The sequence below is a fragment of the Lentibacillus kapialis genome, assembly GCF_014646635.1.
Lineage (GTDB): Bacteria > Bacillota > Bacilli > Bacillales > Amphibacillaceae > Lentibacillus > Lentibacillus kapialis.
This window is the reverse complement of record NZ_BMNQ01000021.1, coordinates 1-47,925: the sequence shown is the minus strand read 5'-3', so window position 1 is coordinate 47,925 and position 47,925 is coordinate 1. Positions and strand designations below refer to the sequence as shown.

The 47,925-nt window shown below is 41.5% G+C and carries 37 protein-coding genes and 1 riboswitch; of the genes, 34 read left to right on the top strand and 3 right to left on the bottom strand.

Annotated features, from left to right (window positions below; genetic code table 11):
- Positions 1-1,020 precede the first annotated feature (1,020 nt).
- The 11 genes from hydA (at position 1,021) to IEW67_RS09080 (ending at position 15,100) form a co-directional block, all read left to right on the top strand.
- The gene (gene hydA / locus IEW67_RS09130; protein WP_188632764.1) at positions 1,021-2,460 is read left to right on the top strand and encodes a dihydropyrimidinase; all 1,440 of its coding nucleotides are present in this window, start codon (positions 1,021-1,023) and stop codon (positions 2,458-2,460) included.
- 288 nt (positions 2,461-2,748) lie between these two features.
- Entirely contained in the window at positions 2,749-4,128 is a 1,380-nt protein-coding gene (locus tag IEW67_RS09125; RefSeq protein ID WP_229671726.1) for an NAD(P)-dependent oxidoreductase, read from the top strand.
- A 30-nt stretch (positions 4,129-4,158) separates the two neighbouring features.
- Positions 4,159-5,427, top strand: coding sequence for an NAD-dependent dihydropyrimidine dehydrogenase subunit PreA (gene preA / locus IEW67_RS09120; protein WP_188632763.1), 1,269 nt, complete (start codon positions 4,159-4,161; stop codon positions 5,425-5,427).
- A 166-nt stretch (positions 5,428-5,593) separates the two neighbouring features.
- A complete protein-coding gene (locus tag IEW67_RS09115; protein WP_188632762.1) occupies positions 5,594-7,066 on the top strand; it encodes an NCS1 family transporter in 1,473 nt (490 codons plus the stop codon).
- A 27-nt stretch (positions 7,067-7,093) separates the two neighbouring features.
- A complete protein-coding gene (locus tag IEW67_RS09110) occupies positions 7,094-7,303 on the top strand; it encodes a hypothetical protein (RefSeq protein ID WP_188632761.1) in 210 nt (69 codons plus the stop codon).
- Positions 7,304-7,338: 35 nt separating this feature from the next.
- On the top strand, positions 7,339-8,574 hold the full coding sequence (locus IEW67_RS09105) for a Zn-dependent hydrolase (RefSeq protein ID WP_188632760.1): 1,236 nt from the start codon (positions 7,339-7,341) through the stop codon (positions 8,572-8,574).
- A 665-nt stretch (positions 8,575-9,239) separates the two neighbouring features.
- The gene (locus IEW67_RS09100) at positions 9,240-9,455 is read left to right on the top strand and encodes a hypothetical protein (RefSeq protein ID WP_188632759.1); all 216 of its coding nucleotides are present in this window, start codon (positions 9,240-9,242) and stop codon (positions 9,453-9,455) included.
- A 31-nt stretch (positions 9,456-9,486) separates the two neighbouring features.
- Entirely contained in the window at positions 9,487-10,992 is a 1,506-nt protein-coding gene (locus IEW67_RS09095) for a sodium:solute symporter family protein (protein ID WP_188632758.1), read from the top strand.
- A gap of 202 nt (positions 10,993-11,194) precedes the next feature.
- Entirely contained in the window at positions 11,195-12,367 is a 1,173-nt protein-coding gene (locus IEW67_RS09090; protein ID WP_188632757.1) for a M20/M25/M40 family metallo-hydrolase, read from the top strand.
- 571 nt (positions 12,368-12,938) lie between these two features.
- The gene (locus tag IEW67_RS09085; protein ID WP_188632756.1) at positions 12,939-14,534 is read left to right on the top strand and encodes a sodium/proline symporter; all 1,596 of its coding nucleotides are present in this window, start codon (positions 12,939-12,941) and stop codon (positions 14,532-14,534) included.
- 80 nt (positions 14,535-14,614) lie between these two features.
- Entirely contained in the window at positions 14,615-15,100 is a 486-nt protein-coding gene (locus tag IEW67_RS09080) for a hypothetical protein (RefSeq protein ID WP_188632755.1), read from the top strand.
- Positions 15,101-15,214: 114 nt separating this feature from the next.
- Here IEW67_RS09080 and IEW67_RS09075 read toward each other — a convergent pair whose 3' ends face one another.
- Positions 15,215-16,816, bottom strand: coding sequence for a PucR family transcriptional regulator (locus tag IEW67_RS09075; protein WP_229671725.1), 1,602 nt, complete (start codon positions 16,814-16,816; stop codon positions 15,215-15,217).
- 240 nt (positions 16,817-17,056) lie between these two features.
- Here IEW67_RS09075 and IEW67_RS09070 point away from each other — a divergent pair, with 240 nt between their 5' ends.
- From IEW67_RS09070 to IEW67_RS09060, 3 genes are read left to right on the top strand one after another with little or no spacing between them, the layout of a single operon-like run.
- Entirely contained in the window at positions 17,057-18,415 is a 1,359-nt protein-coding gene (locus IEW67_RS09070) for an aspartate aminotransferase family protein (RefSeq protein WP_188632754.1), read from the top strand.
- A 58-nt stretch (positions 18,416-18,473) separates the two neighbouring features.
- Positions 18,474-19,610 carry an alanine dehydrogenase gene (ald, locus tag IEW67_RS09065; protein WP_188632753.1) on the top strand — a complete coding sequence of 379 codons (1,137 nt, stop codon included), beginning with the start codon at positions 18,474-18,476 and terminating at the stop codon, positions 19,608-19,610.
- A gap of 25 nt (positions 19,611-19,635) precedes the next feature.
- Positions 19,636-21,102, top strand: a complete 1,467-nt coding sequence (locus IEW67_RS09060) for a CoA-acylating methylmalonate-semialdehyde dehydrogenase (RefSeq protein ID WP_188632752.1) — start codon at positions 19,636-19,638, stop codon at positions 21,100-21,102.
- A gap of 609 nt (positions 21,103-21,711) precedes the next feature.
- Here the strand turns inward: IEW67_RS09060 and IEW67_RS09055 are convergent.
- Complete coding sequence (locus tag IEW67_RS09055; protein ID WP_188632751.1) at positions 21,712-22,179, bottom strand: hypothetical protein; 468 nt, start codon at positions 22,177-22,179, stop codon at positions 21,712-21,714.
- Positions 22,180-22,404: 225 nt separating this feature from the next.
- On the opposite strand from IEW67_RS09055, the gene IEW67_RS09050 reads away from it, so the two are divergent.
- The 12 genes from IEW67_RS09050 to IEW67_RS08995 all read left to right on the top strand — a co-directional run bounded on the left by IEW67_RS09050 (position 22,405) and on the right by IEW67_RS08995 (position 37,665).
- On the top strand, positions 22,405-22,887 hold the full coding sequence (locus IEW67_RS09050; protein ID WP_188632750.1) for a DUF2975 domain-containing protein: 483 nt from the start codon (positions 22,405-22,407) through the stop codon (positions 22,885-22,887).
- 10 nt (positions 22,888-22,897) lie between these two features.
- Positions 22,898-23,125 carry a helix-turn-helix domain-containing protein gene (locus IEW67_RS09045; protein ID WP_188632749.1) on the top strand — a complete coding sequence of 76 codons (228 nt, stop codon included), beginning with the start codon at positions 22,898-22,900 and terminating at the stop codon, positions 23,123-23,125.
- Between the two features lie 207 nt (positions 23,126-23,332).
- Positions 23,333-24,103: a DUF817 domain-containing protein gene (locus IEW67_RS09040; RefSeq protein WP_188632748.1), complete on the top strand. Its 771-nt coding sequence runs from the start codon at positions 23,333-23,335 to the stop codon at positions 24,101-24,103.
- Positions 24,104-24,433: 330 nt separating this feature from the next.
- On the top strand, positions 24,434-26,389 hold the full coding sequence (locus tag IEW67_RS09035; protein WP_188632747.1) for a BglG family transcription antiterminator: 1,956 nt from the start codon (positions 24,434-24,436) through the stop codon (positions 26,387-26,389).
- 19 nt (positions 26,390-26,408) lie between these two features.
- The gene (locus IEW67_RS09030; RefSeq protein ID WP_373288509.1) at positions 26,409-26,846 is read left to right on the top strand and encodes a PTS sugar transporter subunit IIA; all 438 of its coding nucleotides are present in this window, start codon (positions 26,409-26,411) and stop codon (positions 26,844-26,846) included.
- Positions 26,847-26,863: 17 nt separating this feature from the next.
- Positions 26,864-27,148 (top strand): PTS sugar transporter subunit IIB, encoded by a 285-nt coding sequence (locus IEW67_RS09025; RefSeq protein WP_188632746.1) that lies wholly within the window; start codon positions 26,864-26,866, stop codon positions 27,146-27,148.
- A 17-nt stretch (positions 27,149-27,165) separates the two neighbouring features.
- Complete coding sequence (ulaA, locus tag IEW67_RS09020; protein ID WP_188632745.1) at positions 27,166-28,521, top strand: PTS ascorbate transporter subunit IIC; 1,356 nt, start codon at positions 27,166-27,168, stop codon at positions 28,519-28,521.
- A 57-nt stretch (positions 28,522-28,578) separates the two neighbouring features.
- Positions 28,579-30,573, top strand: a complete 1,995-nt coding sequence (gene tkt, locus IEW67_RS09015) for a transketolase (protein ID WP_188632744.1) — start codon at positions 28,579-28,581, stop codon at positions 30,571-30,573.
- Positions 30,574-30,647: 74 nt separating this feature from the next.
- A riboswitch (SAM riboswitch) is annotated at positions 30,648-30,754 on the top strand.
- 311 nt (positions 30,755-31,065) lie between these two features.
- Positions 31,066-32,580: a sodium:solute symporter family protein gene (locus IEW67_RS09010; RefSeq protein WP_188632743.1), complete on the top strand. Its 1,515-nt coding sequence runs from the start codon at positions 31,066-31,068 to the stop codon at positions 32,578-32,580.
- Between the two features lie 101 nt (positions 32,581-32,681).
- Entirely contained in the window at positions 32,682-33,536 is an 855-nt protein-coding gene (locus IEW67_RS09005; RefSeq protein ID WP_188632742.1) for an ROK family protein, read from the top strand.
- Positions 33,537-33,667: 131 nt separating this feature from the next.
- Positions 33,668-35,584, top strand: a complete 1,917-nt coding sequence (locus IEW67_RS09000) for a BglG family transcription antiterminator (RefSeq protein WP_188632741.1) — start codon at positions 33,668-33,670, stop codon at positions 35,582-35,584.
- Positions 35,585-35,679: 95 nt separating this feature from the next.
- Entirely contained in the window at positions 35,680-37,665 is a 1,986-nt protein-coding gene (locus IEW67_RS08995; protein ID WP_188632740.1) for a PTS fructose transporter subunit IIABC, read from the top strand.
- 226 nt (positions 37,666-37,891) lie between these two features.
- Here IEW67_RS08995 and IEW67_RS08990 read toward each other — a convergent pair whose 3' ends face one another.
- A complete protein-coding gene (locus tag IEW67_RS08990; RefSeq protein WP_188632739.1) occupies positions 37,892-38,428 on the bottom strand; it encodes a GNAT family N-acetyltransferase in 537 nt (178 codons plus the stop codon).
- Between the two features lie 126 nt (positions 38,429-38,554).
- Here IEW67_RS08990 and manA point away from each other — a divergent pair, with 126 nt between their 5' ends.
- The 8 genes from manA (at position 38,555) to IEW67_RS08950 (ending at position 47,568) form a co-directional block, all read left to right on the top strand.
- A complete protein-coding gene (gene manA / locus IEW67_RS08985) occupies positions 38,555-39,511 on the top strand; it encodes a mannose-6-phosphate isomerase, class I (protein WP_188632738.1) in 957 nt (318 codons plus the stop codon).
- A 92-nt stretch (positions 39,512-39,603) separates the two neighbouring features.
- A complete protein-coding gene (locus tag IEW67_RS08980) occupies positions 39,604-40,305 on the top strand; it encodes a copper homeostasis protein CutC (protein WP_188632737.1) in 702 nt (233 codons plus the stop codon).
- 122 nt (positions 40,306-40,427) lie between these two features.
- Entirely contained in the window at positions 40,428-41,414 is a 987-nt protein-coding gene (locus IEW67_RS08975) for a sugar-binding protein (RefSeq protein ID WP_229671723.1), read from the top strand.
- Positions 41,411-42,841: a sensor histidine kinase gene (locus IEW67_RS08970; RefSeq protein WP_188632736.1), complete on the top strand. Its 1,431-nt coding sequence runs from the start codon at positions 41,411-41,413 to the stop codon at positions 42,839-42,841. Before IEW67_RS08975 ends, IEW67_RS08970 begins: the two co-directional genes overlap by 4 nt.
- On the top strand, positions 42,838-44,259 hold the full coding sequence (locus tag IEW67_RS08965) for a response regulator (RefSeq protein WP_188632735.1): 1,422 nt from the start codon (positions 42,838-42,840) through the stop codon (positions 44,257-44,259). The genes IEW67_RS08970 and IEW67_RS08965 overlap by 4 nt, the downstream gene beginning before the upstream one ends.
- A gap of 101 nt (positions 44,260-44,360) precedes the next feature.
- Positions 44,361-45,653, top strand: a complete 1,293-nt coding sequence (locus IEW67_RS08960; RefSeq protein WP_188632734.1) for an ABC transporter substrate-binding protein — start codon at positions 44,361-44,363, stop codon at positions 45,651-45,653.
- Between the two features lie 158 nt (positions 45,654-45,811).
- Positions 45,812-46,747, top strand: coding sequence for a carbohydrate ABC transporter permease (locus IEW67_RS08955; RefSeq protein ID WP_188632733.1), 936 nt, complete (start codon positions 45,812-45,814; stop codon positions 46,745-46,747).
- Positions 46,747-47,568, top strand: a complete 822-nt coding sequence (locus IEW67_RS08950; protein WP_188632732.1) for a carbohydrate ABC transporter permease — start codon at positions 46,747-46,749, stop codon at positions 47,566-47,568. The genes IEW67_RS08955 and IEW67_RS08950 overlap by 1 nt, the downstream gene beginning before the upstream one ends.
- Positions 47,569-47,925: the final 357 nt, after the last annotated feature.

The following is a 47,925-nucleotide window of genomic DNA, read 5'->3' as shown; positions in this document are numbered from 1 at the left end:
ATTAACAATACAACCAGGTCGAAAGCTTTTTGGTGGGTCTTCAATGAAGATACCCTGAATAAGAAACTGGTTTGTGACAGTATAGAAGTACCATTTACTGTGCCGGAAGCACGTATACAAAAATTTTAAATTATACCTACTGTCATGTGTATTGTTAATTGTTTCTGAGGTGGTTTTCCAATGGAAGCAATTATTTGCAGCAACAGAAACAAAAGAAAGAATCAAAAAAGGGCTGTTGACCAAAATCTATGGTTGACAAATTAGATGTCATTTTGACGTCAGCAGTCGCTTCGGAAAAACACTACGCTTTCCGTGGGCTTGTCCTCAGCCTCCTCGAAAAAGAAGGTCGCTTTTTCTGCGGGGTCTTCACACTGCGCATTCCCACAGGAGTCTCCGTGTTTTTCCTCCGCTAGCTAGTTTCACTACTATATTCACTCATTCATTTCAACCATAGATTTTGGTGTTGACCCCAAAAATGATTGAATATCAAAAAAGAAGGGATATGAAGTAACGTCATCAGAAGGGGAAACAGCTTAGACAGAAATCATTTAATAGCATTTATTTTAATTCGAAGCTCTTCAAAAAATTGAAATATGAAGGGCATAGTTTGGTATTGTCTTTTTTAAGGGTTGTTTTCATACAAAAGCTTCCACATTCGCTATAAGACGAGGCGAATGCCGAGGTTTTCTTATGAATTGAAGAAACTTTAGATTTAACAACATGTCTAAAATAGTAATAATATTTTTTACAATATGACAAGTGTAATTTAGTTTTATGGGACGTATTATTAGTGATATATAATATTTCAAATAATTATAATAGTTCAACAAAGAAATGAAAATCCATTTTGAAGTGAGATGGTTTCAGGGAAATGAAAGCGCATTCAATAGGCGAATCTAATAGTGACAGGAGGTTAGGTATAAACATGGGAATTAATTTTTAGTTATCAGGAAATATGCAAATTAAATAATTGTAGTTCGTTAGTATGCCAAAATCACAAATTTTCATAGGAGGAAACGCATGCGTACATTAATTAAAAATGGGATGATTGTAACAGCTGTTGACGAGTTTATTGGGGATGTACTTATAGATGGCGAGAAAATAGTTGCTGTCGGTGAAAGATTAGATTCGATTGCTGATCATACAATAGATGCGCAGGGGAAATACGTCCTTCCAGGAGGGGTAGATCAACATGTCCATTATTCTTTTGAGTTTAAAGGCGAGCGAGTAAGAGGGTTTGAAACCTCGAATGCTGCTGTTGCTGGGGGAACCACAACAGTTGTTGAATTTGTGAATCAAGAACAGGGAAAAGGGATGGCAGATACCATTTTTGATATGGATAAGAATGAAGTTGCTCGTCAGGCCATGGCAGATTATTCGTATCATGCTGTTGTATGTGATCCAGTGGATACAACATTTGAGGAAATTGCGGATTTGCCTAGCAAAGGTATTTCAACTGTGAAATTGTTCATGGCTTACAAGGGAATGGCGTTTCACAGTGATGATGAGGCTCTTTACAAAGCATTAAGGGCAGCAAAGGAAGCCGGCGTCACGGTCATGGTTCATTGTGAGAATGCCGATGTGATCGACTTTCTTCAAAAGAAACTAATCTCCGAAGGTAAGACAGATCCATATTATCATGCTGAATCAAGACCAGCAATGGTGGAGCTTGAAGCGACCCAGCGTGTAATTAATCTTGCAGCTATGGCAGAAGCCCCGGTTTACATTGTTCATGTTACAGCCGAAGATGTGATGAAATCCATTCGTAATGCCAAAAATGAAGGATTGCCGGTTTATGGCGAAACATGTGTTCAATATCTGATGCTTGATGAAAGCGATTTATCTAAGCCTGATTTTGAAGGAGCCAAATATGTGTTATCCCCGGCACTCCGGACTAAAGCGGATCAGAACGCACTATGGAAGGCAGTTGGTAATGGCTGGCTCAATGCTATCAGTACCGACCATTGCGGGTTTGACTGGGCCTCACAAAAACATATGGGAGTTGATGACTTTACCAATATCCCAAATGGTGCACCCGGTGTAGAAAACCGTTTGGGCATTCTCTGGACATATGGTGTTAACACCGGAAAGATTTCGCGACAGCGTTTTGTTGATCTATTTGCAACGACACCTGCTAAGAATATGGGATTAGATCATTGCAAGGGACACATTGGTGTTGGCATGGATGCAGATATTGTTTTATATGATCCCAATGAATCATCCATTATTTCAAATGAGAACAGTCTACATGGTGTTGACTATAGTACGTTTGAGGGATATAAACAGGAAGGCAAAGTGGATAAAGTATTCCTTCGTGGGAAACTCATGGTTGACGATGAAGAATTCATTGGTGAAAAAGGGGATGGAAAGTTTATTCATGGTGAGCCGTTTGCCCTTTGTTTTGAAAATACGAAAGAAGCCATTGGGTTGAATCAATCGCGTGTTGAGTTACCCGGATGATACCTTTTCCCAGTAACTATTTTTGATGCGGAGGGAAAATAGGAACTATATGGTAGAGCGGGTGCACGCATTGATAAATAGGGAATGCCTTAATGACTTAGAAATAATTATAAACTCGGAAATTTTACACGGAGCGGAATTATTAGACGGGAAGGGGGGAGATGATTCATTTGAATACCTCGACTTTAATCAACAATCATTGGAATAAATGAACATGGATTTAGTAGTACCCCGTAAGAAGATGTTTTAAATATTTTTCCGCAAATCCAGAAAGGAGGCGGCTTATCATTGGGAAATCTGCTGCACAATTTACTGACAGATGAAGATTTGGAAAAGAACTTTGCGGAGTCAAGGCCGAGTTATAATGCACAGGGGGCATTTGATGAAGCAAACCGCTGTCTATATTGTTACGATGCACCTTGTATAAAAGCTTGTCCAACAGGGATTGACATCCCTGGCTTTATTAAAAAGATTGCGTCCGGAAACTTAGAAGGTTCGGCAAAAGCTATTATGGAAGAGAATCCTATTGGAGCAAGCTGTGGGCGTGTTTGTCCAACAGAGGTATTGTGTGAGGGAGCTTGTGTTCTTAACGATTCTACCAGTCCAATTATGATTGGTGACTTGCAACGCTATGCAACGGATTGGTCAATTAGAAATGAACAAGTAATGTTTAAAGCCGGCAAGAGGAATGGAAAGCGAATCGCAATTATCGGTGGTGGTCCGGCGGGTTTATCGGCAGCTCGTGAGCTTGGTCGAATGGGCTACGAGGTGACAATTTTTGAAGCGAAAAATGAGGCTGGTGGATTAGATACTCATGGTATTGTTCCATTTCGGCTTCCAAAGGATATTTCGTTATGGGAGGTGGAACAGGTTGAAAATTTAGGGGTTGAAATTCGTACAAATACCGAGGTTGGTAAGGATGTTTCCGCAACAGATCTTGTGAGTAGTTATGATGCCATTATACTTACAGCAGGAATGTCAAAAGTACCAATGTTAAATATTGGTGGGGAAGACCTGAAGGGTGTTTACGACGCAATTGATTTAGTTGAAGAAGTAAAAAATGAAAAATATCCGACTGAATTTGTTGGAAAGCGTGTAGCTATCATTGGAGCGGGAAATACGGCGGTTGATGGTGCGACGACCTCGGTAAGACTTGGTGCTGACAATGTTAAAATTCTTTATCGGCGGACGGAAGCAGAAATGTCGGCGTATGATTTTGAATACGAATTTGCTAAACAAGATAATGTTGAATTTAGATGGTTAATAACTCCTAAACGTATAATTGGTGATTCTGATGGCTATGTAAAACAATTAGAATGTGTTCGCATGGAATTAAAAGAGACGGAATTCGATGGACGCTTACAACCGGTGGAAATAGAGGGGTCTGAATTTATGATGGACCTTGATATTATTATTAAGGCGATTGGTCAAACACGACATCATCAGTTGATCGATGAATTTGGTCTGGAACATCATAATGGTGTTGTAAAAGTGGATAATGAAACATACCTCACTTCTCATCCAAAAGTTTACGCTGCAGGAGATGTGATCTTTGAAAAAGGAATAGGTGAAGCGATGGCGGTTACTGCAGCACAGGAGGGAAAAGAAACGGCATATGCTATACATCAGCAATTAAATGAATCTAATGAATCTGAAGCGCAAGTATAAAGTTGGAATTTATAGTAAGGGAGGATGAAAATGGCTGATATTAGTATCAATTTTGCTGGGATTAAATCCCCCAATCCCTATTGGCTTGCATCCGCACCACCAACGAATACAGGTTATCAAGTGCAGCGTGCATTTGAAGCCGGGTGGGGTGGGGCTGTATGGAAAACGCTGTGTGAGCCGGTGCTGAACGTTACTTCCCGTTTTGGTGCGCATCACTTTAATGGTCAGCGTGTAGCAGGTTTTAATAATATTGAATTAGTATCTGATCGGCCAATTGAAGAGAATTTAAAAGAAATTTACGAAACAAAGAAGCGTTTTCCCGATAGGGCTATTATTGCTTCATTAATGGTGGAGCCACAGCGGGATAAATTCCACGAAATTGTAAAACGGGTTCAAGATGTCGGAGTAGACGGATTTGAATTAAATCTTGGTTGCCCGCATGGTATGTCTGAACGTGGAATGGGCTCAGCGGTCGGGCAGCATCCCGACTTGGTGGAAAAGTCAACGTTGTACGCGAAGGAGGTTGCAGAAGTACCAGTCATTACTAAACTGACACCGAATATTACAGATATAACCGCAACGGCAAAAGCTGCAGAGCGTGGTGGGGCCGATGCAGTAAGTATGATTAATACTATCAATAGTTTAATGGGTGTAGATCTCGACACATGGAATACAACACCTAATGTGAATGGAATGGGAGCCCATGGTGGATACTCAGGGCCAGCAGTTAAACCGATTGCCCTGAATATGATTGGAGAATGTGCGCGGCAACCGGAATTTAACATTCCGATTTCAGGAATAGGCGGCATTTCCACATGGCAGGACACTGTTGAATTTATGCTGATGGGATCCGGAAACGTACAGGTTTGTACAGCAGCCATGCATCATGGATTTAGTATTATCGATGACTTGACAGAGGGCTTAAGTAATTACTTGGATGATAAAGGGGTTGCTTCTGTAAGTGAATTGGTGGGTAAATCGGTTGAGAAATATACAGATTGGAGCGAATTGGATTTAAATCATCGAATGGTCGCTCGTATTAATAATGATATTTGTATTAATTGTAATAAGTGTCATATCGCCTGCGAGGATACAGCCCATCAGTGTATTGATATGCTTGTGGATGGAAATGGAAAGGAATATTTGGAGGTTAGGGAGGATGATTGTGTCGGATGTAATCTTTGTGCAATCGTTTGTCCAGTTGAAGGAGCAATCGATATGATAGATTTGGAGCCGACCGAACCGCCAATGTCCTGGAATCAGCGGGAGTCTGCTTTACAAGTGCTTAATAGTAAATAGCGGCTGAGTGCTAAATATCACCTCTTGTGCCAGAGTAGCCATTAAAAAGAAGACGAAAAGGTGGGAGATTTGTTGAGTTAAAGTTCTGTTTCGAGGAGTTGAGCTGTTTGGCCAATTTAAAATCAAACAGCTTCACCGTCCTCAATAAATTAAAAGGGGTTTAATAATGGTAAAGACCAATACAAACAACTCGTACCTAAAGTCACCGGATTTACTTCCGATCAGTCATAATAATAGGAAAATAGGGATTGTCGGATTTTTTGCAATGTGGATTGGGATGGCCATACTTTTAGCAACCTTTGACATTGGTGCTTCCGGAGTTGAGAGTATTTCCTTGCCTTGGGTAGTACTGGCTACCTTGATAGGTTGCGTTGCGGTTGGCGGATTTATTTCGATTGTCGGAGATATCGGGGTTGAACATGGTTTGTCTTTCCCGGTTTATATGCGTGCACCCTTTGGTATCGTGGGTACCCATATTCCTTCATTAGCACGAGCAATCACAGCATCTTTTTGGTTTGGGTTAAATACATATTTCGGTTCAACCGCGATCAATTCGATCATTCATACGATCAATCCGGGATTTGACAACTGGTTATTATGTTATATCGTATTTGCCCTTGTACAGCTGATTAATACTGCATCTGGTATAAAATGGGTCGAACGTTTTGCTGACTTTGCTGCTCCAATTATCATTATTTTATCCCTAATTATTTATCAAACTTTAGCGGCAGATATTATCGAACAAGGCGGAAATGTTTGGGCTTGGGCAGAAAGTCCGGTTACAGGTGGGGCGGCAGTTACGGCTTTTGTAATTGTCATCTTTGCTAATATGGGTTTTTGGGCGACGTTAGGGTGTGATATTCCGACTATTTCACGTTTTTTTAAAGCACCCAAATATGAAAGAAATTGGTTTAAACGAAACAGAACCAATTTAATCGGTAGTTTAATCGCCATGCCATTGACGGAAACGTTTATGATTATAATTGGTGCGGCAGCATTTATGGTCGCAGGCAGTTCCAATCCGGTTCTTGCTTTGGAGGAGACAGCTTCCGGATGGATGCTGGCAATGCTGCTTCTTATGATTGTACTGACACAGTGGTCAACAAATACAGCTGCTAATATTGTACCTGCTGCTGCTATTTTCTCAAATGCACTGGGACCGAAAGCAACAAATGCGATTGCGGTATTTGTTGTAGGGATAGTGGGAACAATTATTCAACCATGGAGTGTCTATGAAATATTAACGGAAGCGTTGCTATTCTTTGGAGCCGTCTTATCAGCAATAAGCGGAATTCTCGTTGCTGATTATTATTTGTTGCGCAAGCGAAGGGTAAATGTACAGGAACTTTATCGGCATGGGGGGCAATTTAAGTTCCATGGCGGCGTGAACGCTGCCGGTATGATTGCTTGGGTAATCGGTGGTATTGTAGCCATTATTTTTATGGACTATTCGTTTATCGTAGGCTTTGTATTAGCAGGAGCCATTTACTATGTGTTGGCTAGGTATTGGTACTTCAAAAAGTTTCGTCAGGCGGAAATAGAAGATCCGAATGACGAAAAGTATTTGGGGATTACCGTTGGACGCGATTGGGTGATTGATGATGAAAATAGAGATAGTAACGAAGAAATAACGGGTTAACCGGTAAAGGAGGGAGGCAATACTACGATGTCAAACAATGCTGCTTTACAATCAGAGAAACAAGAAATAGATAATCTAATTAAAAAAGGGTACGTCATGACTAGTTCCAAAGGCACATTTGACGGAGATGTGGTTGTATTTGAAAATAAAATGACGTTTGAGAAAAAAACACTACTACTGACCCATCCGGATAGCAGAAAGTATTTTGCTACATTATATATCCAGCAATATAAATAAATGAAAAATTAAAAAATAGTGGGGGATGAATGCTAGTGGAAAAACAAAAGGTATTAATCAATAGAGAACGACTAAAAAATAAGTTAGAGGATTATGCTGATTTTGGCAGGACTGATAACAATGGCGTTACACGTTTAGCACTATCCGAAATAGATCTTAAAGTCAGGAAGCATTTCCAATCTGAGTGTGAAAAACTTGGCATGTCAGTCATATGTGATGATTTGGCCAACATGTATGCAACACTGCCAGGAAAAGATAATGATCAGCCTCCAATTGTTATAGGATCGCATTTGGATTCCGTAAAAAAAGGTGGACGTTTTGACGGTGTGCTTGGTGTTTTAACCGGGTTGGAAGTGGTCCGGACAATTGTCGAACATGACATCAAGCCGGAAGTACCCATTGTGGTTGCTAATATTACCAATGAAGAAGGTGCACGATTTGAACCCGCGATGATGTCTTCCGGTGTACTTTCCGGACATTTTGATAAAACGGCCATGCTGGGGTCGACGGATTCGGAAGGCGTTACATTTGGAGAAGCGCTCAAAAACAGTGGTTTTGAAGGGAAAGAAGAGAATCGCTTAAAAGATGCAGCCGCTTTTTTAGAATTACACATTGAGCAGGGGCCTGTATTAGAAAGTGAATCGCTGCAGATTGGTGTCGTTGAGGGTGTCGTTGGCATGGTTAACTATGAAATCGAGGTAAACGGTGATTCCGACCATGCAGGTACAACGCCAATGCCAATACGAAAAGATGCATTGTTTGCTGCTAATAACTTGATCACTGAAATACGTGAGAAAATGAAAAAGCTGGATGATAAGTTGGTTTATACGATAGGCAGAATGAATGTAAGTCCAAATATTCATACCATCATACCCAATAAAGTGGTGTTTACCTTGGAGGCAAGACATCAAGATGGCAAAACTATCAGGCAAGTAGAGGAAATTATTCAGGGGCTCCCGGAATCGTCGGGTAAGGAAAAATGTGACGTGAAAACAACTAAACAATGGAATCGGAATACAGTATGGTTTGATGAGCATATTGTCAATTCACTGGAACAATCGGCAAAAAATATCGGATATTCCTATAAGCGAATGGTAAGTGGTGCTGGACATGATGCACAGTTTATTTCAACCTATAATCCAACCGCCATGATATTTGTACCAAGTGTAAATGGTAAAAGCCATGCGGAAGATGAATTGACATCATGGGAGGATTGTGAGAACGGGGTTAATGTTATGCTGCAAACAGTTTTGGGATTAGCGACAAAGTAAAATGACACATTGTGACTCACGTCAAATGGTTAAAAGAAATTTATCACTTAAATTTCTTTTAACCATTTGTAAAAGATAACTATGCACGATCTCCAAACTAAGGGGAATTCTGTTTTCCTTTAGCACAGGTAGGACCATACTGTTACCCGAATAGTCTACTCCTTTATTCTACCTTCCGAAATATAATATGCCTTAGTAGGAATCTCCAAGGCAGACGATTACTTGGTTTCATAAAGCCTTTGCCAAGTAACTACACAATTTCTAAGATAAATGATTGCACGGTCGCTTCTCAATATAATAGTACCAGCGTTAATCTACCATTTTCTTGTCTGTTGCCTGTAAAGCAGCGAAAGTAGTGTTGGCAAGCATACGAGGGAAATACTGTAGTTATGCCAAATCAATTGATATTAACATGTTGTTTAATAATAAACAGATATTCTGAACAATGTGTCTAATGATAATATGAATCAAAATATTCATACTTATTTATAAATCGATTCAATTACATGAAAGGATGTTCAACTGCATATCAATGAAGAACGCAAAGGACTAAAAATGAGAAAATGAAAGCGCTTAATAACATTTTTCCAGCTTCAAATTATCAGGTGATTTTACAGCTATTAGTTCTATTTCAAGTTAATAAATAATTTTGAGGGAGATAATCTATGAAAAATAGGAGAAGTACAGTTTTTTTCCATGCAACAATCATTTTTGGCTTGATTATGTTAGAGACACCAATTGTATTACTGGCCAATAATATTGAACCAATGATTTTTGGACTGCCTCTTTTAGTTTTTTGGGTACTATTTTGGTGGCTGTTTTGTACAATTATTTTCCTGATCGCTTATATAAAAAAATGGGGAAAGAAAAATTCTATTTAATAGTTCAGTCTTTTAATGGGGAGGTACACTTATGTCAGCCGGAGTATTTATTATTTTTCTATTTATGTTTATTCCATTGATAGTAGGCTTTATAGCAGCTGCCAGGTCAAACAATTCGAGCAGTGATTTTTTTATCCAAGGTAGAAATATGGGTTCTGTTGCTGCTTTCTTTACTGTGGCAGCTACATGGTGGAGTTCTTTTGCTTTTTTAGGTTCGAATGCTTCATTTTATACAGAAGGACCAGTATATTTAACCGCCTTTGCATGGAATGTTCTTTTTGGATATCTGTACTACATAGTTGGAAAAAGAGTATGGTATCTGGGAAAAAAATTTGATTATGTTACACCTTCTGATTTTTTGGGTGATTTTTACGATAATGAACAAGTTCGAATCATTGTCGGAGCAGTTGTCACTATTTTCACAATCCCTTATTTACAGATTCAGTTAACTGGAGGTGCCTATCTGATAGAAGTTGCTTCAGGTGGGGTTATTCCTTTTTGGCTGGCAGCATTTCTCTTCTACGCAGTTATAATTGTATACGTTTGGGTTGGTGGTATTAGAGCGATAGCCTGGACGGATATTATATATGGTGCAATTTTATTCTTTGGTCTACTTTTGAGTGGTATCTATATATCCGACTTAGTCGGAGGCCCAATTTCCATGTTTAATGAAATGCAGCGTTTGCATCCGGAGCACCTGACCCTGCCTGGCCCAGATGGAACAGCTGGATTTTCAACATGGATTTCTTTGTGTGTTGTCACTGCACTTGGTGCTTTAATGGGCCCCCAACTTTGGTTGCGCATGTACGCAGTCAAGGATGGCCAGCTATTTAATTTGATGCCATTTTTAATAGCCTTGGTAGCTGTCACTTATTTAGGTTCTGTTTTAATAAGCTGGACAGGCGTTTTGAAGATGCCTGGAATTGAAAATGCAGACCAGGTTTTACCAATTATGGTTACGGAATACATGCCATTGGTTTTGGCTGCATTGATTTTAGCCGGGGGGGCTGCAGCAGCAATGTCTACATCTAACAGTCAAATCCATGCAGTTTCAACCGTTATTACAAAGGATTTTTATCAGAGATATAAAAATCCTAAAGCTTCAGATAAGAAATTGACAAAAGTTTCGAGGTACGCCATCCTCATTTTTTCTATAATTGCTTACTTCATGGCACTATTTGTTCCAGGAGTTCTTGTAACGATAGGGTTAGTCGCATTTGGTGGAACAGCACAACTTATTGTGCCGACATTAGGAGCTCTTTTTTGGAAAAGGTCCAATGCCAGTGGTGCTATCTTCGGGTTAATTGGTGGTGTTGGTTTAACGGTGATTTTAACTTTTATACCTGGGTTGACCAGTCCGTTGGGTCTTGATCCTGCGATGTGGGGACTTGCACTTAATACCGTGCTGTTTATAGCGGTCAGCTTAGCTACTGTCCCAAGAAATGAAAAAGTAGTTGAAAGATTTGATGAAGCACTAACAGCGTTTAAAAATAAGGAAGAAGGAATGCAGGAAGCTAATGAGGAGAAAGCTTTATAAAATGGCCCCTTGTCCAATCTTCACACTGAGAGGTTAAGAATAAATCCGCAAATTCGTGATAAATGCTGCATCTATCAATGCTTTGTAATAAGAACGGAAATTAATAATTCACCCAGATAAAAACCTAACAAGTAAGGAAAGGAAGCCCTTGTCGTTTTGCTCAAGTTAATGTGCCAGAACTCTTAGAAAGGGAGAGAGTTTAATGTCAGAAGAAAAAATGCTTTTAGAATTTATGAAAAAACATACTGATGAATTTATGGAAATGTTAAAGGAAGCCGTGACTTTAGAATCACCGACTGAAGGCAACAAGGAAGATCTTAAAAAATGCAGGGATTATTTTGAAAGAAGTTTTTCAAAAATAGGTTTTACATGCAGTATTGTACCAAGTAATGACAGTCGCTACGGAGACCATCTTCTAATGGAATTAGGAGATGGTGATGAGCAGGTACTTTTTGTGGGTCACTATGATACTGTTTATGAAAAGGGTGCATTTGGGAGCCTGTGGGAACAAGAGGATACAAAAGTATGGGGGCCAGGTGTATTTGATATGAAGGGGGGAATTGTACAGGTTTTTATGGTTGCAAAAGCACTAAAGGAGCTTAGTTTGTTACCTGAAAACAAAAAAATTGTATTTTTATTAACTTCCGATGAAGAAGCGGGTAGCCCTTCATCACACATGCATTATAAGGAGTTAGCCAAAAAGAGCAAAGCTTCATTTGTTATGGAGCCTACTTTTGGAGACTACTCTGGTCTATTAACAATCGGACGCTATGCTCGGGGGAACTATACATTTATTGCAGAGGGGAGACCAGCGCATTCCGGTCAAGAACCCGAAAATGCGGAAAGTGGGTTAAAAGAACTTGCACAGCAGGCTATTTACCTGGAAAGCCTTACTGATCTTGAAAAGGATGTAACAATTGCCTGTACTAGCTTTAATAGCGGTAATACTGGCTGGCCCACTGTACCAGGTGTTGGAGAGCTTACTATAGATGCCAGATTCTCATCAGCCGAAATTGCAAAAAAGTTCGATTCCCAGTTTCAAAATCTAAAGCCATATAACCCTGAGGTAAAAATAACAACTAAAGGAGGGATAGAAAAACCGCCTTTTGATGAAAAAGATCCTGTACACAAAGCCCTTTATGAGAGGGCCAAAAAGGTTGGGGAAAAGTTTGATTTGGAGATGGAAGGATTTGTGGGAAGAGCGGGAACTGATGGTAATTTCACTGCGTCTGTTGGTTCTCCAACTCTTGATGGTATGGGAATGAGTGGGGACTTCGCGCATCAGCCAGGCAAGGAATATATTAATACAGACGATATTGCAGTTAGAGGAGCTTTTGTAGCAAGTATGGTGCTTGAGGTTTTAAAAAATGAGTAATATTGCGCATAGAATGTTGTAGTGGAAACGGATTTCTCGCCAATACGAAGAATACACACAGCAATGTATACCACCAACGGTGCATATGCTCGTTTGAAGAACAAAAAGGGAGTATTGAACCTGGAAAGTTAGTTGATATGATACTCTCTGTAATCATTTTTACATATTGTTTTAATATACCCATATAAATTTAACATTATGTCTAATATGTTCAAGTCATTAACTGAATAGAATGTGCGTAGCTATATATTTGAAAGCTACAATCAACTGAATTATTTAAAAATATAAACAAGTGGATGTAAGCGTTTAAAATAACTGTCATGAGAATGCATGGGAGCTTACCAGTTAGTTTATGTGTCTTTTATTTAGAATTTGTGATTGCTATTTTAATTATCTATTAAGGAGGCGAACAATGTTTAATTTACCTTGGGAGACCGCACTATTAATGTTACCTTGGCCAGTCATTTGGGTCACCTTGGCTCTCGTTATGTATTTCAAAATGCGACGGGATGAAAAAATCGGAGATGCAGACGAATAACACAACAAATCACTGGAAAGGAAGAAATCGTCAATGAACTTAGACATTATCGTTTTTTTTATTTATTTGCTAGCAATGCTGGGAATAGGATTATACTTTACCAGAAGAGCTTCAGCATCAGCAGACCACTATTTACTGGGCAATCGAAAAATCGGTGCGCCTGTTACAGCCATCAGTATGCAAAGTTCTTCTATGAGCGGTTTCATGTTCATGGGTGGTCCGGCCCAGGCATTCCAAGAGGGCTGGCACGCACTGTGGTATGCAATAGGTGATGCTGGTGGATCGATTGTGAACTTGTCAGTTTTGGGAAAAAGAATGAGAAGAATGTCACAGCTGTTAGGAGCACTCTCACCAGTGGAATATTTGGAAAAGAGATTTGAAAGTACAGCTGTACGTGTGTATGGCGCAGTTGTAGGGATTATATTTCTATTTGCATATGCATTTGCACAGTTTATTGCTGCTGGAAAAGCATTGGAAGCGATGTCGGGTTTTTCATATGAAATGGCTTTAGTTATAGGTATAGGTGTTATCGTTGCTTATACTGTGCTCGGGGGATTCCTGGCTGTTGCTTTCAGTGGTTTTGTGCAAGGGATTATTATGTTGATAGGTGTAAGTATTATCGGTGTTATGGTATGGCCTCAAGTAGGTGGGCTATCAGGATTGAATGCACAGCTTGCAGAGATTGATCCTACATACCTCAGCATTTGGGGTAAGGATTTAGTCTATTATGGACAGTGGGGTGTCATCTTGGGTGCGGTTCTCATTTATGCTATTGGGTATATGGGCCTGCCGCACGTTTCCGTTAAACATATGTCTATGGAAGGTGGTGAAACCACAAAAAACGCCGTTCTTTGGTCAGCAGGTTTTAATCAATTATTTACATTCACCCCTTATATATTAGGAATGTCTGCTATTATCATTATGCCTAGCGTTTCAGACCCTGAAATGGTTATTCCGGAAATGATTTATATGGTATTTCCGGGGATAATAGCGGCGATTCTGCTCTCAGCCATTATGGCAGCCATTATGTCTACATGTGATGCTTTATTGATGCAAGCAGGGACAACACTTTCACGTGATGTTTATAGCCGGTTTATCAATAAGAAGGCCAGCCATAAACAACAGTTGCTAGTGTCGAGGTTATGTATTTTAGTTGGGGGCATCGTTGGCATTATTGTGGCTGTATACGAACCGCCAACCGTATTTGCGCTTGTCATATTTGCCTTTGGTGTATTGGGGAACACTTTCATGGTGCCTTACATTGCTTCGGTTTATTCAAAAAAGGCGAATAAAATCGGTGTGTTGTGTGGCATGGTTGGAGGTTCAGTAACCAACATTGTGTGGGAATTGTTCGCCTTCCAAAATGCGACAGAAATTCACCCGTTCCTGGCTGGAGTGCTAGTTTCTTTGATTGCCATGCTAATTGGAAATAAATTTGGAACACCACCATCAGACCCAATTTTAAATGCATTTGACTTAGCTAAAGAGAATAAAAGAGTCCCAAAAAAACTGGAAAAAGGAATTTTCGATGATTTAGCACCTGAAGCACGGAACATTTCCTGTTTTCTTGAAACGAATAAAGACATCCAGGAGTCAGCTATTGTGAATTGGAGCATTAAAGAAACATAAACAGAAAACAACGTTCGACGAAGCACCCAGATATCCTGAACGACATCCTAGAGTCAGACTGAATTTAGAGGGGTGACGTCATGAAAGAACAAGTATTAACACAATCTATAAAATTTGAAAAGAAGGAAATAGAGAGAAGCTTTATGAAATTACAGCCTAATGCAACGTTTTCGGCTGATCGAATAATCTATTATCCTTATTACTATTTCATTTATAATGTGAAAGCTAAACGACTTTTCTTGCCTATGGATGAAAAAGTCGGTTGTGCAGTAGATGCCATCAATGGAAATGGTTCATTAGTGGATTCTAATCCAAAGTGGGAAGCTTCTGAAATATTGGAAGGCCAGCGAATGCGTGAGTATCAGGCACTTGAAGATTGCTTGACCATTTCCAAAAGCTTTATCTATCGGTCCCTGTCATTAAAAATGCGGATGCTTTCTGTATCTCATGTAAAGGTTGAAAAACAACATTTATTTTATAGGCCCTACTGGGTTGTTTACAATAGTAAAAAGAGCGGACAGGATTTTATTGTGGATAGTGTGACAGGTCAGTACCATCCACTCTGAATACAAATGGGAATGGCTGCAGTGAAGTCAGAAATAATGCTGAGAATAACCAAATGCCATTAAACTACTGAAGTTTGACGTTTGGTTATTCAAAGTAATTCATAACAAAATGTCTTATCTGGTATTTTCTATTAAATGATAGGCTTTGATCGCTGTTTCAATCGCCAGGCGGTTAGTTGGTTCCAAGTAATCGTCTCCCAGGAGTTCTTCTATTTTTTTTAGGCGGTGATAGAGCGTCTGACGTACAATGAACAAACGCTCCGCTGTTTCTTTTTTTGATTCACTAAATTTCAAATACGTTTCAAGTGTACTTAGTAGTTCTGCGTTCATTTCCGTATCATGTTTAAGCAATGGGCCAATATAATCGACAATATACGATTCGATTAATTGATTGTCCTGCAGCCTGAAAAGTAGCCGGTATATTCCGATGTTTTCGTATAGAGCAATGTCTGACTCATGATATTTGTTCAGGCGAAAGACTTCATTGGCTTCTTTATAGGCTCGCATGAATGAAGTGCCTTGATGGCTGCCGCTGACGCCTATGTTTTTAGGATGAAAGTTAAGCGTCTTTGGGCATTCCGAGATTAATGCATTGAATTGGTTGGCAGCAAACTTGTCATGCTTATCGGCATCAAAAAAACTAATGACGGCGATTTCAGTTTTTTTTACGGAAACCGCTGGATAAAAACCATACCGTTCAAATAATGATCGGATTGACATCGACTGCTGCACTTTTATTTCATCCCACTCATCATTGCTGGCTGAAGATGCAGTATCCATCTGACAGATAAATACTCTGAAGTGTAAATGTTTCTTTGAGGACGGCATTATTATTTTGAGTTCATCAGGATTATATGGTTTTCCGAGCAATAGATTTTGCACTAAATCATCTTCCACATTTAATTTTCGTTCTTCAATGGTTCTGTTTCTTAATAAAATTTGGGCAATTGATATGGCTGCCCTGTCCAATACAGTAAATAAAAATTCGTTTGGAGAATCCTCGGTTACGTGAAGACATAAATATCCCCAAATCTGACCTACAACATTAACAGGAGTCAGTGCAAACTTTTTATTGTCAACCGTAATAATTTTTTCGAAAAGTTTTTCGGTATGATGATTTTGCACATATGAAGCGAGTAATTTATTAAATCCTTTTCCTTCAGGAGGATAATAATACGTTTTGGCTTCGTCAGTGACAAACAATGCGTACGATTGAAATTGATCATGTAATTTTTGCAAGATTTTTAGTGTGCCATTTGGTGAGAGGGACAGTTCCGTGAACTCTTTGGTTAAGTCACTAATCTCATATAGCATCTGATGATGCTGGTTAATAATATGGGTATGTAATTGTTGTGTAATCTCAACAAATTTAACAACTTCTTCAAAAACAATGATAGGAAAATTATGCTCATCTGCAAGTTGCTTAATCTTTTCTGGGAGCATAGTAAAATAAGGTCCGATTTCAATACAGATGCCAGCGACATTTTTGCTGATTAACCTTTCATAAGTATCTAATGAGGAGTCGAGATCGAGTCCATTCCCTGTAGTCAGAATCAGTTCACCTCCATTGAGCAAAGAATCAAAGTCTTTCGTTTCAATAATATGCGTCCATTTAATCTGTTTTTTTAACCCTTTTTTCCCTGCTAAAACACGAGCACTTTTAAATAACTCATTGTTGAGAGCACTATTGATTGTTAAGTGAAAGCTGCTCATCATTCCATGCCTCCAAACTGTTAAAATGAAATGAGATTAATTTAACATATTGTAAAATGAAAATTTTGAGAAGAATAAGTATAATTCTAATTATGAAAGGAAATGTAATCGCTGTCAATTGTTTGAACATCTGCTAAGGAGTGATTTCGAATGATTGAGTCATTAACGTTGATACTTGGACAGTTTGTAAAATGTTAAGCCACTGTCAGCCGTCTACAAATTATTCCGGAAAGGAGTTTTAAAATGAAAACGGTAAACGAAACACCACAGACACTTGTGGAAAAGGATCAGCGAAATATATGGCATCACATGTCTAAGGACGACGCTAAGAGAGAGCCTATGATTGCAACAGAAGCTAAGGGCTCATGGATTACAGACCATAATGGGAATAGTTATCTTGATGGCATGTCAGGGTTGTGGTGTGTGAATGTTGGTTATGGACGTGAAGAAATGGCACAAGCAGCATATGATCAATTAAAAGAGATGTCTTATTCGTCAATGTCACAAAGTCATTTGCCAGCTATTAAACTAGCTGAAAAATTGAATGATATGTTGAATGATGAGTATATGATTTTTTATTCCAATAGCGGTTCGGATGCGAATGAAGTCGCCTTTAAAATAGCCCGGCAATATCATCAGCAAAATGGTGAATCGTCCCGGTATAAATTCATATCCCGGTACCGGGCCTATCATGGCGGTTCCCTGGGTGCATTAGCCGCTACAGGCCAACCACTCCGTAAATTTAAATACGAGCCACTAACTTCAGGTTTTTTGCATGTCGCACCACCGGATAACTACAGAAAACCTGAAAGCATGTCTGTTAAAGAATACAACCTGCAAAGAGCCCGGGAAATTGAAGAGAAAATTATTTGGGAACAGAAAGAAACAATAGCGGGTCTTATTATGGAACCAGTCATTACGGGTGGAGGTGTATTAATACCAGATCCGGTGTATGTGGAAAAGGTTCAGGAAATTTGTAATCGCCATGGTGTACTATTGATTATGGATGAAGTGATTTGTGGCTTTGGAAGAACCGGCAAAACATTCGGTCATATGCACTATGATGTGAAGCCCGATATTGTCACAATGGCAAAAGGTCTGACAAGTGCCTATTTGCCTTTATCCGTTACGGCCGTTCGCAAGGATATCTATGATGTTTTTAATAATACGGAAGAAAATAGTCATTTCCGTCATGTGAATACATTTGGGGGAAACCCGGCATCATGTGCCGTTGCGTTAAAAAATATTGAAATCATGGAACAGGAAAACTTAACAAACCGGGCTGCTGTTTTAGGTGATAAACTGAGGGGCGAACTTAAAGAATTGGAAAGTCATCCATATGTAGGAGATGTACGGAATCAGGGCTTTGTGATGGGAATTGAAATGGTAGAAGATAAAGAAACGAAAACACCGGCGACTGACCAGAGAGTAGGCAAAATAATAGGTGAATGTAAAGCTAATGGTTTAATTATCGGAAGGAATGGCGATACGGTAGCCGGCTATAATAATATATTAGCCCTTTGTCCGCCGCTTTCCTCTTCAGATGATGACTTGGATTTTATCGTGTCTGTTATTAAAAAAGTATTTAAGAATAATGAATAATAAAAGGGAAGTAACGTTGAAACATTTTTATTAGTTTAGTAGTGGAGGGGTAAAAAGAATGAGAGTTGGAATACCACGGGAAATAAAAAATAGTGAGAATAGGGTGGCTGTTTCACCTCCGGGAGTTGATGCCCTCATCCAAGCAGGGCATAAGGTAGTTATTGAAAGCCAGGCGGGAAGTGGCTCGGGGTTTTCAGATGAGGAATATAAACGTGCGGGTGCATCCATTGTACAGAGTCCCAAAGAAGCCTGGTCTCAGGACATGGTAATGAAAGTGAAAGAACCACTTCCAGAGGAATATTCGTATTTTTATGAAGGTCTTATTTTATTTACGTATTTACACTTGGCTGCAGAACCTGATCTGGCAAAGGCATTAACAGAATCAAAAGTTACGAGTATTGCATATGAAACAATTCAGGGAAAAGATGGGTCACTTCCGCTTCTTACACCCATGAGTCAGGTAGCAGGCCGAATAGCAGCTCAAATTGGTGCCCAGCTTTTAGAAAAGCCCAGGGGCGGTAAAGGTATTCTATTAAGCGGTATTCCCGGTGTGAATCGTGGAAAAGTAACAATAATTGGGGGAGGAGTCGTTGGAGAAAACGCAGCAAAAATTGCAATCGGATTAGGAGCAGATGTGACAATCATTGACCTTAACTTTAACAGGCTACGTGAATTGGACAATTTGTTTGGTGATAAAGTGAATACGCTTATGTCAAACCCATTAAATATTGCAGAATCAGTCGAAAAATCTGATCTCGTTATTGGTGCTGTCCTAATTCCTGGTACAAAGGCGCCGAAGCTAGTGCCGGAAGCGGCAGTTAAGCGAATGAAAAATAACTCAGTTGTAGTTGATGTTGCAATTGATCAAGGGGGAATTTTTGAAACAAGCGATAAAATTACGACTCATGATAATTCTACCTTTATAAAACACGGGGTCGTTCATTATGCAGTGGCTAATATGCCGGGTGCAGTGCCGAGAACAGCATCGTTAGGTTTAACAAACGTAACATTGCCATATGCTCTAAAAATCGCAAATAAAGGTTATGTTGAATCAAGTTTAGAAAATGAATCAATCTTAAAAGGAATTAACACAATGAAGGGGGTTGTAACTTATAAAGCAGTGGCTGATGCACATGGGATGACATATGAAGACCCAAGTCTCCTGTTGAAAGATATTGAATTTGCAACTCATTAATAAAGAAATATTTGGAGGTTTTATTATGGCAAAATCGCAAACAAAAATAGAGACACTTAAAAACTATATCGGTGGTAAATGGATAGAGTCCGAAAGTGACAAAACAGAATCCGTAATAAATCCTGCCACGGGTGAGGTCGTTGCAGAAGCTCCACTCTCCTCACAAGAAGATGTGGATTATGCGGTCAAAGTCGCACAAGAGGCGTTTCAGGATTGGAAGGAGATCGCCGTTCCTAAACGTGCCCGTATCTTATTCAAGTATCAACAGCTTTTGGTGGAACACTGGAATGAACTGGCAGAGTTGATTACCATTGAAAATGGAAAAAATCTGAATGAGGCAAAAGGTGAGGTTCAGCGCGGGATTGAGAATGTGGAGTTTGCAGCAGGTGCACCGAATTTGATGATGGGAGATCAGCTTGACTCGATTGCATCAGGTCTGGAATCGGGCATGTATCGTTATCCGATCGGTGTTATCGGTGGTATCACGCCATTTAATTTTCCGATGATGGTTCCGTGCTGGATGTTTCCAATGGCCATTGCAACCGGCAACACGTTTATTCTGAAACCATCGGAACGTACCCCTATGTTAGCGAATCGTTTGGGGGAACTGCTGAAAGAAGCAGGGCTTCCTGATGGTGTGTTCAACATTGTTCACGGGGCCCATGATGTGGTGAACGGTTTACTCGATCATAAACACGTTAAGGGAATTTCCTTTGTAGGATCACAGCCGGTAGCCGAGTACGTCTATAAACGCGCTACCGACAACCTCAAGCGGGTACAGGCACTGGCCGGGGCGAAAAACCATTCGATTGTTTTGAATGACGCCAATATGGATAATGCCTCCACGCAAATTTTGAATGCTGCGTTCGGGTCTGCCGGCGAGCGGTGTATGGCGGCATCCGTTGTGGCTGTAGAAGAATCTGTGGCAGATGAATTTATTGATCAGCTCGTGCAAAAGGCCAATGACGTGACAATCGGCAATGGATTGGATGAAGGCGTGTTTCTGGGTCCTGTCATTCGTGAACAGCATAAAGACCGTACCCTGAATTATATCAAAACAGGGGAAAGTGAAGGCGCCAGTCTGATCCGGGATGGACGCGATGACGGAAGTGCCCAGGAAAAAGGCTATTTTGTCGGGCCTACCATTTTTGATCATGTCACAACCGATATGACAATATGGCAGGACGAGATTTTCGCGCCTGTACTATCCATCGTTCGTGTAAAGGATCTTGATGAAGCCATTGATGTCACGAATCAATCGCCGTTTGCCAATGGTTCATGCCTATTCACACGGGATGGTGGAAGCGTTCGGCAATTCAGGGAAACCATAGATGCGGGTATGCTGGGTGTCAATATTGGTGTTCCGGCACCGATGGCCTTTTTCCCATTCTCCGGGTGGAAGGATTCTTTCTATGGTGATTTGCATGCCAATGGAAAAGACAGTGTTGAATTCTACACGCGTAAGAAAGTTATCACAACGCGCTGGGTATGATGGGGAGATATGGGCTAAGTGCAGTGCCACAGACGTACTGCACTTTTTTCATGCAAGCATTTATATTTAAAAGCAACACATTAGAAAGACGCGGCATTCGCTTCGTCTTATAACGAATGCCGAAGTTTTTCTAACCAAAATTTTCGTCTGTTTCCCCCGATTAGCGGAAGGGAGGATTTGCTTGGTTCGGAAAATCCAACTTTGGCGGATCCTCATTCCGTTATTGACGTCAATTAAAGCTTTTCAAACATGTTAGCGGATCCTCGTTCCACTATTTGCTCTTTCCGCCCTAGTTTTGCCCTATTTTTACCTGAATAGCGGAATGAGGATTCATTACAACACTAAATGGGGAGATTTCTGTTCATTTAGCGGAATGACGATCCGTTAGGTATGGATAATCCAGTTTTGGCGGATCTTTCCTTCTGTTATTTGTTTCTTTGGAACGTGAGGCTAAAAATCTTGGGCATAACTAAGTTACAATTCTAGAGACGAACAATGCTCCGCTATAGTGGAGGAAATATACGTATACTACGGGAGGCTCACCAGCCCGCCCTAATGTGTGTGAAGTATATTTCCGGATCGAGTCGCTTTTTGCCCAGTTTTCAAATTCTATTCTGCGTCTATATCCTGTATACGGTTGAAACCTTCCTGATAAAGATAATCAGCCGCTTCATGATAAGTGGTGTGTGTCCCATCCAAAACGTTGCCCGCATAGATATTCCATACGTCATATTCATTCATTAGCTGGAGTGTTTGATTCTCAGCGTTTATCCACGTTTCTTCAAAAGGCTCTGCTTCAGAGAGGGACGCAATGGATTGCTTGATCACCTGTTGCAGTTCTTCTTTAGTAAAGTCACGAATGTTCACCATTCCTTTTGAGTCGGTTACATAGCCATTTTCTTCTATTAGTTCAGCATATACAAATCCATTGCCATTTGGATGCAGGCGATACACGACAATCTGTTTATCTTTGACGCTTTCTTCAAAGTGGAAGTTAACACGCCTCAGCGAGATGTCGTTACGTTTTAATTCTGGAAAGGATTCAATTATGGTCAGTTTTTCTTCAAATGTCAGCATGAGACCTCCGGGATGATTATAGTTAGGATGTCACTTCATTTTATCACTTGCCGGCTGATTATTGAAATAAGAGAATCGTTTAGTTAGCTGCAGCAGTTGGTTTAATATTGTGTTCCCTTGTATTAAAATATGGACAAAAAATAATGATAATCGTTAATTATTTATTGTAATTCAATAAATAACGTGTTAATATTCAAGTGACTAATTAGGAGTGAGGTGCTGAAGATGACACGTGGAACGACTCTTTTTTTAAAGCTGGCGGTTATGATGATTGGTATCCCCATTCTTGCTCTATGTATGTTTGTGGTGCCTGAGATAGGAAATTATGCAGCAATATTGTATCCGGAAATGGCTTTTATAAACTATCTTGTTTTTATCGTTATGTATGGAGCGGCGATACCGTTTTACGTTGCTTTGTATCAAGCTGTTAAACTTTTAAGCTATATCGACAAGAACAATGCTTTTTCAGAACGGTCTGTAAGAGCTCTGAAACATATCAAATACTGTGCCATGATCATCAGTATCATCTATGTAGGAGGTATGCCGATTTTTTATCTCATAGGGGAGAAAGACGATGCCCCGGGCGTGATCGTAATCGGAATGGTGATTATTTTTGCTTCCATGGTGATTACTGTCTTTGCGGCTGTTCTGCAAAGGCTTTTAAAGGATGCGATTGATATAAAATCAGAAAATGATCTAACGGTCTGAGGTGAATAACATGGCGATTGTAATCAATATTGATGTGATGCTGGCTAAACGAAAAATGAGCGTAACTGAACTTTCAGAGCGGGTTGGAATAACAATGGCTAACCTTTCTATATTGAAAAACGGGAAGGCAAAGGCGATTCGAGTATCAACGTTAGATGCGATTTGTAAGGCTTTAGAATGCCAACCCGGCGATATTTTAGAATACCAAAGTGATAAAGAAGACATCCGGGATTTATAAACGTGGAAGATTTAAAAGGGAGGATTGTTATCTGACGGTTTCAGCCTTCTCGCGGGAAAGCGCCGCTGAAAAGTCCGATAGAAGGCTTCTTAAGGTCAAAACCCATTTTCCGTTACTTCAATGTATCAAATTAATAGGGGAGGGGAATTACGTGTGAATGTTACCATTCAGAGGGATTCTCAGAAAAAATCCATAGAAGAAAAAATAATGAGAGCAATAAAACAACTCGTTCGTTTTGGCTGGGAGCAGGCCTTATCCTGCTTGTTTCCGGTTGTTATTTTTGCCTCTTTGGCGGTCACACAAATCCTGCCTTTGTCATTTCTGCCACGTTATGATTGGCTGCTTCTAATATTTCTATTGATGCAGTGGGGGATGATCCGCTCGGGGCTTGAAACGCGGGATGAATTAAAGGTGATCACCTTGTTTCACCTTATCGGCTTTGCGCTTGAGATCTTTAAAGTACATATGGGCTCGTGGTCGTATCCGGAGGAAGGGTATTCCAAAATCTTTGGGGTGCCTCTGTATAGTGGATTCATGTATGCAAGTGTAGCGAGTTATCTTTGTCAGGCCTGGAGAAGATTAAAGGTGGACCTGGTTAAATGGCCACCGTTTTTGGCAGTTGTACCGCTTGCAGCTGCCATTTATTTGAATTTCTTCACCCACCATTATTGGGCGGATGTACGCTGGTGGTTGTCTGCACTTGTCATTATCGTTTTTTACAGGTCTTGGGTCACATACGAAGTTGGCAGGACGCGTTATCGCATGCCGCTCGTGTTTTCTTTTGTGCTTATTGGATTTTTTATATGGATCGCTGAAAATATTGCAACGTTCTTTGGAGCATGGGAGTATCCCAACCAAACCAATGCATGGAGCCTCGTTCATCTGGGAAAAGTGAGTTCATGGCTTTTGCTGGTAATTGTGAGCTTTCTTATTGTAGCGACGCTGAAGCAGGTTAAAGGGAAAATGGCTCAAGGGTAGCCGCGGCTGTTCTATAATGTCGCATATGCCATGTCATAGAAACAATACGGTTCATTGCCTAAATGGGATGGATAGTCATAAAAAATTCCGCACTACTTTTAGTGGTGCGGAATTTTTGGAGTTATTGGAATTTCTCTTTTAAATAATGAACAGATTATGCTGCAAGATCACAAAGTATAATAAGAGGTGATCAGGAAAACAAGCTCCATTGTATGCTCATCATGGCAGTAAAAATAGATGTGAAATTATTCAGATTTTAAAACGAAAAGTATTACATAACAAAAGGTGCATGATAACGATTACACTATAAATATAAAGAGGTGAATAGAAGTGCTGAGCTCCCGGCAAAGACGCATAATCAGTCACATGTTGCAAAATAAAGGGTTTACGTCAATCAGGGAATTTTCGAACCTTTTCCATGTCAGTGAAAGAAGTATTCAGTACGATCTTGAAAACATTGAGTATTACGCCAAAAATCATGGAGCTCAAGTGAAACGGGACAAGCGTTCAGGCGTTCAGTTGATTAGCAGCTCTGCTTTTGAGCAACAGGTTGCAGGTGATCATGGTAACGAGATGACAATATATTTATCGCCTGAAGAACGGAAGGAAAAAATTTTAATAACGCTGTTTGAATCCTTGAAGCCCGTAAGTTCCGGTCAACTCGCATCACTATTATTTGTTTCCAGAAGAACTATTGTAGAGGATTTGAAAGAAGTACACATTTGGTTGTCAGAACATGATCTGGAATTAGATTACATGCAGAATAAGGGTTTTCATATCAAGGGGGAAGAGCAGAGATACCGGGAATCATATGTTGAGGTATTAATCAAGCATTATCAAGGTGGTGTCGTTCCTTCTGGTATTCAAATATTGACCAGCAGCGAGATAGCATTAATCAATCGTTCAATTGACAGTGTTCTTGAAAAAGAGCCGCATTACAGTATTGTTCAAACTGCGAGAGATGGACTTGTTTTTCATATCGCCATAACCGTTCACAGGGTTCGAAATGAATGTAACATAACGATGCCTGAAGAAGAACTTCAAAAGCTGGCGAAAGAAAAAGAATTTGCCATCGCAGAACGTATTCAACAAGAGGTAGAAGAACAATTCTCACTTAAGTTTCCTGAATCCGAGACAGGTTATATAACCCTGCATCTGCTCGGAGCGAAACAGGCTGACTTGGAAATGGCTGATGAATTTAAAAAAGAAGAGTCGCTGACAGATTCGCTGGAAGTCTTCATCAGACATATGAGTGGATACATGGGAATTGATTTAACTACCGACTCAACCTTGTTAAATGGTTTGCTTGTTCATCTGAAGCCGGCTTTATACCGGCTGCGATTCCATATGCGTAATGAAAACCCTTTAAAACAGGAGATTCAGGAGCGTTATCCGAACACGATTGCTGCTGTAAATTCAAACCTGTCACTTATGGAAAATGCCTTTAATGTAACATTTAATGATGATGAGACAGCTTATATTGCGATGCACATTGGATCGGCAATTGAACGTAAATTGGAAAAAACGCGTTATGAATTCAGAGTGTTGCTGGTATGTGCAAGCGGTGTCGGAACATCACAATTACTGAAAAGCAAAATTGAAAATTATTATCCGGAACTTAAGGTGTATGATTCGTTTTCGGTTTATGATATTGACCCTAATTACTTTACGGCTAATCGAATTGATTTGATTATAACAACCATCCCAACACCTGAGTTTCCGGTTCCGGTTATCAAGGTTTCACCATTTTTAACAAAAGGAGACCGGGAAAAATTAAACGGGTTCTTGAACGCTGAACGGGAAAATGCAATTGAAAGCGGGCTCTCAAATGGCCCGGCATTAAATGAGCTTCTGCCGGAATCTTGCATCAGGTGGAACGAACAGGCAGCAAACTGGGAGGAAGCTGTTAGAAAGAGTGTTGAGCCGCTGGTTATGAATGGCATCGTAACCCAGGAATATGAGCAGGCAATTATTGAACAGTTTAAGATAAATGGGCCGTATATGGTTATTGATCATGGTGTTGCTTTGCCGCATGCAAAACCGAGTCATGGTGTGAAGCATCCGGGATTCAGCTTTGTTAAACTACGACATCCTGTCTATTTCGGACATTCTCAATATGATCCGGTTAAATTTGTCATATGTCTTGCAACAGTTGATCCACATATACACCTAAATGCGCTTCGTCAATTAACTATGATACTTCAGGATCATGAAAAAATGGAGCAATTACGAGAAGGAAATAAGCATGGTTTGATGGAATTGTTGAAGGATGTAAGCCGATTTTGAGGAGGTGAGATAGCTTTTGCTGGAACACGTTTTAACAGAGGAAATGATCCAAATTAAACGTCAGGTTAATGGATGGGAAGAAGCGATTCAATCAGCTGCCCGGCCTTTGGTTGAGCATGCATATGTAACGGATGATTATGTCAACGCCATGATTGAAAATGTAAACGAACTTGGGCCATATATTGTCATTGCGCCCGAGATTGCAATTGCTCATGCCAGACCTGATGATCATGTTAAGAAAATTGGTTTGAGTCTATTAAAACTTGATCAGAGTATAAATTTTGCGGAAAACAGCCATTATGCTTCATTGGTTTTTGTATTGGCTGCCGTCGATGAAGAACAGCACTTAGATATGCTATCGGAACTGGCTAATGTTCTGAATGATAGCGGCAAAGTAAAACAGCTTAAAGAAAGTGCTGCCACATCAGAAATTCTTAATATCATTCATAAACAGTAAAGAGGAGGCGTTTTAAAATGAAATTTTTAGTTGTGTGTGGTCATGGATTGGGAAGCAGTTTCATGGTGGAAATGAATGCTAAACAGGCTTTGTCGGAATTGGGAGCACCAGATGATTTGGAGGTGGAGCATAGTGACTTGGGTTCAGCTGCCTCGGACATGGCGGATATCTTTATCTGCGGGAGGGACCTTGCCGATAACTTAGAAGGAATGGGTGAACTGATTGTCTTGGATAATATTCTTGATAAAGATGAATTAAAAGAAAAATTAAACGTGAAACTTGAAGAAAAAAATTTAATTTAATAGAGGAGTGAAGCGGAATGGAAGCAGCATTATCGGTTTTAGTTGATATTCTTAGTGAACCGGCAGTTTTGGTTGCCATCATCGCTTTCGTTGGTTTGATCATGCAACAGAAATCTGCAGCTGATATAACAAAAGGTACAACAAAAACTTTGCTGGGTTTTATTGTGCTGAGTGCCGGGGCTGGCGTTGTATCGGGTTCCTTAACCCCGTTTGGTGATATGTTCCAGGAAGCTTTTGGCGTGCAAGGTGTTGTTCCAAATAACGAGGCAATCATTTCAATTGCTCTGGAAAATTACGGGTCGACCGCGGCATTGATCATGATTTTCGGTATGCTGATCAATATTATTATCGCACGCATTACAAATTTGAAATATATCTTTCTGACAGGTCATCACACATTTTATATGGCAGCGTTTCTAGCTATTATTTTAACCGTCGCTGATCTAACTGGTACAACATTGATTGTCGTCGGTTCTGTCGCATTAGGATTGCTTATGGCATTTTTGCCGGCAATGGCGCAGCCCGCAATGCGCCGCATTACCGGTAACGACCAAGTTGGGCTTGGTCATTTTGGAACAATCAGTTATGTGTCTTCTGCAGGCGTGGGTAAATTCTTTAAGGGTTCCAAATCCACGGAGGATATTAATTTTCCAAAAGGCTTGAGTTTTTTGAGAGACAGTTCCGTCAGTATTTCTTTAACGATGGTTGTTATTTATATCATTGCTGCACTATTTGCCGGGAAATCGTTTGTTGAAAATAATCTGAGTGATGGAACGAACTATATCGTCTTCTCATTAATTCAAGGTGTTACCTTTGCTGCTGGTGTATTCATTATTTTATCTGGTGTACGTCTGATTTTGGCTGAAATTGTACCGGCGTTCAAAGGTATTTCTGAGAAGCTTGTTCCAAACTCAAAACCGGCACTGGATTGCCCGATTGTATTCCCTTACGCACCGAATGCTGTTCTGATTGGCTTTTTTTCCAGTTTTGTAGCCGGCGTTATCGGAATGTTCGTTCTATTCATTACAGGAGGTGTCGTCATACTACCTGGCGTTGTCCCCCATTTCTTCCTTGGTGCTACATCAGGCGTATTTGGAAATGCCACAGGCGGTATAAAAGGAGCGGTAGCTGGTTCTTTTGTCAACGGTTTGATTATCACGTTTCTGCCTATTCTATTTTTGCCATTGCTCGGCGATCTTGGGGATGCTGCGACAACCTTCTCAGATACAGACTTCCTGGTTGTAGGAATTGTATTGGGTAACATTGCTAAGTTTATGGGGCAGTTCGGAATAATACTGGCCATTATCATTACAGGTATCGCTGCTATCTTAATCAAAGCGAAAGCAGGTAAACAACAACCGGAAGAAAGTTAATATTGCTGGGAGCATTGGCGGCTCCCGGTATTATAATTATTTTGGAGGAGATATTTTATGCAAACGGCGTCATCTGTTTCAAAATTGTCTATCAATACAATCCGCACATTAACATTGGACAGTGTCGAAAATGCTCAGCATGGGCACCCCGGCATGCCGATTGGCTCGGCTCCTATGGCCTATACATTATGGAAAAGTTTCATGAATATCAATCCGAATGACCCCAATTGGTTTAATCGTGATCGTTTTGTGTTGTCGGCGGGCCATGGATCAATGCTGCATTACGCTCTGTTGCATTTATCCGGCTTTGACGTAGCAATCGAGGACTTAAAGGGTTTCCGTCAATGGGGAAGCATAACACCGGGTCATCCCGAATATGGCATGACACCGGGGGTAGAGGTCACCACCGGACCGCTTGGCCAGGGAGTCCCCGCCGCTGTCGGGATGGCCTTAGCCGAAAAACATCTTGCGTCAGTTTATAACAAACAAGCTTTTCAAGTTATTGATCACTACACTTACGCTATTTGCAGTGACGGTGATTTGATGGAGGGTGTATCTTATGAGGCTGCGTCCTTTGCAGGTCACATGAGATTGAACAAACTGATTATGCTTTATGATTCCAATGGCGTCAGTCTTGATGATAATCTGGAAGAATCTTTTTCAGATGATATTCAAAAACGATTTGAGTCAATGGGCTGGCATTATTTATATGTTGAAGATGGAAGAGATACAGAAGAAATCGCTAAACAAATACGTGAAGCTCAATTGGAAGAGACTAAGCCTACCATTATTGAGGTTAAAAATGTAATCGGCTATGGGTTAGAAGGGATTGAAGGTACGCATAACGCGCATAGTGATCCAGTAGGCCAAGAGGCGATTGAGAAGGCAAAGACGTTTTATAATTGGGACTACGAATCACCGTTTTATGTACCGGATGAAGTGTATAAGGATTTCAGCAGCATCCGTGATAATGGATCAGCAAAACAAACTGAATGGAATGAATTGTTTGATCGTTATAAGAGTGAGCACCCTCAATTAGCCAAAGAGTTAGAACGTGTCATAAAAGGTGAACTTCCTGCTGGATGGGAAAATGAACTCCCTGCTTTTGAAACCGGTGAAAAGGTTGCAACAAGGGTTTCGGCGAGCGAGACACTTAATAACCTGGGAACCAAATTACCGGAATTGACAGGCGGTTCTGCTGACCTTGCCACCTCGAATAAGGCGGTTCTCAAAGAACATGACTATTTAAGCAGGAAAAACTATGCTGGAAGGAATGTACGGTTTGGTGTTCGCGAGTTTGCAATGGGAGCTATTGCCAATGGCATGGCCTTACACGGGCTTAGACCGTTTGTTAGCACATTCTTTGTCTTCTCGGATTATCTGCGTCCGTCTATCCGTCTGGCGGCACTAATGGGGCTGCCTATCACATATATATTTACACATGACAGCATTGCTGTCGGTCAGGATGGTCCGACACACCAGCCAGTCGAACATTTGGCTTCATTCCGAGCAATGCCGAATATGTCATTGATTCGTCCAGCAGATGCAAATGAGACGAAAGCAGCTTGGAAGGCTGCCTTAATGCAGCAATCCACTCCTACTATGCTGGTATTGGGAAGACAGGGTGTTCCTACTTTAGAAGCGACACAAGAGCTTGCAGAGAGTGGGGTCATGAAAGGTGCATACATTCTGTCACCAGCAAAACAAGATGCTGAAGGAATATTGCTTGCATCAGGGTCAGAAGTTCATTTGGTCTTAGAGGCACAATCAAGGCTAGCCAATGACAATATCTATGTTGATGTTGTCAGTATGCCATCCTGGGATTTATTTGATCAGCAGTCACAGGAATACAAGGATGCAGTGCTGAAACCGGAACTGAAAAAACGTCTTGTTGTCGAACTTGGCTCAAAAGTCGGCTGGAAGGAATATGCGGGTGACAACGGTGCTGTTATGAGTATTGATATGTTTGGTGCTTCTGCGCCCGGAGATGAAGTGATTGAGCAATATGGATTTACAGTTGAAAAAGTAGCAGAGCGATATAAGTTGTTGTGAAAATATTAAATCTTGACAAAATGATAGCACATGTTATGATGTTAACGAACTAAATATTTGAATCATTATTATTCTTCTTATCGCGAGAGGTGGAGGGACCTGACCCTGAGAAACCTCGGCAACCAGTATGGTGATACCCGGTGCCAAATTCAGAGGAATGAAGCTATTCCGAAGATGAGAAGAGGGTGAACTGAATCCGCACATGATTGTCAGTCCCTTCTCTTTTCATAAGGAGAAGGGGCTTTTTCATTTTAACACGTTATCATAAGCGGAAAATGTATTCGAAAGAACATAGCATAAGAGGAACATTATAAAGGCGGAAAGGAGTGCGTTAAGATGTTCATTGCCATGACAATCTGGATTATTATTATGGTGTTCAGCGTTGCACTAAACACATTTCTCTGCTGGAAAGTTGAGAAATCAGGCGTCAAACGCTGGGGTGCCACTGGTCGTATTTTTAAATATAAGTAAGCGAAAGGCAGGTGAAGCTCTATGTTTTGGTACATAACGGTATTCTGTTTTTATATATTTTTTCTTGTATGGGCCAATTTAAAAAGTCTCAAAGTTGCAGAATCAATTGACGATTACACAATCGGAGGACATAAGATTGGCCTGCTGTTAAGCATTGGCACTACAACAGCTACCTGGATCAGTGTGGCTTCGGTTATTGGAGTGCCCGGCTACTTATACAGTTCAGGTGTTGCGGCTATTATCGGGTGGGTTGCCGGGTGGTGCTTTGGAGGTGCTTTACTCCCGATTGTTGCTTACAAAATAAGACGACCTGAGTTACCGGCAAGAACATTTCCGGAATTTATACGGCATAGATTTGAACCGTTTCAGAAAAAAAGTACGTTGCAGGCGATTGTTGGTTTTTTAATGTTTGTTGGTTATCTTCTGTTGGTGAATATACAGGTGTCAGGCTTTGGTATTGTGTTCTCTACCATAACAGGCATTGATTACGAGATTGCTATATTCGGTTTTTTGTTATTTATTATGATAACCAGTTTTGGCGGATTTTGGTCGGTGGCAGCTACAGATACATTAAATACGGTTCTCATAACGATAGGTGTCCTACTGGCAGGGGGCGTTGTCTGGAAGCTTACCGGCGGAATGTCACGTATATTAGAAACACTTTCCGTCACCACAGCTCCCACGATCGCTGGCGGCCCCGAGCTGGATAAGGGAGTGCTCACATCACCTTTGGGCACCTTTAGCTTTGGGGCATTGTTTTCCATTTTTATTTCAAATTCATTGGGAACGCCCGCTTCACCGCATTGGGTGACACGAATGCTCGCTCCGCAGAATATCAAAGTCGCTATATTACAGATCATGGGAACTATATTTCTTTTAATCTTCATTATGAGTCCATTAATTGTAATCGGCCTTGGTGCAAAAGTTTTGATTCCAAGTATACCTGAAGGAAAAACAACCGATTATATTGTGCCATTGCTTATACAAGAGTATACACCGTCCATTATCGGGGCTGTTACATTGATTGCCATTTGTGCAGCCGCCATATCAACTGCCAATTCAATGCTGCTGCATTGTGCAACGTCACTTTATTATGATGTTTATTTAAACATTTTTTCTAAAAAAGTAACCGATAAGGGCTTTAGAAGATGGCTGCGGTTAAGTGTGTTGTTAATTGCCATTGCTGCCGTCGTTCTGGCGATTGATCCTCCTTGGTTCATCGCGATGGGATTTGTCTACATATATGGAGGTTTTGGGTCTGCGTTCTTTTTGGTTGTCTTTTTAGGTTTATATTGGAAAAGGATGAACAGAGCCGGCGCCTATACAGGGATCATCATGGGTTCTGTAAGTTATGTTATGGCTAAGGCTTCGGGCTTTGCTACCCCGTTTGTTATAGCTGTTACGGCGTCTTTAATAGGCGTTTTAATCGCCGTATTTTTAACGAGAAAGCCTCCTGTTGAGGCGTATGAACCCTACTTCACGGCAGATGTTAGTCACACAACCCAAAAGGTGAATGCTGCTATGAGAGATAGATAAATGGTTGGGGGTGGGGCGAATCGAAATAAGAACATGAACATGTTATCCTCTATATATACAATGAACTTTTTAAAGGATACGAATCGTTGGGGGTTGAGCACATGTTCATAGGCGGAATCGAAGCGGGGGGTACGAAAATGGTTTGTGCGGTCGGTGATCGTTCCGGAAACGTACAAGCAAAACAAAGTATCCCAACACAGGATCCGGATGAAACACTTGCAAAGGTACAGACGTTTTTTTCGAACGTTGAGTTGGAATCATTGGGTGTCGGGAGTTTTGGTCCAATTGATCTGGACAAAAACAGCGATACATATGGCATGATTTTAAATACACCTAAAACGGCCTGGAAGCATGTTGACCTATTGGGCCGGTTGCAGAAGGCATTTCAGATCCCCGTTTATGTCGATACGGATGTCAATGCGGCATGCCTGGCGGAATATCATCATGGTGCCGGACAAGATGTGAACAGTTGTTTATACATGACAATCGGAACAGGCATCGGAGCAGGTCTGGTGCAAGATGGTCGGACATTTCAGGGACAAAGTCATCCGGAGATGGGACATATCATCACTCCCAAGCATCCTGATGATTCGTTTGCCGGCATTTGCCCGTACCATGGCAACTGTCTTGAAGGGATGGCGTCCGGTCCCGCGATTGAAAAAAGGTATGGCAGAGAAGGGCATCTCTTGAGCGATGAGAAACACGTATGGGAAATCGAGAGTCATTATTTGGCACATGCCATTGCCGGCTATACGCTCATTCTGTCACCTGAGCGCATCATTCTGGGCGGTGGGGTGATGAAGCAGGATGTTTTGTTTCCGCTTGTCCGGCAAAAGGTTTCTGAGCTGGTGAATGGTTATATCACGTTAAGCGGCATGAATGAATTCATCACGGCACCACAGCTGGATGATGAGCAAGGGGTGAAAGGCGCTATTGCACTGACTGCGGGCATGTAATGTTGTTTGTGTACCGGTATGATACTGCCGGGAGTGTGACAATCAGTGCTGCTGTCCCTGTTTGATTGTACGGCGTCGTCATGTCAGCTAAGATAAGGTTAGGACTTATCAAATGGTGGACGGTGTTACACATGAACCGCAGACAAAAAGAACTATTGCGCATTCTTCTGACAGATTTACATGATTTTTTTCATATACAAGATTTGGCAGATGAACTGGATTGTTCCGAAAAGACAGTGCGCAATGATTTGAACAGAATTGAAACAATGCTCACAGATTATCCTTCTGCTGAGTTAAAACGCAAGCGTGGCATGGGCATTGCGCTTGATGCTGGTAGGGAAGACAAAGCAGAATTGTTGAACCGAATCTATCAGACTGAAGCAATAACCGGAAAAGACCGCTTATTGGAGATGGCTTACCAGCTGCTTATAAGCAACAAACCACTGACATTAGCAAGTCTTGCTGAAAAGTATTTTACCAATCGTACAACAGTCAGGCATGAACTGGGTCGGATTGCCGACTGGCTTGAAGGTTACGATCTGAAGCTGGAATCAAAACAGCGCCTTGGTCATTTCATTAATGGACATGAATTAAATAAACGCAATGCGCTGGCGAATTTGCCGGAATTGATCCCATCTGAATCGTACCCAAAACAGCAAGTGCTTCAACTCTTCTCTCAGCATGAAATTAATACAGTCCGAAAGCACCTGCAAGATTTACAAATACATTATCCGATTGATTTGACGGCAGGTGAATTTGAGAGTCTGCATATTCATGCGCTGATCATGATTAAACGTACCCGTCAACGCTCACCGATTTTGCTTGGTCAATCAGATGATACCGGTGTGAAGCTGGATACCTACCACATGACAGCCTGGCTCTTGAAACGTCTGGAAAATGCTCTGGGTTTGTCGTTCCCAAAAGACGAGTATATTTATTTCACATGGCATCTGGAAAGCTGCCGGACTGCTCACGCCGGACAAGCGGTCAAATCGGATGATCTAGTGGCTGGTATCGTCCACCAGATGACTGCACAGCTAAGACGCATGACCATGATCCGGTTTGGAGATGACAAGGTGTTGACAGATGGCCTCGAAATCCATCTTGCTTCAGCTTTACACCGTATACGGTACGGGCTTACCATCAGAAATCCAATGCTTTCAGATATTAAAAAGACGTATGCCTACATGTTCAGTATGGTGATTCTGGCTGTCGAGAAGATAAATGAAGCCTATAATTTAAATATTCCTGAAGATGAAGCGGCTTATCTTGTTCTGCATTTTCAGGCTTCCATTGAACGTATGCAAAAGGAACGAACAACAGCTAAACGGACCGTGATTGTCTGTGACCTTGGTGTTGGGATGTCGCATTTGCTTCAGGCAAAACTGGAACAATCCTACAAGGGGCTAGACATCCTGGCGAGTATTGGAAAAGCAGAGCTTCCGGCATTTTTGGAAAATCAGGACGTTGATATGCTTATATCCACGACGGAAATATATGAGTCCGAGGTTCCGGTGCTGGTTGTGTCCCCACTTCTGGAATCTGATGATAAAGAGCGGCTGGAGCAATTTATCCAATCAATCGATCAGGAAGAAACAACCGAAAAAGAAATGATGACTAAACTTAAACAGCTCGTGGATACGGATGCCATCTATATGGGAATGGCTTTGGAACACCGGTTTGAAATCGTTGAAATGCTTGCCGATAACCTTGTTCAAAATGGATTTGCTGAAAAAGCGTTTGTTCATAGTGCCATGTTAAGGGAAAGGACATCCGCTACGGCTGTCGGCGGGGGGATCGCCATACCCCATGCTGATCCGGAGTTTGTGAAGAAAACAGTTGTATCCTTGGCGGTGCTGCGGGAACCGGTACAATGGGGGCGTGACATGGTTTCCGTGGTGTTTTTGCTGGCGATTGCCAAAGAGGATCAGAAAATGACACAATCACTCATGCAAACCATTGCTTCCATAAGTCAGCACCCTACGATTGTGGAACAGTTGACCCAGGCGGAAAGTACATCCGATATGTTGACCGTTTTCGAGCAATAATTCGTTTTTTCCGGTTTTCCGGTAAAAATGAATTATTTTTTTGACCTGAAATCGTTTTATAATAAGGATAGAACAAAAAAGAGGAGGCAACAATTATGCGACTATTGGCTGTCACCGCGTGTCCGGTCGGTATCGCACACACATACATGGCTGCTGAAAATCTGCAAAAAGCGGCTGATGAGATGGGTGTTGATATGAAAGTCGAGACACAAGGGTCGATTGGAGCCGAAAATGAGCTTACCGAAAAAGATATAGAAGAAGCAGATGGCATTATTATTGCCAGTGACAAAGATATTTCCAAAGAACGCTTTGCCGGAAAGAAGTTGCTTGTGGTTGGTGTCCAGGAAGGCATAAGCAAACCCGAACAATTAATCAAACGGGTTCAGGATGATGATGTGCCGGTTTATAAGTCTGACTTGAAGTCGGTGGATCAGGTTAAAAAAGAAAAGAAAGATAAGGAAAATCCCATTTACCGGCATTTAATGAATGGTGTTTCATACATGATTCCATTTATTGTTGTCGGTGGTTTGCTGATTGCCATTTCTTTGGCACTCGGTGGTGTACAGACAGATGGCGGAATCAGTATTCCTGACGACTCATTTTGGAAACAGATTGAGAATATCGGCAATGCGTCATTCAGTTTCATGGTTCCGATTCTGGCCGGGTTCATTGCTGTCAGTATAGCTGATCGTCCTGGTCTGGTTCCAGGGATGATTGGTGGTTATATTGCCGTGACAGGGAGCTTTTATGGTAGTGAAGCCGGCGCAGGGTTTATCGGTGGCATTATTGCCGGTTTCTTAGCCGGATATGTTGTACTGGGCATTAAGAAGATTAAAGTGCCGCAAGCTGTGCAGCCGGTTATGCCGATTATCTTTATTCCCATTATCGCATCGCTGATTGTTGGTATATTATTCATTTTTGTTATTGGTGCACCTGTCGCGAGTATCTTTGAATCACTGACAACGTGGCTGGAAAGCATGCAGGGTGCAAGTTCGGTTGTTCTGGCGTTGATTCTCGGCGCGATGATTGCTGTTGATATGGGCGGGCCGTTCAATAAAGTGGCATTTCTGTTTGGTTCTGCGATGATTGCTGAAGGAAATTATGACATCATGGGACCGATTGCCGTCGCCATTTGTGTGCCACCGCTTGGCATGGGACTCGCAACGTTTTTGAACAAGCGCAAGTATCAGCCGGCTGAAAAAGAAACCGGAAAAGCATCGTTTACCATGGGCTTATTTGGTATTACAGAAGGGGCCATTCCGTTTGCTGCACAGGATCCAATCCGGGTTATCCCTAGTATTATGGTCGGATCGATGACCGGATCGGTTATTGCTATGCTTGGTCATGTTGGTGATCGTGTCGCACATGGCGGACCTATCGTTGCTGTTCTCGGTGCGGTGGACAATGTGCTGATGTTTTTCATAGCCGCCGCTATCGGGACAGTTGTCACAGCACTGTTGATTAATCTTCTTAAGAAAGATGTGATACCTGCTGCGACAACACCTGAAGGAGCAGAAGTGGGCATTGATTCGAATGATGATATGGTGGATAGTGCTGAACAAACAGCTGAATATGATCAAGCAGTCGGAACAAATCAGCAAGAGAGCGAAGAAGATGTGACGATTAATAAATTGACGGATATCCTTAGCCGGGATTTGATGACCATGAATATATCCGGTTCATCACAGGAAGAAGTGGTTGATGAGTTCGTTCAAATGCTGGATGCGGAAAAATGCATTGCTTCTAAAGAAACGGTTAAACAAGCGATATTTGACCGTGAAAAAGAAAGCACAACCGGACTTGGTATGAACATCGCTATTCCGCATGCAAAATCGGCTGCTGTTAGGAAACCGGCTGTTGTATTTGGAATCAGTCCCGAGGGCATCGACTGGAAGAGTCTTGACGGAACGGCTGCGAAGTTAATATTCATGATTGCGATACCGGAAGAAAGAGCAGGCGATGATCACCTAAAAATCCTGCAAATGCTTTCCCGCAAATTGATGGATGATTCATTCCGGGAGCAATTGATGAATGCCGAAACGAAAGAAGAAGCATACGAACTGCTGGATGCTATTCAGTAAGTGATGGAGGGGCAGGCGCGGGTCTGTCCCTTTGTTTATAACGTCAGAGCGTATAAATGATGGATGACCTTATAAGAAAAACTTCGGCACTCGCTATAGGACGAGGCGAATGCCGCGTTTTTCTAATAACGTCAGAAAGTATAAATGATGGATGACCTTATAAGAAAAGCTTCGGCATTCGCTATAAGACGAGGCGAATGCCGAGTTTTTCTAATAAAAGTCGGCATCAATGTTTATTAAGCTCGTGGAACACATGATTCCAGGCGCGTTTTTCGTCAGCTGCGTGTATGACGGGTTTAAAACCGAAATCGAGGTATAAATGGATGGCTGCCGGACTGCGGGGCTGTGTTTTTAAATATGCTTTACCATGATGTTGTTTGAGCAGTCTGAGGGATGCAGCAATCAGTGGACGGCCCAGTTTATGGCCTTGACATTCAGGAATAATCTCCACCCAATGCAGTCTTCCGATGGTTTCGTCGTTCCATTTGCCAAACCATGCAGATGCGGTTCCGACATATTTTCCGTTTGCTGTCTTTAAGAAGATAACGCGTTCTTGCGCGGTGTTTAAAGTTGCTGCGAGTTCAGCTCTGAATCGTTTTAATGCCCGAAGTTCATCCGGAAATTCACCTGTTGCTGTTGTGATTTTCGCCCATTGTATACCTTCTTCTTCACGAGTCAGCAAGCTGAATTCAAATCCATCAGGTAGGGGATAGTCAGGAATTGTTTTCAGATCATGGATCATATAGAGTGATTGATGTTCCAAAGCAATACCTCGCTTATTCATGATAGATTCATTATAGCATACGTGCAAAAGCGATTATTTTTGCTATAATCAAGGTGACGTAATTGATTATTTAAGCGCAATGATAATATTAATGGAGGGGTATGAATGTATAACGAACCGATTTTTTTACAGCCCGTTTTCCAGGAAAAGATCTGGGGCGGCGATAAATTAAAAACTGTTTATCATTACGATATTCCATCAGAACAAACAGGGGAAGCCTGGGTCATTTCGGCACATCCGAACGGTCCGAGTATGATCGAAAACGGTCCGCTGAAGGGAAAGACTTTGGCCGATGCCTGGGAATTCCATGGTGAACTCTTCAATAAATCAAACGATAATCATGAAGCCTATCCGTTGCTCGTCAAAATGTTGGATGCCCATGATGATCTGTCAGTACAAGTGCATCCGGATGATGCGTTTGCCCGTGATGTAGAAGGTGTTCCATACGGAAAAACCGAATGCTGGTATATATTAGATGCCGAGGAAGGTTCGGAGCTTGTTCTGGGGCACCATGCTCAAACGAAACAGGAACTGGAGCAGATGATGGCGGATGGTGCTTGGGATAAGCTGTTGAGGCGTGTGAAGGTACAGCCCGGCGACTTTGTTTATGTGCCAAGTGGAACCATTCATGCGATCGGTAGCGGCATTGTTATTTTGGAAACACAGCAGAGCTCAGATACGACTTATCGTGTTTATGACTATGACCGGACAGATGCAGAAGGCAATGAGCGGGAGTTGCATCTTGAAAAAGCCGCAGCGGTAACGCATGTTCCCCACCAGGTTCCCGAGCTGAATCAGGAAAAGGACGTTTCGGGTGGTTTGACGACACTAAAATGCGTTGAAAATGAATATTTTGGTGTGAGTCAATGGTCGTTGGATGGTCATACGGAACAGACAATGGTGGCTGATTTTTTGCAGGTCAGTGTTATAAAAGGGACAGCCGTTCTTGTCGTGAGCGACAGCCGGTTTGAAATCGCGAAAGGCTCCCACTTCATTTTGCCGCATGGAATTGAAACATTTGAAATGTCAGGTGATGCTGAGTTTGTGGTGTCGTGGGTTTAATGGAATAGTGACTTTCAATTGCTGTCGATTCAGTCGGCCGCTGTCTACCGGCAGTGAAACAACATCATGACGAAAGGGGTTTGTTAATCAATATGTTACTGGAATTTATCGTTCAGAATGGCGAGGAAGCAAAGCAAGCAGAGGAAATGGGGGCCGATCGGGTTGAACTTGTTTCTGCCATTTCTGAAGGCGGATTAACGCCCAGTTACGGCACTATGCAGCAAGTGTTTGAAAGCGTCTCAATACCGGTCCAGGTTATGATACGTCCGCATAGTTTTCATTATTGCTATTCAGATGATGACCTGGATATTGTTCGGAAAGATATTCAATCATTAATCGATTTGGGAGGAAAACGGATAGTTTTTGGTGTACTGCATCATGACGGTACAGTTCATGAAACTGCACTGCAAGCCCTCATCGAACGTTATCCGCAGTTGGATATGACGTTCCATAAAGCTTTCGATGAGATCCCTTCTCAACAAGATGCTTATCAAACACTTTCGAAATACAAACATAACGTTAAACGGATTCTAACCTCCGGAGGGAAGAAGGATTGTCTTTCCGGTAAAGAACCATTACATGAATTAGTGAAAATGGAGAGAGAAACAAACGGACCAGCCATTATGCCGGGAGGGGGGCTTCATGTAGGCAACATTGCCGATGTGCATCAAACAGTAAATGCGGAACAATATCATTTCGGGAAAGCCGTCAGACTTCATGATTCCTTTTCATATCCGTTTGATGATGAAAAAATTAATCGCATAAAGGACGTCATCCAAAAAGGGAAGCATTAATGCCATGAGTTTTTGACTGAGGACAGTTGCATGTTAAACGTGTGCTGATTAAGGACTGCAAAAATTGCCGTTAAAGAGTGAATGTGCTGATCACTCTGTTCCAAATATCCGGGGGGGTTGCTGTGAGTCATTCCAAGTTATTAATTTATACGTTGAGCGGGACTGTTTTTTGTATTAGTTTTATTGGTATGCTGATTTATGGCTATAAGACATTTTTTATTCAAACGGAGAAAGTTGAGTCTGCTGCGTATTCCTATCATTTTGCACTGATTGCTGAGGAATCGGATAACGATTATTGGCGTCTGATTGAGGAAGGAGCAAAAGAAGCTGCTTCCAAGCATCAGATCTATTTGGAGTACCTCGCTCCAAAGAGGGCGAATAATGACAAACTGCTAAAATTATTAGATCGGATGATTTCCGCCAAAGTTGACGGGATTATCGTGCAGGGCGTGCAAGGTGAGCGCTTTGTGGAATTGGTACATAAAGCGGTTGAACGTGAGGTGCCGATTATTACCGTAGATACAGATGTGCCAAATAGTGAGCGGAAAGCCTATGTCGGGACCGATAACTTCCGGGCGGGACAGTTGGCCGCAAAGTCGCTTATCGAAACGACTGATGGCGAACAGCATGTAGGGATTGTGACAGGACGGTTCAATGCCATCAATCAGCAACAACGGTTGAAGGGCTTTAAGGATGCTATCAAAGACACCCCCCGCATCCAGGTTGTCGATATAAAAGAATCCAATATTACATCAATTGGTGCGACACAAGCAGCCTATTCACTGTTGAAACAATATCCGTCCATAAACATGTTTCTCGGAACCAGTGCACTCGATGGCATCGGTATTGTGGATGGAATTCAGCAAATCGCAGCCAATAAAAAATTCACCATCATCGGATTCGACTTGCTTCCCGAAACTTTAAAGCTGATTAGGGAAGGAAAAATCGATGCTACCATTGCTCAGTACCCGAAAGAGATGGGAAAAGAATCGGTTAATGTCCTAATGGAATTGCAGGATCATGATATATTGGACAAACAAAAATATACTGAAACAAAAGTGATTAAGCAAGGTGATTTAACTTCCCTTCAAGATGGTGAACTGCAATGAAGACGATTCGTGGTAAGCTGGTTGTTTATTTCTTTGCGATTATCCTTTTGTTCCAGGTAACAGCTATTGCCATCTTTGTCAGTTCCAGCGAGCTGACAGATACATATAATGATAGCTTCCAGCGTTTCCTGCTGCTAAATAACATTTCCCAACACGCATCTGAACTATATTCGACAACGAAGTCCTTTGTTAACGAACCAAACGCCGAAAACTCTGATGCTTATTTTCACATAAAAGCGGATTTGGAAGATAGTCTGAATCAGTTATCGGAAACATTCTACTATATTGAGACGATCGAAATGAAGAATTATATAAATCTGATCGAGACGTTTATCTATGAAACGGATCTCACGGTAGGTTCTGTTCTAAGAGATGATACGGAGCAGTATATGAACCATTTGGAAGAGGCCGGCAATACATCGGATTATATTTCCGAATCGACATTGGAAATTATTAACCTGGAATTAACAGCCTATCAATCTTTCTATAAAGATTTGCAGCAGCGTCATCATAACTTTATGTTCTTTATTATGTTTATGTTTTTGACGACGATTATGCTAGCCATATTTTTTGCAATCTGGTTTTCAAAAGGGATCACCCGTCCACTTGGGAAACTGTCAGCTGCGGCTAAGGAAGTAGCCAGTGGCGAATTGCAGGGTGAGCCGGTTCATATTCGAACAAACGATGAATTGCGATTACTCGGGGATACATTTAATCAAATGCGTACTAATATTCATGATCTTTTTGAAGAAGTCCAGGATCAGTCTGAACTTGATCGGTTAGTCAAAGAAATGGAATTGAAGCACCTGCAAAATCAGGTGAATCCTCATTTTTTATTTAACACATTAAATACAATTTCTAAAATGGCCTATATGGAAGACGCCACATCAACATCCGGCTTAATCGATTCTGCGGCAGCATTGCTCCGGCACAGTCTTGGTGAACTTGATCATCGTGTGTCACTGAAGGATGAAGTGCGAGTTGTTCAGGATTATTTTCACATACAACACGTACGATTTTCTGAACGGGTAACCTTTCAATTGGATATAGATGAGAACTGTCTGGATATCGAAGTGCCGCAGTTAACGTTACAGCCATTAGTTGAGAACGCCTTCATCCACGGGATTGAAGAAAAAGAAGAAGGTGGGACCATTTCGCTGGCAATCTATGAACAGCATGATCATGTGATAGTTGAAATTCGCGATGATGGGATTGGCATGAGCCAGGAAATCGTCGATCAGATCATTTCCCGGACAAATCAACAAGAAGAGCATGTCGGCCATTCAACTGGAATTGGGTTAACAAACGTTATTAGACGGCTGGAGCTCTTTTTTCGGAAGGACCATATGGTTGAAATGGAATCCGAACCCGGCAGTGGAACTGTAATCAGGTTAATACTTCCGTACGACAAGGAGGGAATGGCATGAGGATACTGATTGCCGAGGATGAATTATTGGAACGTAAAGCCATGCGGAAATTTCTTACGGACCATTTTTCTGATATTACTGCCATAAGTGAGGCTGCGAACGGACGGGAAGCAATCGAAAAGGTGAAACAGTCCCCGCCTGATATTGTTTTTATGGATATCAAAATGCCCGGAATTAATGGCCTGGAAGCGATTGCAGAAATCCAGCGAATAAATCCGTCAAGCAAATATATTCTGGTGTCTGCGTATGATTCGTTTGATTTTGCGAAACAGGCCATGCATTACGGAATAAAGGAATATATTTTAAAACCAGGTAAACAGGAAGAAATTGTTGCGTCGATTTTGCGGGTAAGGCAAGAGATTGAGCATGAAGTCAAGCAGCAGGCAGAAAAGCGTGCGTTAATTGAGGAGCGGCTGATGGCAAAATTGATGCATCAACCGGTGGAAAAAGAAGCATACACGATAATGAAGAATTATCTTCCTGCATATACAAGTGGTTTTTTTCTTGTTATTCAAATGGCGCACCTTCCTGATAAAGAAGTGATTCAGACGAAGCTTGCCAACCACGTGGAACATCGGTTTATTGTGGATGCCGCAGATCAGCGCGCAGTCTGCTGTATATTGGCAGACTCAGAATTGAACAACGCTGAATTATTGATACAAGCCCGTAAAATTCAATTGGACTTTGGCGACGATTGTTATGTGGGATTGGGGCATGCCTATTCAGCCCTGGATCATTTTCCGACATCATATCATGATGCGCTTACAGCCGTATATCAACTGAAAAAAAAGGATGGCAGACAGTACGGATTTAACGAAAAAATCAATGTTGAACATGATCGGTCTGATCGTGTAGTTCAGATTTTATCAGAGGTTGAAAGAGGAAATGAAGATGAAGCTGTGAAACTTTATAAGGATAATCAGAACGTTTTCTCAGCAGAACAGCATGAGGAGTTTTATTTCAAGATAAAGCGTTTAATGGCGGAACAGAATCTTTCGTTGCCCGGACATTCCATTTCCGAACTGGATACTGAGGAAGAATGGCAACATTTTATCAGCCTTTGTTGTTTGAAATTAAAGGATCATTATCACTCCAAACTGTTTATGCAGAAAGTGACAGCATATATTGATGCGTATTATAAGCAAGGGGTTACGCTGGAGGATATAGCTGCCCATATTGGATTAAGCCCCAATTATTTTTCAAATGTTTTTAAAGACGTGTTTGGTATGACATTTGTTGAACTCATAACCGGGCGCAGACTGAGTGAAGCGAAACGTTTGATTGCAAAAAATGAACACTCTTTGAAGGAAATCAGTTATATGGTTGGGTATCATGATCCGAATTATTTCAGCAGAGTGTTCAAAAAGCACAATCACATGTCTCCGAAAAAGTTTCAACAGCAAATCTTTAAAAAGTGAAGGGAATCATAAAAAAATACAGAAAATAATATCCCATCACTATTCAGAAAAATTTTATAATGGAAATTGAAAACGCTAACATAAAAAGGGGGAGATTTTTCATGAAGAAACGTTATGGTGCTTTTTTTATGCTGATACTGATTCTTGTACTCGCCGCATGCAGTGGTGATTCGGATGAGGCAGAAGGAAGTTCGGACTCAGGGTCAGAGGGCGATGAAAATGCCAGCACCGTTGAGATTTTCAGCTGGTGGACCGGTGCTGGTGAAGAGGACGGGTTACTGGCATTAATTGATTTATTTGAGAAGGAAAATCCGGATATTACGATTGAGAATGCCGCTGTTGCGGGCGGTGCCGGCACGAATGCGAAAGCAGTGCTTGCGACACGAATGGAAGGTAATGATCCGCCATCAACGTTCCAGGTTCACGGTGGCGATGAATTGAATGAGGGATGGGTGGCCGCTGATAAAATGCAGCCGCTTAACGATCTTTATGAAGCGAATGGCTGGGAGGAGAAATTCCCGGAAGATTTAATTGATCTGGTCAGTAAAGATGGCAATATTTATTCTGTACCTGTCAATATTCACCGCGGAAATGTATTTTTTTACAACAAAAAAGTATTTGAAGAAAACGGTATTGAAGAGCCGGAGACATTTGAGGAATTTTTTGCAGCATCTGAAGAATTGCAGGAAGCCGGTGTGACGCCAGTGGCCTTAGGGGATAAAAACTCATGGCCCGCGACCCAAATTTTTGAAAACGTTCTGTTAGGTGTACTTGGTCCGGATGATTACAAGAAATTATTCGAAGGTGAGATTCCGTTCGATGATGAGCGTGTCATTGAAGCGGCTGAAACGTTCGGAAAAATTCTGGATAGCGTGAACGAGGACCATGCAGCTCGAAACTGGCAGGATTCTGCTCAGCTTGTTGCTAACGGAGAAGCAGCCATGCTTAACATGGGTGACTGGGCAAAAGGTTATTTTGTCAATGACTTGGACATGAAAACGAATGAAGACTTCGGTTACTTTGAATTTCCTGGGACCAAAGGTGAGTTTCAGGTTATTACCGATACGTTTGGATTGCCAAAAGGCGTAGGAAATCCGGATGACGTTAAGCAATTTTTGACATTCCTCGGCTCGACTGAAGCTCAGGATGTGTTCAACCCATTAAAAGGTTCGATTCCTGCCCGTACAGATGCTGATGAATCGAAATATGACGCATATGGAAAAGAAGCTATGAAAGACTTTGGCGAATCAAGCTTAGTGCCTAGTTTAGCGCACGGGTCTGCCGCTTCGGCCGGATTTTTGACCAAAGCAAATCAGGCAGTGAACATATTTGTTACACAGCGTGATGTCGATAATTTTATCCAAGCATTGAAAGATGCCTCATCTGAAATGTAATGGTAAAAAACGGGGCTGCCTGAAATTGGGGGCAGCCTCTTCATGATTTGTGAGGGAGACGTCTTTACAAAGGAGATTCTCAACCTTATTGAAGAATAGAGAGCAAATTTACAAATAAGACATTAGAGGAAAAGAACCCTAAGCAAGGAGGGTACTATTTGGAGTACGTAACAAGTAAAAACAGAAAAAAATTGACGAAAGATCACTGGACGGCGGTGGGGTTTCTCGTTCCATCTGTGATTCTTATTTTGATTTTTGTTTATGGATTCATCGGATGGACGGGATACGTGTCCGTTAGTAATTGGAGTACACTGGTACCTGATTTTTCTTTTGCCGGGTTGGCAAACTACATCAATTTATTCCAAGATTACCGATTTCAAGCGGATTTGCGGAATACGATATTTTTTACAATCCTTTTTATCGGACTGGTTATAGTCATGGGTCTGGGGTTAGGTATATTAATCGATCAGAAATTAAAAGGGGAGTCTTTGTTCCGCAATATCTTTTTGTTTCCGATGGCACTGTCATTTATTGTGACAGGTGTTGTATGGCAGTGGCTCCTCAATCCGTCAACAGGCTTTAACCAGTTTCTGAAGTTTTTTGGCATCACCCCAAAATGGTATACGGATACGAATATTCTGGCTGGTTTCGAATGGGGTCAAATAGAATTCGGTGTACCGGTGGCAATTATCGCAGTTGTCATTGCAGCAGCGTGGCAGATGACGGGGTTTTCATTGGCAATGTATTTGGCAGGATTGCGCGGGATCCCCGATGAGCTGCGTGAAGCGGCGCGTATGGATGGAGCCAGTGAATTTCAAATATATCGGAAAGTTGTTATTCCGATGCTGATGCCGATAACGGTCAGTGTCATTATTATCATGGCGCATATGTCATTGAAAATATTTGATTTGATTTATGCCATGACCGGATCAGGGGCAAACTTTGTAACTGATGTTCCGGCTGTGTATATGTATGAAACAACCTTTAAAGGCAATAATTATGCAAATGGTGCTGCCATAGCCATTATCATGCTGCTGGTGGTAGCAATATTCATCATCCCGTATTTATGGAACAGCAGAAAGGGTGATCATTAATGGCATCATTTTCACTTGGAAAAACCATGAAGTATATCATTCTGGTATTCTTCGCTCTTTTGTTCCTGATGCCGGTCTATGTCATCATTGTAACGAGTTTGAAGCCATTGGATGAAGTATCGCTGGAACATATGTGGGCATTTCCGACATCGATTGATTTCAGTTCTTATACTCAGGCGGTTAAAGAACTGGCTCCAAACTTTATGAACAGTGTTTATTTGGTCGTACCTGCAACACTGCTATCTGCGTTATTGGGCGCTATGAATGGATATGTTTTGTCGAAGTGGAAATTTAAAGGGTCGGAAACGCTGTTCACGATTATTTTATTTGGCATGTTTATTCCTTATCAAAGCATCCTGATCCCTATGATTCAATTTATACGCAGCATCGGGCTCTATGATACAATCGCAGGGCTGGTTCTGGTGCATGTTGTCTATGGACTTCCGATTACCACATTGATGTTCCGCAATTTTTATGCCAATATTCCGGATCAAATGATTGAAGCGGCCAAAATTGATGGAGCCAGCTTTCTCGGTGTTTTCAGACATATTATGATTCCGCTGTCGATTACCGGGTTTGTCGTTGTGGCCATCTGGCAGTTCACGAACATTTGGAATGAGTTCTTGTTTGCCGTTACGGTGACGACAAATGAAACGCAACCGGTGATGGTGGCACTGCAGAATCTTTCCGGAAGCCAGATTGTGCAATGGAATGTGCAAATGGCCGGGGCGGTGGTGGCAGCATTGCCCACGCTGCTCATTTATATCTTGCTTGGTAAGTACTTCGTCCGCGGACTTCTGGCCGGATCTGTGAAAGGTTAGGAAATTGGAATGATCATGCCGCAACAGTAAAACATGGGCGCGAAATCCGGAACATGTCCCCGAGAGCGCAAACATGGGCGGGAAATCGCAAACATGTCCCCGAGCGCGCAAACATGGGCGGGAAAACCGCAAACTTCTCTTTGCGCAAGATCAAGTGTCATGCTTTTTTATAACGTCAGAAAGTATAAAATGGTTGACCTTATAAGAAAAGCTTCGGCATTCGCTATAAGGCGAGGCGAATGCCGCGTTTTTCTAATCAGATAAGAAAGTATAAAATTTGAGAATATCACAATACCCAATACTGTGTGTTTTTGCGCACCCCGCTGTTGGGCAGTCCAGGTAGTCCGAATCCACATG

Excerpts from the sequence above, each read along its gene's own strand:
- hydA (WP_188632764.1), top strand. The coding sequence starts at position 1,021 with ATGCGTACATTAATTAAAAATGGGATGATTGTAACAGCTGTTGACGAG.
- preA (WP_188632763.1), top strand. The coding sequence starts at position 4,159 with ATGGCTGATATTAGTATCAATTTTGCTGGGATTAAATCCCCCAATCCC.
- IEW67_RS09115 (WP_188632762.1), top strand. The coding sequence starts at position 5,594 with ATGGTAAAGACCAATACAAACAACTCGTACCTAAAGTCACCGGATTTA.
- IEW67_RS09110 (WP_188632761.1), top strand. The coding sequence starts at position 7,094 with ATGTCAAACAATGCTGCTTTACAATCAGAGAAACAAGAAATAGATAAT.
- IEW67_RS09100 (WP_188632759.1), top strand. The coding sequence starts at position 9,240 with ATGAAAAATAGGAGAAGTACAGTTTTTTTCCATGCAACAATCATTTTT.
- IEW67_RS09095 (WP_188632758.1), top strand. The coding sequence starts at position 9,487 with ATGTCAGCCGGAGTATTTATTATTTTTCTATTTATGTTTATTCCATTG.
- IEW67_RS09090 (WP_188632757.1), top strand. The coding sequence starts at position 11,195 with ATGTCAGAAGAAAAAATGCTTTTAGAATTTATGAAAAAACATACTGAT.
- IEW67_RS09085 (WP_188632756.1), top strand. The coding sequence starts at position 12,939 with ATGAACTTAGACATTATCGTTTTTTTTATTTATTTGCTAGCAATGCTG.
- IEW67_RS09080 (WP_188632755.1), top strand. The coding sequence starts at position 14,615 with ATGAAAGAACAAGTATTAACACAATCTATAAAATTTGAAAAGAAGGAA.
- IEW67_RS09075 (WP_229671725.1), bottom strand. The coding sequence starts at position 16,816 with ATGATGAGCAGCTTTCACTTAACAATCAATAGTGCTCTCAACAATGAG.
- IEW67_RS09070 (WP_188632754.1), top strand. The coding sequence starts at position 17,057 with ATGAAAACGGTAAACGAAACACCACAGACACTTGTGGAAAAGGATCAG.
- ald (WP_188632753.1), top strand. The coding sequence starts at position 18,474 with ATGAGAGTTGGAATACCACGGGAAATAAAAAATAGTGAGAATAGGGTG.
- IEW67_RS09060 (WP_188632752.1), top strand. The coding sequence starts at position 19,636 with ATGGCAAAATCGCAAACAAAAATAGAGACACTTAAAAACTATATCGGT.
- IEW67_RS09055 (WP_188632751.1), bottom strand. The coding sequence starts at position 22,179 with ATGCTGACATTTGAAGAAAAACTGACCATAATTGAATCCTTTCCAGAA.
- IEW67_RS09050 (WP_188632750.1), top strand. The coding sequence starts at position 22,405 with ATGACACGTGGAACGACTCTTTTTTTAAAGCTGGCGGTTATGATGATT.
- IEW67_RS09045 (WP_188632749.1), top strand. The coding sequence starts at position 22,898 with ATGGCGATTGTAATCAATATTGATGTGATGCTGGCTAAACGAAAAATG.
- IEW67_RS09040 (WP_188632748.1), top strand. The coding sequence starts at position 23,333 with ATGAGAGCAATAAAACAACTCGTTCGTTTTGGCTGGGAGCAGGCCTTA.
- IEW67_RS09025 (WP_188632746.1), top strand. The coding sequence starts at position 26,864 with ATGAAATTTTTAGTTGTGTGTGGTCATGGATTGGGAAGCAGTTTCATG.
- ulaA (WP_188632745.1), top strand. The coding sequence starts at position 27,166 with ATGGAAGCAGCATTATCGGTTTTAGTTGATATTCTTAGTGAACCGGCA.
- tkt (WP_188632744.1), top strand. The coding sequence starts at position 28,579 with ATGCAAACGGCGTCATCTGTTTCAAAATTGTCTATCAATACAATCCGC.
- IEW67_RS09010 (WP_188632743.1), top strand. The coding sequence starts at position 31,066 with ATGTTTTGGTACATAACGGTATTCTGTTTTTATATATTTTTTCTTGTA.
- IEW67_RS09005 (WP_188632742.1), top strand. The coding sequence starts at position 32,682 with ATGTTCATAGGCGGAATCGAAGCGGGGGGTACGAAAATGGTTTGTGCG.
- IEW67_RS09000 (WP_188632741.1), top strand. The coding sequence starts at position 33,668 with ATGAACCGCAGACAAAAAGAACTATTGCGCATTCTTCTGACAGATTTA.
- IEW67_RS08995 (WP_188632740.1), top strand. The coding sequence starts at position 35,680 with ATGCGACTATTGGCTGTCACCGCGTGTCCGGTCGGTATCGCACACACA.
- manA (WP_188632738.1), top strand. The coding sequence starts at position 38,555 with ATGTATAACGAACCGATTTTTTTACAGCCCGTTTTCCAGGAAAAGATC.
- IEW67_RS08980 (WP_188632737.1), top strand. The coding sequence starts at position 39,604 with ATGTTACTGGAATTTATCGTTCAGAATGGCGAGGAAGCAAAGCAAGCA.
- IEW67_RS08970 (WP_188632736.1), top strand. The coding sequence starts at position 41,411 with ATGAAGACGATTCGTGGTAAGCTGGTTGTTTATTTCTTTGCGATTATC.
- IEW67_RS08965 (WP_188632735.1), top strand. The coding sequence starts at position 42,838 with ATGAGGATACTGATTGCCGAGGATGAATTATTGGAACGTAAAGCCATG.
- IEW67_RS08960 (WP_188632734.1), top strand. The coding sequence starts at position 44,361 with ATGAAGAAACGTTATGGTGCTTTTTTTATGCTGATACTGATTCTTGTA.
- IEW67_RS08950 (WP_188632732.1), top strand. The coding sequence starts at position 46,747 with ATGGCATCATTTTCACTTGGAAAAACCATGAAGTATATCATTCTGGTA.